At 60.7% G+C, this 55,410-nt stretch carries 55 protein-coding genes and 1 pseudogene (1 of these 56 running past the window's edge); 28 read left to right on the plus strand and 28 right to left on the minus strand.

All coding sequences use genetic code 11. The features are described 5' to 3' along the window. The 4 genes from GFM02_RS09215 to GFM02_RS09230 form a co-directional block, all read left to right on the plus strand. Positions 1-154, plus strand: the end of a protein-coding gene (locus tag GFM02_RS09215) for an ABC transporter ATP-binding protein (RefSeq protein ID WP_168321482.1). It extends 953 nt beyond the left edge of the window; only the last 154 of its 1,107 coding nucleotides appear in the window; the start codon falls outside the window, past its left edge; its stop codon occupies positions 152-154. Between the two features lie 10 nt (positions 155-164). Next, the gene (locus tag GFM02_RS09220; protein ID WP_168321483.1) at positions 165-995 is read left to right on the plus strand and encodes a glycerophosphodiester phosphodiesterase family protein; all 831 of its coding nucleotides are present in this window, start codon (positions 165-167) and stop codon (positions 993-995) included. Then, positions 992-1,822, plus strand: coding sequence for an inositol monophosphatase family protein (locus GFM02_RS09225; RefSeq protein WP_168321484.1), 831 nt, complete (start codon positions 992-994; stop codon positions 1,820-1,822). The genes GFM02_RS09220 and GFM02_RS09225 overlap by 4 nt, the downstream gene beginning before the upstream one ends. A gap of 442 nt (positions 1,823-2,264) precedes the next feature. Further along, positions 2,265-2,906, plus strand: a complete 642-nt coding sequence (locus GFM02_RS09230; protein ID WP_168321485.1) for a metallophosphoesterase family protein — start codon at positions 2,265-2,267, stop codon at positions 2,904-2,906. 296 nt (positions 2,907-3,202) lie between these two features. Here the strand turns inward: GFM02_RS09230 and GFM02_RS09235 are convergent, their stop codons facing one another. Together GFM02_RS09235 and GFM02_RS09240 are read right to left on the minus strand one after the other, a co-directional pair. After that, positions 3,203-3,553, minus strand: coding sequence for a hypothetical protein (locus GFM02_RS09235; RefSeq protein WP_168271322.1), 351 nt, complete (start codon positions 3,551-3,553; stop codon positions 3,203-3,205). A 5-nt stretch (positions 3,554-3,558) separates the two neighbouring features. Continuing rightward, positions 3,559-4,356, minus strand: coding sequence for a DUF899 domain-containing protein (locus GFM02_RS09240; protein WP_168321486.1), 798 nt, complete (start codon positions 4,354-4,356; stop codon positions 3,559-3,561). A gap of 119 nt (positions 4,357-4,475) precedes the next feature. Here GFM02_RS09240 and GFM02_RS09245 point away from each other — a divergent pair, with 119 nt between their 5' ends. The 4 genes from GFM02_RS09245 (at position 4,476) to GFM02_RS09260 (ending at position 10,763) form a co-directional block, all read left to right on the plus strand. Beyond that, the gene (locus GFM02_RS09245) at positions 4,476-5,696 is read left to right on the plus strand and encodes a helix-turn-helix domain-containing protein (protein WP_168321487.1); all 1,221 of its coding nucleotides are present in this window, start codon (positions 4,476-4,478) and stop codon (positions 5,694-5,696) included. A 49-nt stretch (positions 5,697-5,745) separates the two neighbouring features. Then, on the plus strand, positions 5,746-6,378 hold the full coding sequence (locus GFM02_RS09250; RefSeq protein ID WP_168321488.1) for a Vgb family protein: 633 nt from the start codon (positions 5,746-5,748) through the stop codon (positions 6,376-6,378). Positions 6,379-7,248: 870 nt separating this feature from the next. Beyond that, positions 7,249-9,675 (plus strand): autotransporter outer membrane beta-barrel domain-containing protein, encoded by a 2,427-nt coding sequence (locus GFM02_RS09255; protein WP_348643956.1) that lies wholly within the window; start codon positions 7,249-7,251, stop codon positions 9,673-9,675. Between the two features lie 173 nt (positions 9,676-9,848). Further along, positions 9,849-10,763, plus strand: a complete 915-nt coding sequence (locus GFM02_RS09260) for a phosphotriesterase family protein (protein ID WP_168321489.1) — start codon at positions 9,849-9,851, stop codon at positions 10,761-10,763. Between the two features lie 157 nt (positions 10,764-10,920). Here GFM02_RS09260 and GFM02_RS09265 read toward each other — a convergent pair whose 3' ends face one another. Beyond that, positions 10,921-11,775, minus strand: a complete 855-nt coding sequence (locus tag GFM02_RS09265; protein ID WP_168321490.1) for an alpha/beta fold hydrolase — start codon at positions 11,773-11,775, stop codon at positions 10,921-10,923. Further along, on the minus strand, positions 11,772-12,353 hold the full coding sequence (locus GFM02_RS09270; RefSeq protein ID WP_168321491.1) for a glutathione S-transferase N-terminal domain-containing protein: 582 nt from the start codon (positions 12,351-12,353) through the stop codon (positions 11,772-11,774). The genes GFM02_RS09265 and GFM02_RS09270 overlap by 4 nt, the downstream gene beginning before the upstream one ends. Before the next feature lie 340 nt (positions 12,354-12,693). Between GFM02_RS09270 and GFM02_RS09275 the strand changes: the two genes are divergently transcribed. Next, positions 12,694-15,573 (plus strand): AAA family ATPase, encoded by a 2,880-nt coding sequence (locus tag GFM02_RS09275; RefSeq protein ID WP_168321492.1) that lies wholly within the window; start codon positions 12,694-12,696, stop codon positions 15,571-15,573. 166 nt (positions 15,574-15,739) lie between these two features. Here the strand turns inward: GFM02_RS09275 and GFM02_RS09280 are convergent, their stop codons facing one another. Continuing rightward, complete coding sequence (locus tag GFM02_RS09280) at positions 15,740-16,276, minus strand: GNAT family N-acetyltransferase (protein WP_168321493.1); 537 nt, start codon at positions 16,274-16,276, stop codon at positions 15,740-15,742. Positions 16,277-16,411: 135 nt separating this feature from the next. Here GFM02_RS09280 and GFM02_RS09285 point away from each other — a divergent pair, with 135 nt between their 5' ends. Then, a complete protein-coding gene (locus tag GFM02_RS09285; RefSeq protein WP_168321494.1) occupies positions 16,412-18,109 on the plus strand; it encodes a sensor histidine kinase in 1,698 nt (565 codons plus the stop codon). A gap of 9 nt (positions 18,110-18,118) precedes the next feature. Continuing rightward, positions 18,119-18,520 carry a response regulator gene (locus GFM02_RS09290; RefSeq protein ID WP_003560657.1) on the plus strand — a complete coding sequence of 134 codons (402 nt, stop codon included), beginning with the start codon at positions 18,119-18,121 and terminating at the stop codon, positions 18,518-18,520. A 156-nt stretch (positions 18,521-18,676) separates the two neighbouring features. Here the strand turns inward: GFM02_RS09290 and GFM02_RS09295 are convergent, their stop codons facing one another. Both GFM02_RS09295 and GFM02_RS09300 read right to left on the minus strand, forming a co-directional pair. Then, positions 18,677-20,500 (minus strand): HAMP domain-containing methyl-accepting chemotaxis protein, encoded by a 1,824-nt coding sequence (locus tag GFM02_RS09295; RefSeq protein ID WP_168321495.1) that lies wholly within the window; start codon positions 20,498-20,500, stop codon positions 18,677-18,679. 202 nt (positions 20,501-20,702) lie between these two features. Next, positions 20,703-22,115 carry an aminotransferase class I/II-fold pyridoxal phosphate-dependent enzyme gene (locus tag GFM02_RS09300; RefSeq protein WP_168321496.1) on the minus strand — a complete coding sequence of 471 codons (1,413 nt, stop codon included), beginning with the start codon at positions 22,113-22,115 and terminating at the stop codon, positions 20,703-20,705. A gap of 88 nt (positions 22,116-22,203) precedes the next feature. Between GFM02_RS09300 and GFM02_RS09305 the strand changes: the two genes are divergently transcribed. After that, positions 22,204-23,067: a DMT family transporter gene (locus GFM02_RS09305; RefSeq protein WP_168271312.1), complete on the plus strand. Its 864-nt coding sequence runs from the start codon at positions 22,204-22,206 to the stop codon at positions 23,065-23,067. 198 nt (positions 23,068-23,265) lie between these two features. On the opposite strand, the gene GFM02_RS09310 is transcribed toward GFM02_RS09305, so the two are convergent. Continuing rightward, a complete protein-coding gene (locus GFM02_RS09310) occupies positions 23,266-23,601 on the minus strand; it encodes an antibiotic biosynthesis monooxygenase family protein (protein ID WP_062943321.1) in 336 nt (111 codons plus the stop codon). A gap of 462 nt (positions 23,602-24,063) precedes the next feature. On the opposite strand from GFM02_RS09310, the gene GFM02_RS09315 reads away from it, so the two are divergent. Further along, the gene (locus GFM02_RS09315) at positions 24,064-24,798 is read left to right on the plus strand and encodes a phosphotransferase family protein (protein WP_168321497.1); all 735 of its coding nucleotides are present in this window, start codon (positions 24,064-24,066) and stop codon (positions 24,796-24,798) included. 79 nt (positions 24,799-24,877) lie between these two features. On the opposite strand, the gene GFM02_RS09320 is transcribed toward GFM02_RS09315, so the two are convergent. The 3 genes from GFM02_RS09320 to GFM02_RS09330 form a co-directional block, all read right to left on the minus strand. Continuing rightward, positions 24,878-25,405: a cupin domain-containing protein gene (locus GFM02_RS09320; protein WP_168321498.1), complete on the minus strand. Its 528-nt coding sequence runs from the start codon at positions 25,403-25,405 to the stop codon at positions 24,878-24,880. A gap of 297 nt (positions 25,406-25,702) precedes the next feature. After that, on the minus strand, positions 25,703-26,089 hold the full coding sequence (locus GFM02_RS09325; protein WP_020050631.1) for a cupin domain-containing protein: 387 nt from the start codon (positions 26,087-26,089) through the stop codon (positions 25,703-25,705). A gap of 348 nt (positions 26,090-26,437) precedes the next feature. Continuing rightward, positions 26,438-27,655 (minus strand): ROK family protein, encoded by a 1,218-nt coding sequence (locus tag GFM02_RS09330; protein ID WP_168321499.1) that lies wholly within the window; start codon positions 27,653-27,655, stop codon positions 26,438-26,440. A 200-nt stretch (positions 27,656-27,855) separates the two neighbouring features. Here GFM02_RS09330 and GFM02_RS09335 point away from each other — a divergent pair, with 200 nt between their 5' ends. From GFM02_RS09335 to GFM02_RS09355, 5 genes are all read left to right on the plus strand, one after another. After that, a complete protein-coding gene (locus GFM02_RS09335; protein ID WP_168321500.1) occupies positions 27,856-29,130 on the plus strand; it encodes an ABC transporter substrate-binding protein in 1,275 nt (424 codons plus the stop codon). 196 nt (positions 29,131-29,326) lie between these two features. Beyond that, positions 29,327-30,211: a carbohydrate ABC transporter permease gene (locus tag GFM02_RS09340; protein ID WP_168321501.1), complete on the plus strand. Its 885-nt coding sequence runs from the start codon at positions 29,327-29,329 to the stop codon at positions 30,209-30,211. Then, positions 30,211-31,062, plus strand: a complete 852-nt coding sequence (locus GFM02_RS09345; RefSeq protein ID WP_168321502.1) for a carbohydrate ABC transporter permease — start codon at positions 30,211-30,213, stop codon at positions 31,060-31,062. Before GFM02_RS09340 ends, GFM02_RS09345 begins: the two co-directional genes overlap by 1 nt. Positions 31,063-31,121: 59 nt before the next feature. Continuing rightward, positions 31,122-32,267: an ABC transporter ATP-binding protein gene (locus GFM02_RS09350; RefSeq protein ID WP_168321503.1), complete on the plus strand. Its 1,146-nt coding sequence runs from the start codon at positions 31,122-31,124 to the stop codon at positions 32,265-32,267. A 17-nt stretch (positions 32,268-32,284) separates the two neighbouring features. Then, positions 32,285-34,417, plus strand: coding sequence for a beta-galactosidase (locus GFM02_RS09355; RefSeq protein ID WP_168321504.1), 2,133 nt, complete (start codon positions 32,285-32,287; stop codon positions 34,415-34,417). A 215-nt stretch (positions 34,418-34,632) separates the two neighbouring features. On the opposite strand, the gene GFM02_RS09360 is transcribed toward GFM02_RS09355, so the two are convergent. The 9 genes from GFM02_RS09360 to GFM02_RS09400 all read right to left on the minus strand — a co-directional run bounded on the left by GFM02_RS09360 (position 34,633) and on the right by GFM02_RS09400 (position 44,015). Then, positions 34,633-35,286 carry a hypothetical protein gene (locus GFM02_RS09360; protein WP_168271303.1) on the minus strand — a complete coding sequence of 218 codons (654 nt, stop codon included), beginning with the start codon at positions 35,284-35,286 and terminating at the stop codon, positions 34,633-34,635. 226 nt (positions 35,287-35,512) lie between these two features. Continuing rightward, a complete protein-coding gene (locus tag GFM02_RS09365) occupies positions 35,513-35,920 on the minus strand; it encodes a lysozyme inhibitor LprI family protein (protein ID WP_163876982.1) in 408 nt (135 codons plus the stop codon). Positions 35,921-36,260: 340 nt separating this feature from the next. Next, complete coding sequence (locus GFM02_RS09370) at positions 36,261-36,599, minus strand: slr1659 superfamily regulator (RefSeq protein ID WP_003541035.1); 339 nt, start codon at positions 36,597-36,599, stop codon at positions 36,261-36,263. A gap of 7 nt (positions 36,600-36,606) precedes the next feature. Next, the gene (locus GFM02_RS09375; RefSeq protein ID WP_168271302.1) at positions 36,607-37,167 is read right to left on the minus strand and encodes a slr1658 superfamily regulator; all 561 of its coding nucleotides are present in this window, start codon (positions 37,165-37,167) and stop codon (positions 36,607-36,609) included. 3 nt (positions 37,168-37,170) lie between these two features. Then, positions 37,171-39,531, minus strand: coding sequence for a SpoIIE family protein phosphatase (locus GFM02_RS09380; protein WP_020050616.1), 2,361 nt, complete (start codon positions 39,529-39,531; stop codon positions 37,171-37,173). Continuing rightward, entirely contained in the window at positions 39,528-40,700 is a 1,173-nt protein-coding gene (locus GFM02_RS09385; protein WP_168271301.1) for a class I SAM-dependent methyltransferase, read from the minus strand. Before GFM02_RS09385 ends, GFM02_RS09380 begins: the two co-directional genes overlap by 4 nt. After that, positions 40,697-41,230 (minus strand): hypothetical protein, encoded by a 534-nt coding sequence (locus GFM02_RS09390; RefSeq protein ID WP_410001499.1) that lies wholly within the window; start codon positions 41,228-41,230, stop codon positions 40,697-40,699. Before GFM02_RS09390 ends, GFM02_RS09385 begins: the two co-directional genes overlap by 4 nt. Positions 41,231-41,263: 33 nt before the next feature. After that, positions 41,264-42,919 carry a putative bifunctional diguanylate cyclase/phosphodiesterase gene (locus GFM02_RS09395; protein WP_168271299.1) on the minus strand — a complete coding sequence of 552 codons (1,656 nt, stop codon included), beginning with the start codon at positions 42,917-42,919 and terminating at the stop codon, positions 41,264-41,266. A 217-nt stretch (positions 42,920-43,136) separates the two neighbouring features. Next, the gene (locus GFM02_RS09400) at positions 43,137-44,015 is read right to left on the minus strand and encodes a LysR substrate-binding domain-containing protein (RefSeq protein WP_168271298.1); all 879 of its coding nucleotides are present in this window, start codon (positions 44,013-44,015) and stop codon (positions 43,137-43,139) included. Between the two features lie 130 nt (positions 44,016-44,145). Between GFM02_RS09400 and GFM02_RS09405 the strand changes: the two genes are divergently transcribed. After that, entirely contained in the window at positions 44,146-44,532 is a 387-nt protein-coding gene (locus GFM02_RS09405) for an ectoine synthase (RefSeq protein WP_168271297.1), read from the plus strand. A 99-nt stretch (positions 44,533-44,631) separates the two neighbouring features. On the opposite strand, the gene GFM02_RS09410 is transcribed toward GFM02_RS09405, so the two are convergent. Next, complete coding sequence (locus tag GFM02_RS09410; RefSeq protein ID WP_168271296.1) at positions 44,632-45,096, minus strand: DUF4168 domain-containing protein; 465 nt, start codon at positions 45,094-45,096, stop codon at positions 44,632-44,634. A gap of 233 nt (positions 45,097-45,329) precedes the next feature. Next, positions 45,330-45,515, minus strand: coding sequence for a TetR/AcrR family transcriptional regulator C-terminal domain-containing protein (locus GFM02_RS09415; RefSeq protein ID WP_281411267.1), 186 nt, complete (start codon positions 45,513-45,515; stop codon positions 45,330-45,332). A gap of 224 nt (positions 45,516-45,739) precedes the next feature. On the opposite strand from GFM02_RS09415, the gene GFM02_RS09420 reads away from it, so the two are divergent. From GFM02_RS09420 to GFM02_RS09430, 3 genes and pseudogenes are all read left to right on the plus strand, one after another. Further along, on the plus strand, positions 45,740-46,432 hold the full coding sequence (locus GFM02_RS09420; protein ID WP_020050606.1) for a type 1 glutamine amidotransferase domain-containing protein: 693 nt from the start codon (positions 45,740-45,742) through the stop codon (positions 46,430-46,432). A gap of 157 nt (positions 46,433-46,589) precedes the next feature. Then, positions 46,590-46,817 (plus strand): annotated as a pseudogene (locus GFM02_RS09425) (GFA family protein); the annotation flags it as partial. A 97-nt stretch (positions 46,818-46,914) separates the two neighbouring features. Continuing rightward, a complete protein-coding gene (locus GFM02_RS09430) occupies positions 46,915-47,358 on the plus strand; it encodes an SRPBCC family protein (RefSeq protein ID WP_025395108.1) in 444 nt (147 codons plus the stop codon). 37 nt (positions 47,359-47,395) lie between these two features. Here GFM02_RS09430 and GFM02_RS09435 read toward each other — a convergent pair whose 3' ends face one another. Continuing rightward, positions 47,396-48,322, minus strand: a complete 927-nt coding sequence (locus tag GFM02_RS09435) for a hypothetical protein (protein ID WP_168321505.1) — start codon at positions 48,320-48,322, stop codon at positions 47,396-47,398. Between the two features lie 141 nt (positions 48,323-48,463). After that, a complete protein-coding gene (locus GFM02_RS09440) occupies positions 48,464-49,063 on the minus strand; it encodes a TetR/AcrR family transcriptional regulator (protein ID WP_168321506.1) in 600 nt (199 codons plus the stop codon). A 90-nt stretch (positions 49,064-49,153) separates the two neighbouring features. On the opposite strand from GFM02_RS09440, the gene GFM02_RS09445 reads away from it, so the two are divergent. Continuing rightward, entirely contained in the window at positions 49,154-49,642 is a 489-nt protein-coding gene (locus GFM02_RS09445) for a DUF1772 domain-containing protein (RefSeq protein WP_168321507.1), read from the plus strand. A gap of 108 nt (positions 49,643-49,750) precedes the next feature. Here the strand turns inward: GFM02_RS09445 and GFM02_RS09450 are convergent, their stop codons facing one another. Beyond that, on the minus strand, positions 49,751-49,924 hold the full coding sequence (locus GFM02_RS09450) for a hypothetical protein (RefSeq protein ID WP_020050601.1): 174 nt from the start codon (positions 49,922-49,924) through the stop codon (positions 49,751-49,753). 103 nt (positions 49,925-50,027) lie between these two features. Between GFM02_RS09450 and GFM02_RS09455 the strand changes: the two genes are divergently transcribed. The 3 genes from GFM02_RS09455 (at position 50,028) to GFM02_RS09465 (ending at position 50,946) form a co-directional block, all read left to right on the plus strand. After that, positions 50,028-50,453 (plus strand): hypothetical protein, encoded by a 426-nt coding sequence (locus GFM02_RS09455; RefSeq protein ID WP_168321508.1) that lies wholly within the window; start codon positions 50,028-50,030, stop codon positions 50,451-50,453. 81 nt (positions 50,454-50,534) lie between these two features. Beyond that, positions 50,535-50,735: a hypothetical protein gene (locus GFM02_RS09460; RefSeq protein WP_017961057.1), complete on the plus strand. Its 201-nt coding sequence runs from the start codon at positions 50,535-50,537 to the stop codon at positions 50,733-50,735. 1 nt (position 50,736) lies between these two features. Beyond that, positions 50,737-50,946, plus strand: a complete 210-nt coding sequence (locus GFM02_RS09465; protein WP_168321509.1) for a hypothetical protein — start codon at positions 50,737-50,739, stop codon at positions 50,944-50,946. Between the two features lie 260 nt (positions 50,947-51,206). On the opposite strand, the gene GFM02_RS09470 is transcribed toward GFM02_RS09465, so the two are convergent. Further along, positions 51,207-52,091 carry an SDR family oxidoreductase gene (locus GFM02_RS09470; protein WP_168321510.1) on the minus strand — a complete coding sequence of 295 codons (885 nt, stop codon included), beginning with the start codon at positions 52,089-52,091 and terminating at the stop codon, positions 51,207-51,209. A 90-nt stretch (positions 52,092-52,181) separates the two neighbouring features. Here GFM02_RS09470 and GFM02_RS09475 point away from each other — a divergent pair, with 90 nt between their 5' ends. Next, a complete protein-coding gene (locus GFM02_RS09475) occupies positions 52,182-53,012 on the plus strand; it encodes a helix-turn-helix transcriptional regulator (RefSeq protein ID WP_168321511.1) in 831 nt (276 codons plus the stop codon). On the opposite strand, the gene GFM02_RS09480 is transcribed toward GFM02_RS09475, so the two are convergent. Beyond that, on the minus strand, positions 52,987-53,628 hold the full coding sequence (locus GFM02_RS09480) for a hypothetical protein (protein ID WP_246792149.1): 642 nt from the start codon (positions 53,626-53,628) through the stop codon (positions 52,987-52,989). The two genes, GFM02_RS09475 and GFM02_RS09480, sit on opposite strands and share 26 nt — an antisense overlap. Before the next feature lie 145 nt (positions 53,629-53,773). Between GFM02_RS09480 and GFM02_RS09485 the strand changes: the two genes are divergently transcribed. Continuing rightward, positions 53,774-54,232 carry a hypothetical protein gene (locus GFM02_RS09485; RefSeq protein ID WP_205930245.1) on the plus strand — a complete coding sequence of 153 codons (459 nt, stop codon included), beginning with the start codon at positions 53,774-53,776 and terminating at the stop codon, positions 54,230-54,232. A 72-nt stretch (positions 54,233-54,304) separates the two neighbouring features. Here the strand turns inward: GFM02_RS09485 and GFM02_RS09490 are convergent, their stop codons facing one another. After that, on the minus strand, positions 54,305-54,715 hold the full coding sequence (locus GFM02_RS09490) for a hypothetical protein (RefSeq protein ID WP_168321512.1): 411 nt from the start codon (positions 54,713-54,715) through the stop codon (positions 54,305-54,307). Positions 54,716-55,410 lie beyond the last annotated feature (695 nt).

The following is a 55,410-nucleotide window of genomic DNA, read 5'->3' on the forward strand; positions in this document are numbered from 1 at the left end:
CGAACTCGGCGGATCGGTCGTCAGGATCGCTACACCCTTCGGCGTCGAGATATCGGACCGCAGCCAACTCTTTCTCAATCTCCCGGCTTCCCGCCTGCATCTCTTCGATACAGCGAGCGGCAGGGCCATACCCGGCGCCCTCAGCGCAAACTAAAGGAAGTCCCATGAAATACATCGACCACATTGCCGATCCGTCGCGTTCCTGCGCCATCGCTGCCCATCGCGGCGCCTGGCATCAGGCTCCGGAGAACAGCCTTGCCGCGATCGAGAACGCGATTGCCGCCGGCTACGACATCGTCGAGGTGGATATCCGCCAGAGCGCCGACGGCCACTTGTTCATCCTGCATGATGACACGCTCGAACGCATGGCCGGCATCGACCGCGTCCCCGAGGAGATGACGATTGCCGAGATCACCAGCCTGCGGCTGCGCATGGCCGATGGCGGGCCGGATCAGCCGTTCACGCGCGAGAGCATTCCGACGCTGGAACAGGTGCTTGAAACCGTGCGCGGCCGCATCTTCGTCGATCTCGACCTCAAGGACCTCGAGATGATTGATATCGTCGCTGCCAAGGTCAAAGAGATGGGCATGGCCGACCAGGTCGATCTCAAGGCTCGCGCCGACACGCCGGAGGCGCTGGCCTGGCTCGCCAGGCAGCCCGGGATTGACGGCATTCCGTTCATGGGCCAGGCGTTCTTCAGGGTCGGGAGTGCCGAAGAGACCGCCAAGGCAGTCATCGCGGCGCGCCCCTTCATGTGCGAAGCCAAATTCGATGAGCTTGAGACGCTGGCCGGCCAGCACGAGCGTCTGCGCAACGCCGGAATCTCGCTCTGGGTCAACACGCTCGATCCGGTCTCCTGCTGCGGCCTGACCGACAGTGCGGCACTTGAAGATCCCGATGCGATCTGGGGACGGATGATGGCGGCCGGCGTCAGCGTCATCCAGACCGACCAGCCCGCCGCGCTTAAAGCCTATATCGAGGCGCGCCGGGCATGAGGGACGTGTCGGACGACATATTCTCCGCCGTGATGGAGGATATGCGCCGGGCGGCGGAGGCGGAAATCCTGCCCCGCTTCCTCGGCGTCACCGCCGAGGACATCCGCACCAAGACCGCGCCCGACGATCTGGTGACCGATGCCGATATAGGTGCCGAGCGGCGGCTCACCGAAGCGCTGTCGGCGCACTTTCCCGAGGCGCTGCTCGTCGGCGAGGAGGCGGTTTCCGCCGATCCGTCGATTCTGACGCGCCTTGGCGACGCCGATCTCGCCGTCATCATCGATCCTGTCGACGGCACCTGGAATTTTGCCCATGGCCTGCCGCTGTTCGGCATGATCGTGGCGATCGTCTCGGGCGGAGAAACCGTGGCCGGGCTGATCCACTATCCCGTGACCGGCGATTTCCTCGCCGCCCGGCCGGGGCGAGGGGCGTGGCATATTGCCCGCGATGGCACGCAGACCCGGCTCAGCGTCGCGCGGCCAGGGCCGATCGGGGAAATGCACGGCTTCGTGCCGCTGCATATGTTTCCCGCCGAGGAGCAGCCGGTCTACGCTCGGAGCCTGCTGCACTTTGCCCGCACCACCACGTGGCGCTGCTCGGCCTATGAATATCGGGCGGTGGCAACAGGCGCTATGAGCTTTTCGCTGAACGCCGAGCTCAAGCCCTGGGACCACGCCGCCGGCGTGCTGATCCACCACGAAGCCGGCGGCTACGGCGCATTGCTCAGCGGCGAAGCCTATCGTCCTGCGATGACCAAGGGCCGGCTGCTATTGGCGCCGGATGCGGAGAGTTGGGAGGCGATCCGCCGGGGTTTTGTCGAGGGGTGATAGCGGTTGTGGTTCGGCAGGACGCTCTGGCGCGCCGCGGCTTGCGACGCGCCATTCCGGCCATGCAGTTTCCAGCATTCGGCGTGCTGTTCCTAGTGTGCCGACGCGATCTCAGGCGAAAGCGCCATCCCAATCTCCGTCATTCCTGTGCTTGTCACAGGAATCCAGCCACGGCGTGTCCACGCCATGAGGGACTCTCATATGACGAAGCCCTTCTCCCGCGCTCATGGACTTGAGCGCACTGGATTCCTGTGACGAGCACAGGAATGACGGAGGAAAGGTCCTCGATGGCCGATGCGGCGATCAATATGTGAACTCAAGCCAAAGGCGAGGCAATTGCCGTAAGTGCAGGGAAATGACCCGGATTTTCTGTCGGCAGTATTGAGATCCGCCGCGGCGATCCGGACTTCACCTGGCCCCCGGCAGGCGCTAAAAATGAAGCATGCGCTACACATTCGCCATAGGTGATATCCACGGCTGTATCGATTCGCTGAAAAGGATGATCGATCGTATCGAGGCTTATGCGTCTGAGGGGACGGTCGTCTTCGTTGGCGATTACATCGATCGCGGGCCTGACAGCAAAGGTGTTCTCGACTGGATCATTGCCGGTCCATCGGAGCCGTGGAGATGGATCTGCCTGAAAGGCAATCATGAGGATATGATGGTCGCTGCCTATGCCGACGGTCAGAGCAGAGCCGTATGGCTCGGCAACGGCGGGCTGGAGACCGAAATATCCTATGGCGGCAGGGTTTTGCCGCAGCATCTGCAATGGGCGGCCGATCGTCCCCTCATGCATGTCGATCGGCATCGCATCTTCGTCCACGCCGGCGTCGATCCGGCATTTCCGCTGGACCGGCAGAGCCAGGACGATCTTCTATGGATGCGGTTCCTGGCCGGTCAGCCAGGCGAATATTGGGGCAAACACCTCGTCCACGGCCATACCCCATCGATGTCCAATCCCATGACGACAGGAAACCGCACCAACATCGACAGCGGCTGCGTCTTCGGCGGTAAGCTTTCCTGTGCGGTCTTCGACGACGATGTTGCCGGCGGGCCGATCGACTTTATCGAGGTGAGGGCGTGAATTTGGGCGTGTCGGTAAGGGTATAAAGCCGGAGATGGCGGGTGGAGCATTGAGGAGCGGGAAGGCCTATCGCCCCGCCATGACTCGTCAGCAGAAAGTTTGGCGAGACGCCACCCCAATCTCCGTCATTCCTGTGCTTGTCACAGGAATCCAGCCACGGCGCGTCGGCGCCGTGAATGACTCTCAGAAGGAAGTCGTTCTCCCGCGCCCAAGGACTTGGGCGCACTGGATTCCTGTGACGGGCACAGGAATGACGGAGGAGAGATGTGGCGGCGCTTGGGACCATCACCGCCCATTCAGGCCCGCCAGCCGGCGGCGAGCCGCAGCCAGGGCGCCAGGTGGAAGCCGCCCATCAGCAAGTACATGGGCACCATTCCGCCGATCGGGAAGGCATCCGGCGTCGTCATGCAGATCATGTCGGCGCTGCCGGTTGTGCCTGTCAGCAGCGCCATGATCACGAATGTCGGGGCGGCGGCGAGTGATAGCCAGTCGCCGGCCCGGGCGGCGATCCGGCCGCTCGGGCTCGTCATGCCACTGCTCGGCTTAGCAGCTGATCCGTCTGCTGCGGCGGCCAGCGAGAGCCATTCGGCGGCGTTGAGAGCGACGTTGCCGTCGCCTCGCTCGGGAGTGTGGGCTGAAAGCAGCATCGGCGTCACTCCTTGCCGTACCGGTCGTGGTGGCGCCACCAGATGCCGGTTTCGTTGCGGCCCTTGGGTGCGCGGTCGAGCCATTGATACATGCCCCAGAGCCCGTCCAGCCCGCGCGCATAGCTGGAATAGCTGTGGTAGACGGCGCCATCGATAAGTTCGAAGGCGCTGACGCCCGGCCGGTCGCGGGTATAGGTGGGGACATCGGTGCCGGTCATGGCAGCGATCTGGGTGATCGGGGCCTCGCTGTTGCGCGGCTGCCATTCCTGGACAGTCCTGCCTGGGAGCGGTTCGGGAGCGGGCGGTTCCCGGCGGTAATTATAGTCTACCTCGCCCTGGTGCTGCTGCTCGGCAGAGAACCAGACGCTGAAATCGCCGTTGAAGTCGCTGCCGAAGGAGGAGGCCCAGGGAAAGCTCCAGTCCATCCGCTGCTTGAACGCTTCGAGCTTTGCGAGCGGCGCCCGCGAGACCGCCCAAAAGGCGACGTCGTGGTTCTCCAGGTGAACGAAGAAGCCGTTGAAACCATCAGCGATCGAGGAGCAGGATGGGCATCCCGCTGTATAATCCGGCCCGAACATGAAGTGATAGATGAGAAGCTGCGAGCGCCCGCCGAAGAGATCCTTCAGCGCGACGTTCCCGCCGTCGGTGTCGAAGCGATATTGTTTGTCGATCCTCACACGCGGCAATTGCTGGCGCTTGATCGCCAGCGCGTCGCTCTGCCGGGTCAGTTCCTTTTCCTCCTCGAGCAGATCGAGGCGAGCCGCCAGCCATTGCTGCCGTGTTGCGTTCAGCTCTGTCATCATGGGTCTTCTCCTTTGCCTGTCTCTCGTCGTAGCATCCGGCGCAGGCTTGCTTGCCGGTCGACGACAAATCTAAGGCCGGGTGGGGAAATGGTGGGAGTGACAAGTGTGACGGGATTTGAATGGACTCGCTGATCACGGCAGCGGCGCGGGCGCTGGCGGTGGGAGATGCGCTCGGCGCGCTGAAGCGTGTGGCGCTGCGCGACGATGCGCCGGCGCTGGCGCTGCGCGGCATTGCGATGGCGCAGCTCGGCGATCTCGTCCGCGCCAAGGCGCTGCTGAAGAGTGCGGCGCGTGCTTTCGGCCCGCGGGAGGCGGTGGCGCGAGCCCGCTGTGTGGTCGCCGAGGCCGAGATCGCACTGGTCTCGCGCGATCTCACCTGGCCGCCCAAAGCGCTGGAGGCGGCGCGCAAAGTGCTCGAAGCGCATGGCGACAGGATCAACGCTGCCCATGCCAGGAATGTCGAGCTTCGCCGGCTGGTGCTGATCGGCCGGCTCGACGAGGCCGAGCGGGCGCTCGAAACACTCGACCCGACGCCGCTGCCGCCGGCGGCAAGGGCTGCCCACGAGCTGGTGGTCGCGGGCATCGCGATCCGGCGCCTGCAGACGAAAGCGGCGCGCGCGGCGCTTGACCGGGCGAGGCAGGCGGCGCGCGAGGCCGGTATGCCTGTATTGACGGCGGAGGTAGAAAATGCCGCCGACGTACTCAACGCACCGGTGGCACGGCTGATCTCGCGTTGGGGCGAAAGCCCGCTGCTGCTTGAGGAGGTGGAAGAGTTGCTAGGCTCGGGCGCGCTCGTCGTCGATGCCTGCCGTCATATCGTGCGAGACGATCAGCTTTCCGTGTCGCTGGCAACGCGGCCGGTGCTCTTTGCGCTCGCCCGAGCGCTCGCCGAAGCCTCGCCGGGGGATATGGCCAGGGGCACGCTCGTCGCGCGCGCCTTCCGCGGGAAACATGCCGATGAATCGCATCGTGCCCGGCTGCGCGTCGAGATAGGCCGGCTGCGCGCCGAGCTGCGGGCGCTCGCCGAGGTTTCGGCGACGAAACGCGGTTTTGCGCTTTCGCCGCGGCGAGCCGGCGAGACCGTCGTGCTGGCGCCGCTGGTCGAAGGCCAGCATGGGGCGGTGCTCGCCTTTCTCGCCGATGGCGAGGCGTGGTCGAGTTCGGCGCTGGCGATCGCGCTCGGCGCCAGCCCGCGCACCGTGCAGCGGGCGCTGGGTTCGCTTGCCGGGGAGGCCAAAGTGCAATCCTTCGGGCGCGGGCGGGCAAGGCGTTGGATGAGCCCGCCACTGCCCGGTTTCCCGACGATCTTGTTACTCCCGGGACCTTTGCCCAGCGATTAGTATAGCCTGACTGATGAAGATGGCCCTATGGGCGAACAGGATGGAAGAGATGAAAAAATCGGCTGCGACGATCATCCGTGAATATGGACCTTTTCCCGGCGCCGAGCGCGTCAACGGCGTCACCTTCGATGGTGAGCATGTCTGGTTCGCCTCGGGCGACAGGCTGAACGCGCTCGATCCCGCAAGCGGCGAGGTGGTGCGCTCGATCGAGGTTGCGTCCCATGCCGGAACGGCTTTCGATGGCGAGTTCCTCTATCAGATCGCCGAGGATGTCATTCACAAGATCGACCCGAAGACCGGCCGTATCCTTTCCACCATCCCGGCGCCCGGAAATGGCGGGGATTCCGGCCTTGCCTGGGCCGAAGGCTCGCTCTGGGTCGGCCAGCACCGCGGCCGGAGGATCCATCAGATCGACCCGGAGACGGGCAAGATCCTCCGCACCATCGAATCCAACCGCGTCGTGACAGGCGTCACCTGGGTCGACGGCCAGCTCTGGCACGGTACCTGGGAGGGTGATGACAGCGACGTCAGACGCATCGACCCCGAAACCGGCGAGGTGCTGGAGCGGCTTGATATGCCCGAGGGCACCGGCGTCTCCGGCCTCGAATCCGACGGCGCCGACTGCTTCTTCTGCGGCGGCGGCGCCAGCGGCAAGGTCCGCGCCATCCGCCGGCCGGGGTGAGTCATGCGAAGGGCCGGGAGAGGCGGAACAAGAGCCGCAGCGAAACCACGGCATCCTCCAACGCCTGTTATCTGGGGCGGCACCCTCCAACATCCCTCTCCCGGCCCTTCGCATGGCTCAGGGCGTTCGGCCCTGTGATCGATCCACTGGATCGATCACTCCCGCTCTGCGGGATCGGGCCTTACCCTGAGGTGCGCAGCCCATCGGGCGCAGCCTCGAAGGACGTGCCGCCGCACTGCTCCTTGCATCCCTGTCGTTTCTGACGTCGAGCACCCGCCTCGTCCTTCGAGGCTACGGCCTTTGGCCTGCGCACCTCAGGATGATCCTTCGAGGCGATCCTGCTGATAGCACCTCAGGATAGGCTCTCTCGGGCTTTGCCGGGATGATATTTCTTGGGCCGGCTTGTTATCTTTTCTTAACACTCATTATTCTTTATCGTGAAAGAGTTGTCGATTCGATCGAATTTTATCTTTAAATCAATCTTAAAGAGCATTTTACGGAAGGCGGCATCATGCGGGCGAGCGCTGTGATTCGGGCTGCCAGGAAACGGAAGCTTCGTTTGGGGATCTTCCTGGCGGCACTGACAGCTTTCGCCTGAGGCGATCATGTTTTCAACATTCGCCAACTCTTATCGAAAAAGTTGCGATTCCAGGAGCGACCATGGGCGGCTATTCGTGGCGACGAGTCATCAACAAGATGCGCGCACCTTCCTCCGTTCTGCGCCGTCTAATGACAGGCGTCTCAGCGGCGGCGTTGATGGCGATGTCCGCAGGGGCGGCCCAAGCCGCTGACTGGCGCGGATCGACAAGCAGTGACTGGACAGACGCGAGCAACTGGTCAGGAGGCGTAGTTCCCGGTGTCGGTACAGCCGTGAACATCAGTACAGCCGGTGCACCGGGGAATACGCCGGTCGTTCTCGGTGTCACCGGGCCGGTCAGTGTCTCGGTCGGGATCACAAACGTAGGCCAAGGCGGACCGACGCCAGGCGTCTTAACGATCCAGAATGGCAGCAGTTTAACCAGCGCTGCCAACTCCCGGCTTGGAGGAGCAGCCTTTACCACCGGGATCGCCACCGTCACCGGACCGGGATCGCAGTGGAACGTCGGCCCCGGCAATTTTTTTATCGGCTTTCTCGGTGCTGGCACGCTCAACATTGAGAATGGCGGGCAAGTCAACACGGGCACCGCGGTCCTGGGCAACTTCGCCAGCGCTTCCGGCACGCTCAACATCAGCGGCGGAACGCTGCAGGCTCAAACCTTGCGGGGCGGTCCCGGCGCGAGCCAGGCCAATTTCGACGACGGCATTTTGCGCGCGACGGCGGCTAACGCGACCTTCATCAACGGATTTTCCGGCACCGAGCTCAACCTGCTCGCCGGCGGGCTGACGATCGATACCGCCGGCTTTGCTGTGGGAACCGACGCGGCGTCGGGGTTTTCAGGCGTCGGCGGCCTGACCGTCACCGGTGGCGGTGTTTTCAGCCTGCTGGCAAACAGCATCTATACCGGCGAGACGCAGATCGACTTCGGCAGCGGCCTCGCGCTATCCGGCGCCGGCGCCATCGCCAATTCCAGCCGGGTTGTCGCCGACGGCACCTTTAACGTTTCGGCGGCCGCGGCCCCGACCATCCAGAGCCTGGCCGGCAGCGGCAGCGTGCTGCTCGGAGCGCAAACTCTGACGATCGCCAACGCCAACGACACGTTCGCGGGCGTTATCGGCGGCACGGGCGGGCTGACCGTCACCGGCGGCCGGCAGACGCTGTCGGGCGTCAACACCTATAGCGGCGCGACGACGGTGAGCGGTGGCCGGCTTGCCGTCAACGGCTCGATCACAAGCCCGGTCACGATTTCGGGGACCGGCATTCTCGGCGGCATCGGCACGATCTCCGGCGATGTGACCAATGCCGGCACGATCGCGCCCGGCAATTCGATCGGCACGCTGACGATTGCTGGCAATTATACCGGCACTGGCGGCACGCTCGAGATCGAAACCGTGCTCGGCGGCGATGCCTCGCCGACCGACCGCCTCGTCGTGACGGGCAACACGGCGGGCACGACTGATGTCAAGGTCATCAATCTCGGCGGCGGCGGCGCGCAGACGGTCGAAGGCATCAAGATCGTCGATGTCGGCGGCATCTCGGCCGGCAGCTTCTCGCTGCAAGGCGACTATGTGTTCGAGGGCGACCAGGCCGTGGTGGGCGGCGCCTATGCCTACCGGCTTTACCAGAACGGCCTCAGCACGCCTGCCGATGGCGACTGGTATCTGCGCTCGACCGTGCTCGATCCCTCAGGCGGCGCGACCGGGCCACTCTATGCGCCCGGCGTGCCGCTCTACGAAGCCTATGCCGGGGTGCTGCAGAGCCTCAACGAATTCGGCACGCTGCGCCAGCGCACCGGCGGGCGCGGGGTGGACGATGGACGATCCGCCGACGAAGCAGGTAACGATCAGATCAATGATCAGGGCAGGGCGATCTGGACCCGCATCGACGGGACGCATTCGCATTTCGAGCCGGAGACCTCGACGACGGGCGCCGAATACGACGTCGATAGCTGGACGCTGCAGGCCGGCGTCGACGGGATGCTGCATGAAAGCGGGGCAGGCGTCTTGATCGGCGGCGTCAGCTTTCATGTCGATACGGCCTCGGCAGACGTCTCCTCGCGCTTCGGCAAGGGCGATATCGACACCACAGGCTATGGCTTCGACGGCACCCTGACCTGGTACGGCAATAGCGGCTTCTACGTGGATACGCAGGCAGGCGTGACCTGGTACGAGAGCGATCTCAAATCCTCAACGCTGCACACCACGCTTGCCGACGGCAATGACGGCGTCGGTTATGGGCTCAGCGTCGAAGCCGGCCAGACGATCGCGCTGACGGACCAGTGGTCGCTGACGCCGCAGGCCCAGCTTGCCTATTCCTCCATCAGGTTCGACGACTTCACCGATGCCTATGGCGCCGCCGCATCGCTTGACGATGGCGACAGCCTGACCGGCCGCCTCGGCATCTCGGCCGATTATGACCGCGACTGGAAGGACGCCTCCGGAAGGACCAGCCGCTCGAAGCTCTACGGCATCGCCAATCTCTATTACGATTTCCTCGACGGCTCTGATGTCGATGTCTCCGGGACCAGCCTCGTCAGCGAGAACCAGGCGCTCTGGGGCGGCCTTGGCATGGGCGGCTCGCTCAGCTGGGCCGACGACCGATACGCGGCCTATGGCGAGGCCTTCGCCCGCACCAGCCTCCAGGATTTCGGCGACAGCAACGCCCTCGGCGCCAAGGTCGGGTTCAGCGTCAAGTGGTAGCGGGATGGCGCCAGGGCGGGCGTCGACATCAAGGTGCAAGTGCAAGAAATTCGATCGGGTAGCGATTGATTTCGTCACGTGACGATCTACTTTCGCGGCAGTGTCGAGGCTTCCGGCGCTGTAGCACTTTGAATTGCTGTACGCAAAGCCGGTGTAACCGCGGGGGAGAGACTTTGAAACAGCTGCACACGACGCTCGGGCCTAAGAGCAAATCCGAACTTGGGATGATCCTCCCGCACGAGCACGTCTTCGTCGACCTCAGGACGCCCGACCAGCCCGGTTATGCCGAAGCGGAGATCGAAGACGTCGTTCGGCTGATGGCTCCCGAGATCGAGCGGATCAAGAAGCTCGGGGTGACGGCACTGGTCGAATGCTCGACGGGCGGCGTTGGACGCCGTGCGGATATCGATCTTGCCGTGTCGCTCGCGACGGATTTTCCAATCGTCGTGCCCACCGGCAATTACCGCGAGCCCTGGATTCCCGAATGGGTCCGCCATGCTTCCGAGAAGGAGCTGGAGGCGTGGATGCTTGCCGAGCTGACCGAGCAGATCGACGAGACCGGATTCCAGGCAGGCTGGATCAAGCTCAGCGCCGGCGATGACGGGATGACGGCGCTCGAGACGAAAATCCTGCGGGCAGCCGCGCGCGCGGCGGCCCAGACGGGCGCCGTCATCGGCAGTCATACGATCAGGGGACGGGTCGTCATGGATCAGCTCGACGTCATCGAGGCGGAGGGCTATCGGGCCGACAGGTTCATCTCGATCCATACGCAGGAAGAACAGGACTTCGCCCTTAATGTCGCCGTCGCCGAGCGCGGCGCCTGGATCGAATATGACCATGTCGGCCGGGGCGAGGACAACGAGGTGGCGGAGCTGGTGATCAAGGCGCTGGAGGCGGGCTGCGGCGATCACTTGTTGTTGAGCCATGACCGCGGCTGGTTCGATCCGGCGCTGCCTATGGGCGGAATACCGAAGCCTTACACCCATCTTTCCACAGTCTTGCTGCCCGAGTTGAAACGGCGGGGCATAGACGACGGGACCCTGATGCGCCTGACCCATGAGAATCCGTTCGAGGCTTTCGCCCGATAGGGGAGTGGCCGGGCACGACCCAATATCTCAATCCCCAATTGGCTTGTCTCTGTTACTAGAGCGGTTCAGCTTTTAACGGAAGCGCAGAACCGCTCTATCCTTTTGTTTTTACGCAATTCCGGACGGAAAACCGCTTCGCACTTTTCCTGGAATTGCTCTAGACGCACATCGATCTTGCTACATGTTCGTCGATGGCGGAAATGATCTTTTCCCAATCTTCGGGATGAAGTTCGTGGCCGCCACCTTCGATCTTCACATACTTCGCATCTGTCACAGTCCGCGCGAGTATCTCTCCGTGCGTCGGCGGAAAGACCGGATCGGCGGTGCCGTGAAGGACGAGAAGCGGCACCTTCATCTCGTCGAGCCGGCCCCGCCATGTCTCGCCGATTTCAAAGAGAACGCTGTGGTTGGTGGCGCTCAGATAGCCTCCGGAGCGGTCGAAATCCCGCTCGAGGAAGGCTCGAGTTCCGGCTTCGTCGAATGGACGTGCCGTTCCGGCGGTCAGGCGCGCATCCTCGACCAGGTACGCGACCGCGTCCGCCCGGTCCGACCAGTCCGCTTCCACGGCCATATGTTCCAGCCAGGCCTCGCCGCTCGGAGGGAAATGGGATGTGTCCACACCGACCGGCGAGGTACTGATCGCCGTTAGGGAAAGCACGCGTTCCGGCCTCTTCAGTGCGGCCACTTGCCCGACCATGCCGCCGAGGGAAAAGCCGACGATATGAGCGCTCGGGATTCCGTAGCCGTCAAGCACGCGGAACACGTCATCGACGGCGTCTTCGAAGGTGTAGCCGGGTCGCCCGGGCGGATATTTGGTCGAAAGGCCGGAATCGCGCTGGTCATAGCGAATCACGAAGCGCCCCCGTTCGGCGAGCCGGCGGCAGAATTCCTCCGGCCACCACAGCATCGATGCCATTCCGCCCATGATCAGAAGTAGGGGCGGCTGGTTCGGATTGCCGAAGCTCTGCGTCGCGAGCTCGACCCCGTCAGTGCGGATCATCAGCCCACTCATGCGAGGCCCTCGCGGTGCAGCGCGGCTTGCACCGCCGGCCGTTGTTCGATCCGTGCGATGTACTCGCCTAACGGCTCGGGCAGAGCGAATCCGAGTTGAGTTGCGCCCCAGGCGAGCTGGAAAAGATAGGCATCCGCGACCGTGAAGGTCTCTCCGAACAGATAACCCCGCTCAAGTCGGCCGGCGACGAAGCCGAACCAGTGCACTATTTGCTGGCCCGTCGGCTCCCTGACGTCCTCCGGAAGCGATAGGTAGGTGGGAAAGCGCTTGTGAATCTCGGTCGCGATAAAGCTCAGCATCTCGAGCAGGCGGACGCGGCCCAGATGACCCTGCGGTGCCAACACCGGGGCGCGCTCGGCGATCCAAGCCAGGATGGCAACATTTTCGGTCAGCACCTCACCATCGTCGAACATAAGGGCGGGCACATAGCCCGTCGGATTGATGTCCACGTATCGGCCGCCCCCTTCAATCTGCTTCGTCTCCAGGTCGACCTTGACCAGATCGAATTGAATTCCAGCCTCCAGCATGGCGATGTGGTCCGCCAAGCTGGAGAATCCGGGCGCAGAGTAAAGTTTCATCCAACCGTTCCTTTCTTCGTTTCATATGCCCATGGTCCAAGAAGAGGTGGGCAGCGTCGGGCGGTTACCCGATCGCCCGCGTTCAGGCGTTCTCTTCATGTCCGCATACTGCGCCTAAGGTGGGGGTGCCGCATCGGGCATATTGAGTAGGACCGCTTTGAAATGCACGTCCGGGGGCAGAAAAATCCAGTCGAACCGACTGAGCGCATCTCGTCGGCGGCGCTAACCGTCGGGACCGGCAGCCTGCTGCCGGTCCCGACGCAGCCTGCTGCCGGTTGTACACATGGGATGATTATGGCTTCATCTCTGCAATCTCGAATTCCAGGTATCGGAGCATTTTGTGTCGACTTTCCGTAAAAGGGCGCGGTTTTCGGGCAGAGCCGCAGAACTCAATTCCATGGAAACCGCGTTCCGAGATGTCTCTGGCGGCCGGCAATGTTGCATTCTTCTCGGGGCAGAAGCAGGTGGCGGAAAAAGCCGGCTGGTCGACGAGTTCGCCGACCGACTCTCAGGCCGGGCCCTGATCCTAAAAGGTGGGTGCATTGAGCAGCGGGAATCGGCCTTACCTTACGCGCCTGTTACAGCTCTATTGCATGAATTGGTTCGTCTGCGCGGCCAGTCCGCAGTCGGATCGCTTGTCAACGGCGAGGGTGCCCGAGAACTGGCGTGGCTTCTTCCCGAACTCGGCGAGACCTCCGAGCGATTTGATGCGGGCATCGCAAGGTCGCGGCTGTTCGAGACACTTCGAAAGCTGTTCGAGGAATTGGCGCGCGAGATGCCGCTCGTCCTGATCATCGAGGACATCCACTGGGCCGATCAGGGAACCTGCGATTTGCTTCGCTTTCTTTCGACGCGGCTGAAGAAAATTCGGCTCATGCTGATCGTCACCTATCGACCCGAGGAGGCGAACGGCCCCAACGCGTTGCGGACAACCATCGTGGACCTCTCTCTTTCCGAGGGTTCTGAAGTGCTGAAACTTCCTCGCCTCACCCGCGCCGAGATCGCCGTGCAGCTCCAGGGCCTGCTCGGATCGCCACCAACGCCTGCTACGATTAACAGCGTGTATTTGCGGGGCTGCGGAATCCCGCTGTTCACCGAGGCACTTATCGATGCGAGCGGAAGCTTGCGCACAGATGTTCCAGGCTCGCTCAACGATTACCTGCTGAGAGGCGTGAGAGACCTGCCGGCATCCACGGGCGAGCTGCTGAAAGTGCTGGCGCTCGGCGGACCGCATATTACCCATTCGCTCCTTCGCAACGTGACGAACAAACCTGACCTAGAGCTCGCGCAATTGTTGCGCCCCGCGATTTCGGCGGGGGTCGTCGCGGCCGATCGTGATGGATATGCGTTCCGCCACGCGCTCATCCAGGACGCTGTGCGGGGCGACCTGATCGCCGGCGAAAAGGTGGCCATCCATCGCTTCTATGCCGACGTGCTCGAACGCGGACCGGTTCCAAGCTACCGGATTTGGCATTCCGTAGCGCTCGCGCGTCATCTGCACGGCGCCGGCCAAGCAGAACGTTGCCTGAAATGGGCTTGGCATGCTGCGGCGGAAGCCGCTGCCACTTTCGCCTATGTTGACCAGATGGAGATGCTGAAGCTCGTGTTAGCGGCGTGGCCCGAGGTCGAAGATGCGACTGGATTGATCGGCGTGGACCATTGCAAGGTGTTGGAACTCGCTGCTGACGCCGCGTGCTGGGCAGCGGAGGCGGAGCAAGGGCTCGCATTTGTCGAACGCGCACTCGCCGCACTGGATGCCGACGGCGATGGCGAGCAATTGGCGGCGCTTCTTCTGCAGCGCGCGGTAATGCGTCAGCACGCGCTTCTTCCAGGCGAGATCGCAGACCTAGAGCGCGCGCTCGATCATGCAGTCCGTCCCACAAGGTTGCGCGCTGATGCCCTCGGGCAGTTTTCCCGTGCGCTGATTTTACGGGGAGAGTTCGATCGCGCCAGGTGCTTGGGCGAGGAACTGAGGGATTTGGCGGAGAGGCTCGACGATCAGGAATACCGTATCGAGGCCCTGATCATTGCGGCGTCGCTGGACATGGCGCCGAACGTGTCTCGCATCGATGCCCATCGGGCCGTCGCAATGCGGGCGGAGCAGGTGTCCATAGGCCGAGTCGAGATTCTTGCGGGCGCAGCACTGCTGCAGGCGCTGCTCGACGCAGGAGAATATGGTCAGATCGTTGAGATCGGACCGGCAATTTTTGCGCGGACGGTCGAGCTCGGGCAGGCACGGTATATAGGAGCACTGGTCGGTTCGCCCCTTTGCCGCGCCTTCTTGGTCTTGGGCCATGTCTCCGAAGCCACTGAGACATGCGAACGGATGGCGGCGCTGGATCCGCTGCCATTGGGGCTTGTTCACGTCTTCGAATGCCAAGCCGAGATCGCCTTGGCATTAGGGGATGCGGATCGAATTGCTGCAGCGGCAAGATCGTTGCGCGCTCTCCCGCCGGGGCCTCAAGTTGCCAGCCGTATGGCGGCCAACCTTCTGAGATTCGACATTGAAAGCTCGGCGTTATCAGGTGACATGGATCAGTCGGCGCTTTTGGTGAAATCTGCTCTGGCGCATCTGGAGAAGCGAGGGAGCGCCTGTTGGCCGCTCCTGGCTTCCGCCATCCGCGTTGCCGTCGATACGAACCAGAGAGAGGTTGCTCTGGAACTGGCCGAGCTTGCCGCTCAGGCTCCATGCCGAAATATGGTAGAGCAGACCGAGAGGCTGGCGATTTTGGCTGAGATGTCGCGCGCCACGGTTTCTGATCTCGATGTATGGGCTGCGGTTGCCCAAAGCTGGGCTGGATTGAACCAGCCCTTTCGGCAGGCGTACGCCCTTATGCAGGCAGGTGCCGCCGCAATGAACGCCGGCAAGCGGGCGAGTGGGGCACGCCATTTCAGGCGCGGCGCGAAGCTTGCTCATTTGATCGGCGCCCGCCTTTTGGGCAACCAGATTGAAGCCATCGCTGCAAAAGCTCGTATTAATTTACGAGATGAAGAGGATGAGGGGGCGCCGAAGGCGCCCCTCGGCCTGACAGATCGGGAATTTGAGGTTCTCCGGCTAGTCGCGGCTGGCCAGAGCAATCGGGAGATCGCGAAGAATCTATTCATTTCCTCGAAAACGGCGAGCGTTCATGTGTCCAACATTTTGAGCAAGCTTTCCGTCCCCAGCCGGGGCGCCGCCGCGGCGGTCGCACACCGGCTCAGGATCATCGATCTGGGATAGAGATTGATGGTTTGGACGCACAGTGCGTATACGGATTGGACAAGGAAATTCGGCTGGACCGGAGTGATCAGGCAAAATTGCGTCCTCAGCCGTCTGCTGCCGAGGGCGACGGCCGCTTCGGCTCTGTCGGCTTGCTAGAGCCAAAAATCGACGGCGATACCAGGATCTATGAGAAGCCGCGCTCATCGAACAAAAGCGCCATGCTGATCGCATCGATGAACCGGCCATCGATACGTGCCGCACGTCGGACGATGCCTTCGCGGGCAAATCCCGTCTTTTCGTAGAGAGCGATAGCACGGGCGTTGTCTTCGTAAACATCGAGTTCGACCCGGGCAAAACCGCTTTTCTGTGCGGCTCTCAATGTCGTCTCGATGAGCCGTCGTCCGAGACCCTTGCCCCGATAGGCGGGAAGAATCCCCATTCCGAGTTTGCCGCGATGGGCGTGCGACGGGAAGAAATACCGGCTGATGTCGCACCAACCGACGACCTCACCTTCAGCGGTGGCAACGAATTGCGGATTGCCTTTCGCAATCATGTCCATCACGAACTCACGCGTCTGCGGCAGGGGCGTTGCTTCCAGCATGGACAGGTATTTTTTCTCCCGCGCGACCACGTCGAGCGCATGATGAAAGCTGTCGATATGGGCGGCAGCGATCGGTTCGATCCTGATGCCTGGCGTATCCGACGATGCTGCTGCATCCATGCGCTTCTCCTTCAACGATTGCGGAATGCCTATCTGAGACCTGCCGCAGATCCTTACGGGAGCGCATAATTCACGGTCCGTCAACCTTTACGTGTCAACTTCCAGGCAGCGGGCGCCATCAAAAGGTTGCAGGTATTGAAGGTCGGGCTCACATCCCACATTACATTCGTCTTGGTGACGCTCACCTGCGCGGCGGCAGCATTGCTGTGCGGGTTTGCGTGGCTCGCCGCGGTGAAGGTCGATGATCTCTCGCTGCGCCGGCAGGCCGACTTCGTCGGCCACGGATTGGAAGAGCAGATCGCGGCCCTTCCCCGGGAGCAGGAAAGCGTCACCAAATGGGACGATGCCTTCCTTTACGCCAAGCAGCGGAACCATGAATGGCTGCTCGATAATGTCGGCCGGTGGACGAGCCGGTATTTCGGGCACGACAGGACCTATATCTTCGACGATACCAATCGCCTGATGTTTGCGTTCCGCGACGGCGCGGATGCCATGCCGCCGCGGCTCGGTGACGACGACGGCCGAGAAATGACCGCTCTTGCCGGAGAGATGCGCGCCGTTCTCGTCGGGCGGGTTGCAAAGCCCGGCACAGAGGCGCTCGGGCAACTGGCCAAGGTTTGGACGATCATGATCGGCAACCGGCCGGCAATTGCCAGCGCGCGTCCTATTCTGCCGAGCTCAACTCGGATGCAGATCGAGGCGGGCCAAGAGTTCATCGCCATCTCGGTCAAGTTCATCGATGGGAAAGCTGTCGAAAGCATCGCCCATTATGCGCGGCTCGAAGGATTGCATTTCGCGCCTTGGAAAGGGGAGGACGAGCGGGCGCAAGTGCCTGTGCCGTCCCATGACGGCGGCACGATCGGCTATCTCGTGTGGCCGCCTATCCTGCCCGGATTTATGCTGCTTCAGCAGATCGCGCCGGCGGGACTTGGCTGCCTGGCGTTGCTGATTGCCATCGTCTTCTGGCTCGGACGAGGTCTGCATCGCACCTCGCTGACCCTGCTGGACAGCCAGGCGCAGCTCACCCACCACCGCAACCATCTCGAAGAGATGGTGGCCGATCGAACGGCCGAGATCGAAAGGCAGAGCGAGGAGCTGGATCGCCTGCTGGTGCACGAACGCCAGGTGAATGCTCTCCAGCGCCAGTTCGTCGCCATGGCCTCGCACGAGTTTCGCACGCCGCTCGCCATCATCGACGCCGCTGCTCAGCGGCTCTGCCGCTCGACGACCAACGTCAGCGGTGATTACGTTCTCGAAAAAGCCGGCGTGATCCGCAGCGCAGTCGTGCGCATGGTCGATCTGATGGAGAGCATCCTCGCCAGCGGCCGGCTCGAAACCGGACAGATCACACTGAAGCGGAGCGAAGGCGATCTGAAAGCGGTACTCGTCACCTGCTGCGACAGACAGCGCCAGCTCAGCCGCTCGCATGTGTTCCATCTCGATATCGAGCCCATACCTGATGTATTGACATTCGACCGCAGCGCGATGGAACAGGTCTTCACCAACCTGATTTCGAACGCCGTCAAATATTCGCCGAACGCGCCTGATATTCATCTTCGCGCCCGAACCGACGAGAAGACGGTGGAAATTGCCATCTCCGACAGCGGCATCGGCATGGATGCGGAGGATCTGCCGAAGCTGTTCCAGCCCTATTACCGTGCCCGCAGCGCGACGGGTATTGCCGGCACCGGCATCGGCCTCAACGTCGTCAAGCAGGTCGTCGAACTGCATGGCGGTACCGTCGAAGTGACGAGCGACCTCGGCAAAGGCACAACATTCACCATTCTTCTGCCAATAGCGTTTCTATTGTCGGATCAACAAGTCGCAGCTTAAGGAAGAGTCATGGTTACAGTTCTGTGCATAGAAGACGAAGTCGAGATCCGGAATCTCCTCGTCGAAGAATTGAGCGAAGCCGGTTACAAGACGCTCGAGGCCTCGAACGGCGCCGAAGGGCTGGAAATGATCCTGTCGAAATGGCCCGATATCGTCATCAGCGACATTTCGATGCCTGTCATGGACGGGCACCAGCTTTTGGCGGAAATTCAGATCAATCACCCGGAGCTCTCCAATATCCCCTTCATCCTGCTGACGGCCCTGACCGACCGGGAAAACACGCTGGCCGGCCTGCGCGGCGGAGCGGCGGACTATCTGACGAAGCCGCTCGACTTCGATCTGCTGCTCGCCAAGCTCGAAGGCTGCGTGACGCGTCTTGCCAACGACAAGGCGGTTCACCGGTCGTTCTGATGGTCGATGGCGGGATTAGGGGGCGGGCTGCGCTCGGTTCCTGCTCAGCAACGTCAGTTAGGACCAGCATCGACGGTCGCGCAGGGAGGCTGTGGCCGGCATTCCTGTTCGCGAAGCCGGTAGACTCCGTGCTTCGCGATGCGATCGTCCTCCGGCTCAAGCCGTCCTGCGAAGCGCGTAAGTGCGGTTCTGCGCGATATCGTTTAGATTGAATTGGCTGATCAGCCGGCGAAGCGTGGCGCCTTCGTCGGCAAGCGATACGGAAGCGGCGCTCGCCTCCTCGACCATGGCTGCGTTTTGCTGCGTGGTCTGGTCGAGGCTGTTGACGGCCGTGTTGATTTCCGCAAGTCCAACGGATTGTTCGCGGGCGGAGACGGCGATTGCCTCGACATGTCGGTTCATGGAGACGATCAGCCCGCCAATGGTTTTCAGCGCTTCGCCGGTTTTCGAGACCAATCCGACACCGGCCGCGACTTCTCCCGCTGATGCCTGGATCAGCGTTTTGATTTCCTTGGCGGCCTGCGCGGAGCGTTGCGCCAATTCGCGGACTTCCTGCGCCACCACTGCAAATCCCTTGCCTGCCTCGCCGGCCCGCGCCGCCTCGACACCGGCATTGAGGGCCAACAAGTTGGTTTGGAACGCGATCTCGTCGATCACTCCGATGATGTTGGAAATCTGGCTGGAGGACTGCTCGATCCGGCTCATGGCCTGGACCGCTTGGCTGACGATTTCGCCTGATGTCGTCGCACCGGTATTCGCTTGCGCGGCTACCTCACGCGCCTCCTCGGCACGCTTGGAGGCGGATGCGACATTGGCTGTGATCTCATCGAGAGCCGCGGCTGTCTGCTCCAGCGCCGCTGCCTGTTGTTCGGTTCGTTTCGCCAGGTCGTTTGCACTATTGGCGATTTCATTCGAGCCGCCGTCGATATTGATGGCCGATCCCGCCACTTCGGCGAGGGTCTGGCAGAGCTTTGCGACGGTGCTGTTGAAATCCTGGCGCAGGCCCTCGAAATCTGCATCGAAAGGCTCGCTGATCTGAACGGTGAGGTCGCCGCCGGCAAGTTGCTTCAGGCTCTCTGCCAATCCGTTCGTGGCTTGCGCCATGGCCGCAGCCCTCGCGCGCTCGGTTTGCTCGCGGCGCTGCCGCTCGGATTCCGTCAGCACCCGATTCGTTTCGATATTTTCATCGGCTCCGATCTTGGCAAGCGCCGTCTGCCGGAAGACTTCAACCGCCGCCGCCATCGCACCGATTTCGTCCGTGCGGCTGGAATAGGGAATCTGCGTGCCGGTGTCGCCCGCGGCCAGCCCGGTCATCGATTGCGTGATCTTCTTGATCGGACGCGAGATCTGGATTGCTACATAGGAGATCGCGCCAGCAACGATTGCAAGCACAAGTGCCGTGAACGCCCAAGTCGTCCAGAGAATATCCAAGTACTTGGATTGACTGTTTTCATAGGACGCTTCGGAGCCATCAACGTTTATCGTCAGCAATTCATTGGCCAATTCTTCCGCGCGATCGACGTATGGCTCCATGTCGGAATAGAAGATCGTCTTGGCAACATCGTTATCGTTCTTGCGGGACTTTTCCAGCATAGGCTCGGACGATTTCTGGTAGCTGGCGGCCTGTTCCTCGATCTGCTGCAGCAATTGGCTTTCGCGCGGCGAGGATATAAGCGGCCGATAAGCTGCAATCGCTTTGTCAAGCTCAGTGCGCTGAGAGGTAATCGTTACTTCTGCGGCAGCGATGGCCTGGTCGCTGATCGACATGATATGGTTGGCGTAGGCAAACTTCATGCGCTCCAACTCGAAGCCGATATTGCGGACTACCGAAACACTCGGCAGCCAGTTTTTGGCGATTGCCGTCGTGTCCTGGTTAACCTGCTGCACGCTCCTGAGGGAAAACAGCCCAAAGCTCAGGAAGATGAATGCAAACGTTACATTGATAATTGTCAGCGAGGTCCGAACGTTTGGCTTGCGCATGGAATACCTTCTTCGGAGTAATGATCAGGCCAAAGTTCCAGACTTGGTGATCGTTCGGCATGTGCGAATTCTAACACTCTGCATTTAAAGAAAAATGAATATGTATATGAGGCATAGCGGGCAGGCGACTGTGTTCCCCGCGTCGTCTTACGCAGATGGCCACCAGTACGAGGACGATTGCCGCCGAAGAGGCCCCTTATGTCTAATGCCTCTCTTTCTGCAGGATGTCGCTCAGCGCTTCGAACACCCGCGGATCGAGCGTCTGTGACACGTTGAAACGCATGAAATTCGTTGCCGATTGCGACAGGCTGAATGCATTTCCGGGAGCCAGAACGATCCTCCTTTCCAATGCGGCCCGCGCCACATCAGCCGCATCGATGCCTTCGGGCAGCCGGCACCAGAGGAACATCCCGGCCTGGGGCTCCAGCCAGGGCGTTATGCCGAGATTCTTCAGTCTGGCCGAGACCTCGCACATCGCCCGGGAGAGCCGGTGTCTCAGCGTCTCCATGTGTTTGCGATAGCTGCCATCGCTCAAGACGTTCAGCACCAGTTCCGCCGTCAGCCGCCCGCCGCCGAAGGAGGTGGCGATCTTCAGGTCTGTCAGGCCGTCGATCCATTCCGGTTTCGCCACGACGAAACCGCAGCGGGCCGAGGCTGACAGGGTCTTCGAGAAACTGCCGATGTGAATGACTCGCTCGAGCCCGTCGAAGGCGGCAAGGCGGGGTGCCGGCGTATATTCGAAATCGGCGAAGATATCGTCCTCGATAATGGTCAGGTCGAACTGGTCGGCGAGTTTTAGAACCCGGTGAGCCGTAACGGGAGACAAGGTTGCGCCGGTCGGATTGTGGATGGCAGAGTTGGTGATGTAGAGCCGCGGACGTTCATCGGCGACGATTTGGGCAAATACATCGATATCGGGACCGGACGGCGTGTAGGGCACACCGACGATCTTTGCCCGATGGGCGCGCAGCAGCGCATGGAAATTGAAATAGCAGGGATCGTCGACCAGCACGGTGTCGCCGGGTTCCAGCAGGAAACGGCAGAGCAGATCGATTGCCTGCGTGCCGGAATCGGCCAGCATGATTTGGTCGGGAGAGGCTTCGATCCCCCGTTCACCCATGCGCCGCGAAATCAGCTGGCGCAGTTGCGGCACGCCGAGCGGCGAGCCGTAATCGGCGAGCGCCGGCCCGTCGGCGCGGGCAAGTGTTCTGAGCCCGCGGCGCATGCCGTCCTCCGGCAGCCAGGAGGGCGGCAGCCAGCCGCAGCCGGGCTTCAGGTCGGCTTCGCCGGCCTCCAGCGATTGCCGCGATATCCAGAACGGATCGACCGCGCGGTCGAGCTTCGGGCCAGTCTCGGCAAGCGCAAAGGGCGCTGCCTGGTTGGCGACGTAGAATCCCGAGCCTGGTCTTGCCAGGATCGCGCCTTCGGCGACCAACCGCTCATAAGCGTCGACGACGGTCGAAGTCGACAGCTTCAACGTCGCAGCCAGCCCCCGGACGGAAGGCAGTCTTGAGCCCGGCGTCAAGCTACGCCCGGCGATGCGCTGCCGGATCGTCGCGACGACCATCTCCACGCGTGTGCGTCCCTCGTTCATCTGTATTGCTTTCTGCATCACTACAGTTTGGCAAGATCGTATCAGATTGTCACTATCATGACCATCCGTGTTGGCCGATAAGAGTCAGAATGAAGGAGTGCTGCGCATCATGGACCGCATGGCATCGGGATGGATCAATGGTTTTATCGGGGTGGTGATCTTCAGCGGATCGCTGCCTGCGACGCGCGTGGCGGTGATGCAGTTCGATCCGGTTTTCCTCACCGTGGCGCGCGCGGCGATCGCCGGCTTTCTCGCGCTTGGCCTGCTGATTGCTTTCAGAGAGAAGCGGCCGAGCCGAGGTGATATCCTCTCCCTGGCGGTCGTCGCGCTCGGCGTCGTTGTCGGCTTCCCCCTGCTGACGGCGTTGGCGCTGCAGCATGTCACGTCAGCTCATTCGATCGTTTTCATCGGCCTGCTGCCGCTCGCAACGGCGATCTTCGGCGTGATCCGTGGCGGAGAACGGCCGAAGCCGGCATTCTGGCTGTTTTCCGTTCTCGGCAGCGCGCTGGTGGCGGGATTCGCATTGACGCAGGGCCTGACGGCCTCGCCGGTCGGCGATCTGCTGATGCTGGCGGCGGTCATCGTCTGCGGCCTCGGCTATGCCGAAGGCGGCAGGCTTTCGCGCACGCTCGGCGGGTGGCAGGTGATTTCCTGGGCGCTGGTGCTGTCGCTGCCGGTGACGGTCGCGGTCGCGCTTTTCCATCGGCCGGCAACCTTCTCCGGCATCGAAACGCCGGCGCTGCTCGGCCTTGCCTATGTCTCGCTGTTTTCCATGCTGATCGGCTTCATCTTCTGGTATCGCGGCCTATCGCAAGGCGGCATCGCGGCCGTCGGCCAACTGCAGCTGCTGCAGCCGTTCTTCGGCTTGGCGCTTGCCGCAACCCTGCTGCACGAGCCCGTGACCTCAGCCATGCTCGCCGTGACCGTTGCCGTCATCCTCTGCGTCGCCGGCGCCCGCAGGTTTGCGCGGTAGGCCTGTCAGTCGCTTTACAGAGGATAAGTTTAGGAGGGCGAGACCGCTACCGCGTCCTCCGTCTTCTCTTAAGCGGGGGAGGTGCCGGCAGGCGAATAACGCGCTTCGCCAATTCGGCCGTGAAGTCATTTAGCATCTGAGCATGAGGAGATAGAATCTGCTCTTGGGCTGTCGCAGAACTCGCTCCAACGAGCCAACTCATGTCTCTTCAATATTGAATCCATAGGCTCGCTCGACGAGCGCAATACGGATTTCATACCGAGTATACCAGTCTGACCGACCGCGATTTTGCGCCTCAACGTGATCGACGACGGATTTCCAGGCTCGAATGCTGTCCTCATCCTTCCAATACGAGATGAGTATGCCGAAACCGTCTGCCCCGCGTGCGCTTTCGAAGCCCAGATAGCCCGGCTGCTGTTTTGCGAGTTCCGTCATCGCATAACCCATCTCGCCATAGCCGTTGTCGACCTTTGTTCGTTGAGAGGAAAAACTGACCATGTAGTATGGCGGTTCAGGCAAAGCGGCGATGGACATTTGGGCTCCGATCCGTTGCAATGAACGTCATCATGCGCGGCTCAGCGCCGCGATCGCAATGCTCTCGGCATACTGCGAAAACGAGTAATCTTAGATGCGGCGGATTGCCTTTCATCGTGAGGCATCCGCCATGGTGGCTCGATGTGGTTCCGCCATGGCTGCCCTGATATCGGAGCGCGGCCGCTGCCGAGAAGATATGCGGCGGGCCGATGTGCGACAAGGGAATGACACGTCCAACTGACGGGTTTTGTTTTGACTTGACGGGGATGATCCTGTCAGCCTGCGCGATCGGCACGCCGCGATGCGCTTTAATCCGGCGATAAAATCAGTGTGGAGCCGATCTTGTGGCGGCGGGAGCAGGCCTCGACATTCGTTCCACTGTTTTCGCCGATATGGCAGATTGTGATGACGGTGATCGCGACAATTCCGCGAGCTGTCCTGACTTCAGATGGAGGCACCGCAATGACCGAAATCGGTCGGATCCTTGGTTCGGGTAAAGAGGCCGAGGTCTTCGAATATGGCGCCTTGGCGCTGAAGCTGTACAGGCGAGCCGCCTCCAAGGCGTCGTCATTCAGGGAGGCCGCGAACCTGTCGATCCTTGAGAGGCTTGCGCTGCCGGCGCCAATGGTCCACGCGGTCGGTGCATTCGATGGGCGCTGGGGCGTGTTGATGGATCGCGCGCCCAGCTCCTGTTTTGCCGACCAATTCGTCTCGACGGCAGGAAGCGCGCCGCTTGAAGACATGGCCCAACTGCATCGAAGACTTCACGAAAAACCCGGCGACGGGTTGCCGTCTCTCATGGCCAGGCTTTCCGCCAGGATCCGGCGAGCCGAGGGCTTGGATGCTGCGTCCAGAAAGCGGCTCCTGTCGAAACTCGATTCTCTTGCGGATGGCGACAGGGTGTGTCACGGCGATTTTCACCCATGGAATATCCACGGGTCGGGGCAGGGGTTCATGATCGTCGACTGGCTCGACGCCTGCTGCGGCAATCCTTTGGCCGATGTCTGCCGAACATACGTGTTGTTGCACCATGCGATGCCGGACCGGGCGATGGGCTATGTCGAAGCTTACGCCTCGGTCACCGGATCGGAGGTCGGCGCCATTCTGGCCTGGCTTCCCGCGATTGCCGCCGCCCGGCTGACGGAAGGCGTTGCGCAGGAAAATGACGAGCTGTTGCGGTTGGCTGGCGTGAGTTGATAACTGTCGAAGCTCAAGCAAGCGTTGGTCTCCGCTTTGCGCGAAGCCGCCATTGCGGCCGGCTATCGGCCAGGCTGATCTATTCGCTATTTCCTCGGCCCTTTGCTTCCCGCACCAGATCCGGCATCCCGTCATGCGGACCGAGGGCGTGAGTGGGATGGTCATCCCACCAATCATTATGCAGCGGTCTGCGGTGAGTGTGGAGCGGGTAGAAAATGCGGTTTTCGGTCTTGTGGCGCTCGCCGACGACGAGGAGATGCACTTCGGCTTGCGTGTTGTTGAGGAAACTATGGGCGATCCCGGTGCCGGCAGGAAATCCGACGGCGTCGCCGGGCTTCAGCCGATAGAGATGGCCATCGAGCCAGACGTCGGGCGCGCCTTCGAGGACGTAGACGAATTCTTCCTCGGCGCTTTCGGCATGCGGAAAGGATGTGCGCCGGCCAGGCGGCAAGCGCTCGTGATGAATGCCCAATTTCTCCAGGCCGAAATAGCGTCCGAAAGGCGCACCGATGCTCATCAATTCGTTGTCATCGTCATAATGCGAGTCGTCTGGCCGTTCGATCTCGCTCCAGTGGACGACAAAGGAGGGGCGCTCCGACGTTGCCATGGTAATCCTCCTGATGTGAGAGGTTCGGATGATTGAGGACACGGACATGCTGCCGTGAATGGAAGGAGACCGCAAGCGTGAAACGGCGGCTCCCACGCAAGTGGCGTGGCTGTCCTTCGCCATTCGGCTCGGGCGTCCTTCGCGCTAACCCTCTTCCAATAAGCGGGTCCGAGGGGCGGCGTCGGCAAAGCGAATTCTTATCAATGGCAGCCAAATCCACGTTTCCTCCATTCCTGCGGCGAGCACAGGAATGGGAAGAAAGGTGGTGCCGGCATGATCACTGGTTATACGAACGGCTCACTTGGCAGGCACGACGAGTGTCTCTCCTTTGAGGACGATGTAGGTTGCCAGTTCCGAAGCCTTGCCGCTGCCGACATTCTTCGCAGAGTGAGCGACGCCCGTGGGAATGAACAAGGATTGGCCGGCTTTAAGGGTAACCGGCTGCCTGCCCTCGAGCTGGTATTCCAGCGTTCCTTCGATGACGAAGGCGATCTCCTCGCCGGGATGCGAGTGACTGGGGGCGAGAACGCCGGGCGCGAAATCGACGCGCACCTGGACGACCTCGTGGCCGGGCACATCGATATCGTTCTTGATGAGATCGGTGCGCTGTAGCGGCTGTTCCGCGTGCGCTGTCACTGCGCCGCCGAGAACAAGGGCGAGCGCGATAGCCTGGATCATTTTCATGTCGTATCCTTCCTGAATTGACCATTTCCGACCGATTGGCCGCATCGGGATTTAAGTCGATCATTGAACCAGGGATGTGTCTGCGGACCCCTATTTTTGTAAGCCAGTGTATCTGCGGCGCGATCGGTCGTGAGGCTGCTCTGACGTGGTCCTATTTAGAGGCGGTGCGGGGTTGGCGAGACCGCCAACCCAATCTCCCTCATCTCTGTGCTCGTCACAGAGATCCAGTGCGCCCAGGTCCCTGGGCGCGGGAGACTTGTTCCTGCAGCAGAGTCAATCACGGCGCGGACGCGCCGTGGCTGGATTCCTGTGACAAGCACAGGAACGTGGGTGACGCCATTGCCTGAATTAGGCGGCCGACGATGAGTCCACGGGTCTGACACCGGTAAGATTGGCAATGTCCGTGATGCCGCCGGAGGACTCGAAATCGAATATCTTCTGCGTCACCAGCGCGGCGGCACCTCGGGCCCAGGAATTGTCCTCCCAGTCGGGCAAGAGGGGCGGGGCGGTTCGGAAGGTCCGGGCGGCGAGAGCTTCGCGCAGCGGCGTCAGGAAAGGGTCGCCGAGGGAGACGGCTTCGCCGCCGGCGACGATGACTTCGGGATCGGTGATATTGACGAGATTGGCAAGGGCGGTGCCGATGCTGCGGCCGGAATTGGCAACGAGGGCGAGAGCGGTGGCATCGCCTGATGCGAGCGCCACCGACAGTTCCTGTAGGCCGAGTTCGTCGCGGCCTGTCGCTTCCCGCCAGCGTCTCAGCATCGAGGCTTCGGAGTGATAGGCCATAAGACAGCCGCGCTTGCCGCATTCGCAGAGCCGGCCATTCTCCTCGTAGAGCGTGTGGCCGAATTTGCCGGCAGCACCATTGGCACCGCGATAGAGCTTGCCGTCGATGACGAGCGCGCAGCTGATGCCGACGCCGACGGCCAGAACGGCCATGTTGCGATGCTGGCGGCCGAGCCCGAAGAGCTGCTGGGCAATGGCATAGGCATTGGTGTCGTCTTCCAGCCAGACCGGTACATGGATGCGGCTGGCGACCAGTGAGGCGAGAGGGACATTGTCCCATTTGAATCGGTAGCTGCGCACGCAGGCCGTCTGTTCGTGGTTGATGACGCCGGGCATGGAGATGCCGATGCCGGCGAGCTTGGCGTCGGGCCGGCCGGCGAGCTTCACCAGTTCGGGAACGGTGCCCGCCAGCAAGTCGGCGACCTTATCCGGGTCGTGGCCGTCGAGACCTACCCGCATCGCGGCGACGGGGTTGGTGGCAAGGTCGGTTGCCACGCACTCCACCGAATCGACCATGAGTTTGAAGCCGATGGCAAGCGCGTGTTCGTAGTTGATATCCACCGGGATCGGGCGGCGGCCGGTGAGGCCGGGTACGGTCTTCCCTTCGATGACGATGCCTTCCTGCAGAAGGTCGGCGACGACGAAGGTGACGGCGGCCGGGCTCAAGCCGATGACGGTGGCGATATCGGCGCGGCTTCTCGGCCCCTCGCGCCGGAGGAGATTGAGGATGAGGCGTCGGTTCATGGCTCTCGCCGTGGTCTGGTCGCCTTTTAACTTCACGATGCATTCCTTAATTTTGTAAATTAATTATTGCGAGCTGGTTCGATCTATGCATAAGTTTGGCCGCCGATCAACTGAGCCAGGCGGATTATACGTCTTGGGACGACGGATGGATCGGCGCGTTGAATGCCTGATCGAGCGCTTCAAGGAGGAGGCCGCTTGGGCCAGGCTGTGTCGATCGATCAACTGGGAGGAATTCAATGGCATTTTCAAAGCAATTTCCGTCGACCACCCGCAGGAGCTTCCTGAAGGGTGCGGGCATGGTGTCTGCCGCTGCGGTCACCGGCAGTTTTCCGATCCCTGCGATCGCGCGGGCCCAGGAGGTCACGATCATCTCGGCCGAAAACAATGGCGCTGTGCTCGACGCGCTGAAGGCGATCGCCGCGAGCTTCAGCAAGGAAGCCGGCGTCAACGTCGTCATCAACAATATGGACCACGAGGCCCACAAGACGGCCATTCGCAACTATCTCGTCGCCGGCGCGCCTGACATTTGCTCCTGGTTTTCGGGCAACCGCATGCGCGCCTTCGTCAAGCGCGGCCTGTTCGACGACATCTCCGACCTTTTCGAGAAGGAGAAATACAAGGACGTGCTGGGTGCCACGGCCGGCGCCGTCACCGACGGGGGCAAGCAATATGGCCTTCCCACTGGCGGCACGCTCTGGGGCCTGTTCTACCGCAAGGATGTGTTCGAGCAGCATGGTCTGACCGTGCCGAAGACGGCCGAAGAATTCATGGCCTATGGCGACAAGTGCAAGGCCGCGGGCATCACGCCGGTTGCGATCGGCACCAAGGAATTGTGGCCGGCGGCCGGCTGGTTCGACCAGATGAACCTGCGCATCAACGGCCTCGACAAGCATATGGCGCTGATGAACGGCGAGATGAGCTATCTCGATCCCGCGTTGACGGCGGTTTTCGACCAGTGGGAGGCGATGATTTCGAAGGGGTTCTTTACGGAGAACCATACGTCCTTCGGCTGGCAGGAGGCCGCGGCGCTGCTGGCGCAGAAGAAGGCCGGCATGATGAACCTCGGCGCTTTCCTGCGCTCGGCTTTCACCGCCGAAGATCTGCCGCAGCTCTCCTATGCGACCTTCCCGGTGCTCGACGCCAAGGTCGGCCACTTCGAGGAGTTCTCGGTCAATTCGATCCACATTCCCGCCAAGGCCAAGAACAAGCAGGGCGCACGCGAATTCCTCGCCTATTTCTACAAGCCGGAGAATCTGGCGGCCTATCTGGAGCCGGGCGGCAACGTGCCGCCACGCAGCGATCTGCCGCCGAGCAAGGATCCGCTGGTCAATGTCGCCGTTGAGACGATGAAGACGGTGCAGGGCACGTCGCAATATTACGACCGCGACAGCGATCCCGACATGGCGCAGGCAGGTCTCGTCGGCTTCCAGGAGTTCATGGCCAAGCCGGACCGGCGCAAGGCCATCCTGACGCGCCTCGAAGGCACACGCAAGCGGATCTACAAGATCTGACCTGGACGTCTCAGCCCAGTTTGTTGGCAGGCTGTGCCCTTCACTCGACGTCATCCTCGGCCTTGTGCCGAGGATCTGCTGCGCATCGACGTGGGCAGATGCTCGGGACAAGCCCGAGCATGACGAAAGAGAGGTTGGCAGCTTTATCCGCAGCCTGAGTGGGAAAGCTTCGCACCTCTAACATGAGGCTCCTGAAATGCTGACATTATGGCGCCGCCAGCGTTGGTGGCTTACCCCGACTTTGCTCATCGCGCCGGCGATCGTGCTGTTCTTCACGGTCATCCTGCTGTCGGCGGTCAGAAGTCTCTGGATCAGCCTGCACGACTGGGATGGCTTTGGTCCGATGGTCTGGATCGGCTTCGGCAATTACGTCGAGCTTTACAACGATCCGCAATTCTACGTGTCGCTGAAGAACAACCTGATCTGGCTGGTGATGTTCATGGCAGCACCACCTCTCGGGCTCGCCATCGCGCTGCTGGTCAACCAGAAAATCCGCGGCATGCGCTTCCTGAAGTCGCTGTTCTTCATTCCGCTGGTGCTTGCCTCGGTGACGGTCGGCGTCGTCTTCACATGGGTCTATACGCCGGAGTTCGGGTTGCTGGCGCTGATCTTCAGGGCATTCGGGGCGACGGCGCCGGCGGTTCTCTCCGACGAGCATTTCGTCACCTTCGCGATCGTGATTGCCGCGCTCTGGCCGCAGGTCACCTTCTGCATGGTGCTTTATCTCGCCGGTCTCAACAATTTGAGTGAAGAGCTGATCGGGGCAGGGCGCGTCGACGGGGCAAGGGGCTGGAACATGTTGCGGCACATCGTGCTGCCGCAGCTGACCCAGGTCACCTTCATCGCCATTGCCGTCACCGTCGTCGGAGCGCTCAGGTCCTTCGACATGGTGTCGGTGATGACGAATGGCGGCCCTTTCGGTTCGTCCTCGGTTCTCGCCTACCAGATGTTCGAACAGTCGATTTTCTCCTACCGCTTCGGTTACGGCGCGGCGATCGCCTCGGTGCTGTTCGTGATCATGGCCGTCTTCATCGTCTGGTACCTCAGCCGCATCATCCATGCCGAAGAAAGGGGAGGCTGATGTATCCTCGTCCCATTCCCGATGCCGCCGTCTGGCAGCGCCGCCTCTACGTGCTCGCCGTCGTCATCGTCCTGCTGCTCTGGCTCTGCCCGCTGTTTGCGATTATCCTCACCTCGTTCCGCTCGACCGAGGATGTGATGGGCGGCAATCTGTGGGGATGGCCGACCGGCATCGGCGTCATCGACAATTATACCGATGTCTTCACGCAGACGCCGATGGCCCGCTACTTCCTCAACAGCCTGACGATCACCATTCCCTCAGTGATCGGCGTGCTGGTGCTCTCCACACTCGCCGGCTACGTGCTGTCGCGCTATCGCTTTCCCGGCAACATGCTGATCTTCGCGCTGTTCGTCGGCGGCAATTTCCTGCCGCACCAGATCATGATGATCCCGGTGCGCGACCTGATGGTCCGGCTCGACCTGATCGATACGACGGCGGCGCTGGTCATCTTCCACGTCGCCTTCCAGACCGGTTTTGCGACGCTGTTCATGCGCAATTTCATCGCCGCACTGCCCGACGAGCTGTTTCAGGCGGCGCGCGCCGAGGGGGCGTCTCCCTTCCAGACGCTATGGCATGTGGCGATCCCGCTGGTGCGGCCGGCGCTTGCCGCACTCGCCATCCTGATCTTCACCTTCATCTGGAACGATTACTTCTGGGCCGTGGTGCTGACCGTCAGCGACTCCGTCAAACCTGTGACCGCCGGCCTTGCCAATCTTCGCGGCGAGTGGGTCTCGGCCTGGAACTTGATTTCCGCCGGCACCATCGTCGTCGCCGTGCCGCCCGTCGTCATGTTCTTCCTGATGCAGCGGCACTTCATCGCCGGTCTGACGATGGGCGCGGTGAAGGGATGAGCGATTTCCACAACAGGCCCTTGGAAGTTCCAAGTTTCAACAGCAGAGAGCCAGGACGCATGACCAGTCTCGAACTCCGACAGATCAACAAGAATTACGGCGCCTATCACGCGCTGCGCGGCATCGATCTTTCCGTCGCGCAAGGCGAGTTCATCGTCATGGTCGGCCCCTCCGGCTGCGGCAAGTCCACGCTTCTGAAGACGATCGCCGGCCTGGAGGAGATCTCCTCCGGCCAGATCCTGATCAACGGCCGCGACGTCAGCAAACAGGAGCCAGGGGATCGCGGCATCGCCATGGTCTTCCAGTCCTACGCGCTCTATCCGCATATGACGGTGGCGGAGAACATGGGCTTCGGTTTGCGCATGGCCAAGCGCCCGAAGGCCGAGATCGAGGCGGCGGTGGCGCGCGCAGCCAAGATCCTGAGGATCACCGATCAGCTGGGGAAACGGCCGAAGCAGCTCTCCGGCGGGCAGCGGCAGCGCGTGGCGATCGGCCGGGCGATCACCCGTTCGCCCGACGTCTTCCTCTTCGACGAGCCGTTGTCGAACCTCGATGCTGCACTTCGAACCCAGATGCGCGTCGAACTCAGCAGCCTGCACGCCGAACTCGGCGCCACCATGGTCTATGTCACCCACGACCAGGTGGAGGCCATGACCATGGCAAGCCGCATCGTCGTCTTGAACCAGGGGGTGATCGAGCAGGTCGGCTCGCCGCTCGAACTCTACCGCAACCCAGACAATCTCTTCGTCGCAGGCTTTCTCGGCGCCCCGCGGATGAACTTCCTCGGCGTTACCGTCGACGATGTTTCCGGCCGCAATGTCACGGTCTCCGCACCTGGCCTCGTGCCGGTGACGGTGGAACTGGCGGAGGCGACGGTGCTGGCGAAGGGCGCCAGCCTGACGCTGGGTGTGAGGCCGGAAAACATATCGATGGTCGCCGACGGAGCGCAGGGCGGAGCGATCAACGGTCAGGTCCGGCTGGTCGAGCATCTCGGCCGCGAAACTATTCTCTATGTCGACGCCGGAAGTCTCAGAACCATCGCCTCGGAAAGCGGCACCGGCAACATCACGGTGCAGCTGAGCTACGTCGCGCCTTTTGCCGCCGACCAGAACGTGGCGCTGAAGCTCGACGCCAACGAACTTTATCTCTTCTCACCCGATGGCGGACGCACGATCAGCGCCCGCAAGACGATCCTCGACAGATAATCACAGGAAACATCACCGTGTCCGACAAGACCCTCTCCGTATGGAACCCCGTCAACACCGACCGCTTCCTCGTCGGCGCCCCGCATTATCCCGAGCACGTCGATGAAAGCTATTGGGAGCGCGACGCCGAGCGCATGGCGAAGGCCGGCTTCAACGTGGTCAGAATGGCCGAATTCGCCTGGCATATTATCGAGTCGAAGCTCGGCATCTTCGATTTCGACCTGTTCGACCGCGCCATCGCCATGCTCGGGCGCTACGGCATCGACACGATCATGTGCACGCCGACGGCAACGCCGCCGCGCTGGCTGACCGTGGCGCATCCAGAGATCTTGAGGGTCGACGGCAAGGGTCGGCCAATGAGCCATGGCTCGCGCCAGCATTGCGACACGGCAAGTCCGGTCTTTCGCGAGCACAGCCGGCGTATCACCAAAGCGATGGCCGAGCACTATCACAACAATCCTTTTGTGGTTGGCTGGCAGACCGACAACGAACTGAACACCAGCATGCCGGAGAGCTTTTCCAAGGCAACGCTCACTGAATTCCAGGCCTTCCTTGCCGGCAGATATGGCGAGATCGGCAAGCTCAACACGGCGTGGGGCGGCGATTTCTGGGCGACGGCCTATGACAGCTTCGACCAGGTGGTGCTGCCGATCGAGTTCGGCCCGACCTTCCCGAGCCCCGGCCATCTGCAGGATTATCACCGTTTCCTCGCCTTTTCGACGGCGCGTTTCCAGCATGACCAGGTCGAGATCCTGCGCGCCGTGAAGCCTTCCTGGTTCGTCTTCCACAATCTTGGGGGCCTTAGGGATATCGACTTCCGCGGCCAGTTCACCACCGATCTCGATTTCGTCGGCTACGACATCTATCCGATGCTCTATGATGAGTTCCAGCGGCTCGGAAATCACGCCAAGGTGCAAGCGCTGCACCTCGATATCTGCCGCGGCTTCTCCGGCAACTACATCGTGCCTGAGCAGCAGTCGGGCTTCGGTAGCCAGCCGGGCTTCTGCACGCTGACGCCGGAGCCGGGGGAGCTGCGTCGCATGGCGCTGTCCTCGGTTGCTCATGGCGCCGACGGGTTGATGTTCTTCCGCTGGCGGCCCGCCCATTTCGGCGCCGAGATTTACTGGATGGGCATCATCGATCATGACGATATCGGCCGCCACCGCTATGAGGAGGCCAAGCGCTTCGCGACCGAGATGACCGCGCTGGCGCCCAAGATCCTCGGCACCTATGTGCGCATGGATGTCGGCATCGCCGGCTCGGACTTCGACAATCAGGAAGCCCACAAGACCTATCCGATCGGCCTGCCGAGCCCGCAGGACGATGCGATCCTGCTGCACCAATATTGCTACGACCGCGGCATTGCCTGCGGCTTCATTCATCCCGAGGACGATCTTTCCAAGCTGAAGCTGCTCTATGTACCCCACTGGGTGATGTGGAAGGACGAATGGACCGAGAGGCTGAAATCCTTCGCCGAGCAGGGCGGCACCGTCGTCATAGGCGCGCGCACCGGCACGCGCAACGAAGACAATCACGTCATCCGCGAGACAGCGCCAGGCACCTCGCTGTCGCAGCTCACGGGCGTGCGTGTCGAGGATTTCGGCCGTCTCGCCGCACCCGGCGCCAACGGGCTCTTCGATGTGATGGAGCGTTCGGGCGGGCTTGTCATTCCGCCGAACAAGCCGGCGGAATCGCACCGGCGCGAACGCCGCTTCAAGATCGGCAACCGCGAACTGGCTGCCGGCTACTTCTATGAAAATCTGGCGATCGCAAGCGATGTGGAGGTGGTTGCGGCCTGGTCCAACCGCTATGCCGAGGGCCAGCCGATGGCGACGTCGCGCAAGCTCGGCAAGGGGCAGGTGGCCTATGTCGGCACCTATCTCACCCCGGATCTGACGGCCGCTCTTGCCGAGCGGCTGTTTGCGCCCGTCGGCATCGAGCCGCTGATCGGCGACCTTCCCGAGGGCGTCGAGGTGACCATGCGGATGAATGACCACTGCCGGCTGCTGTTCATCCAGAACTATATCGACCAGCCGGCCGCCATCGGCGGCGTTCCCGCTGGCCGTGATCTCCTCGATGACGAAAAGCCCGTTGCCGGCAGGCTCGATCTTGAAGGCTACGGCTGCGCGATCATCGAGCTCGCGGGGTGAGGCGCTTTCACGCGCAAGGCAGAGGCGGCGGCTAACCTACCTTGATCCGATCAGGGTCGGTTAGCGAGCGGCTCGCGCTCTTCATCCGCCTGGTTGAGCGTGTGAAAATACGCAAAAAAAGAGCATTTCCGCACTCAAACAAAACGGAAATGCTCTCTTAATTTAGTGCAGAGCTATACTTGTCAGCTCCACACTGCTCGCACCTGAAATCGCGGCTATTCGTCTGATGTCGCCGGCGCGGCGTTCTCCAGCGAGGTGCGGATTTGATCGATCTTCCCGTTTGCTTCGCCAACCCCGAGGATGGTTTTGGCCTGGCTCAAAACCGCCGGACTGACTTCACCGGTTTTCGTTGCGGAAGCCAATGCGTCCTCCAGCGCCTCGTCCCCCAACAGAGGGTCATCGGCGGCAGGCTCGATTCCATTGTCGAGTTCATACTGGGCATAGGCCACGGCGTAGGCGGCGATAGCCGTCATGCGTGGGTCCGACGTATGCATCAACGCCTTGTAGTTTCGCTTCAAGGAGTTCAGGCCCGCAAGTTGCGCCGACAGGTTCTTTTCTTTCGTGCTGACTTTGGTCTCGTCTGCCTTGACGGACTTGGACTTGCTTGCCGCCTCGGTGGATTTGCCTTTCACGCCTTGCGATTTGGAACTGCCATGGGTCGAACCGCTACCCTGGCTGCTGCTGCCATGGTTGCCACTGTTTTCACCGCCGCCGCCATGACCACCGCCGCCGCCATTGCCCCCACTGTTGCCGCCGCCGTTTCCACCGCTCTTTGCCAGTGCGGCCATGTCGATCCCGGCAATCGTTACCGGGCTTGCTGCAAGAGCCAGCGAGAGCAAGGCCAAGGACGCTAAGGTTGCCGTGCGCATCGTTTTCCTCCGAATCAGATCATTAAGCGCCGGGCAGATGCACGGCTTGAGCAGGTAGGGGAGGTTAGACGTTGATCGCCCCTTGCACATCGGACCGAGGTCCGATGCCGGTCCCGTCTATAGTCCTACACGGCTTCGTATACTTAACGATTCCTGGTCGGAACGGTCGACGGGACGGGAAGGCGGAGACCGGGGAGCCGAGGCGTAACTTCGATATTTCAGATGTTTAATTTGCCCCCGGGACCGGGCAGTCCAGGTCCCCGTCGTTGCACTTCAGGTAAACCTTGAGCGCTTCCGTGCGGCTTTGAGTCAGGCCGTCGTGGCACGAACTGTTGACGAACGGATAGGCGGTGCCACCCTGGACGGTCGAGCTTTGGAAATTGCACTCGGCGTCACGGAATGCAATCCATGCCTTCTGGGTCGCTACGAGAAGCTTGGTGGTGTCGGCATCATCCTTCAGCCGACCTTCGATCTCCTTGTAGACCTTGTTCATCTCCGCATCCGACTTCTTCAGGGATTCAGCAGCGCAGATGTTCATGTCCGACTGATTTGTCTTATCGCCGCAGTTATCATCTGCAAATGCGAAGGTTGACGTCGTCAGGACCAAAGTGGCGGACAGCAACAAAACTCTCATGATGGACCTCTTTCCGATTGAATGAATATCCAAACACCGCATGCCCCGTTGCTGGTATTAACCCCATTTCTGCTCCCTTCCATCAAGTCGATGTCATCTCGCCATTCATTTTCCATGGGTTGGTGACGGCTTCATTACCTTGGGTACGCCTTGCTGAGCGAGCACGATACATTTCAGGCTTGCAGTCCATTTTCGGTAAGCAGTATCTCGGCCATACCTTGGCACAACTGGAAACAGCTCGCCGATCCGGGAGCCGCGGGCCTGCTATCGAAAACATGTCGACTTGATGCAGGACGCTCGCTGGGTTTTGCGAGACTGTCAAACGGCGTTGAATAGAGAATCACGCCAAGCGCAAATCGACAAGCGGGTGTAACTTCTTGAGATTAGGCAGCGATTTCGCTTGCCAAGGATATTGGCTGGTGCCTTTGACGACGAGCAGGAGGTCGTCCATCTTTCTGGCTTCAATCGTCAGCTTGGCCAGGAGATTTATGCCGGAGGAATTGAGGAACTCGAGACCCGTCAGGTTGAACGTCACCTGTTTGTGCCCCTCATGGAGCAGGCCTGATATCAATGAGTAAATGGGCGCATAGGCGTCCGGTCCCGCCAGCCGGAATACGCCATCGAAATAGACCTCATTTTTCTCAGCCCATACGCGGAAGTTTTCGTCGCTGATTTCCATTCTTCGCTCACAGATTGGAGGAGGGCGGCATCGCCACGGCTGCAGTCGTCGTCAGTATGATGCGCTGGTCGTTATTCCCTTCGAATGCCCATGCCATTTTTGCATCGTAATCGCTCAGAAGGGTGAGCAACCCCAAGCCCGAACCGCTTTCTGCCGATATGGCATTGGTTTCGATTTGCTCAAGAAGAAGTTCGCCGGGGTCCCTCGATTGAAGGCGATGCAGCAGTTGCTGAAAGCGAGAAGATGTCACGCCATCGATCGTGTTCTTCACCCTTATTAAAAAAGTACCGTCGAATATGCCGGCTTCAATGAGGATCTCCCCAGGCTGTCGAAACTTAACGGCATTTTCGATCAACTCATTGCTGAGATATCCGATGTCATGATGCGCCTGCACATAGTCTTTTCTTGAACGTGAATAGGGCAGAGCCATGACCTCCGCTATAAAGTCGGAAGTCATTCCAGAGTGCTTCCATCCAAGCTGAAGCGGTCCGTCGCTTAACGTGAGGCGAGTGCTTGAATCCAGGCTTATGCCCGCCAGAGATTCGATACCATATACCGTTGGCGTCATGTCTCACCTATGTCGCACTGCGAGAAGCGTGATGTCGTCGTAAATCTTCTGCGATCCGATGAAGAGCATTAATGTCGTTACAATTCCGGCAACGACTTTCTCAGCGCTCTGGTCCTTCAAGCGCAGTGCTTCACGGCACAGACGTTCGATGCCAAAGAGTTCTCCAGCGTCGTTTTCGGCTTCTGTTACGCCGTCCGTATGCAGGAGTATGAGGTCGCCCGTCTCGAAGGTTATTTCGCGGGTTTTAATGAAGGCGGAAATATCGGCTTCCAGCCCGATCGGTATACCCAGATCCATGGTGTCTATGCGCTCGACCTCGCCGTTTGCCCGCACGACGACAACTTCCTCGTGTTGTCCCGACAGGATCATCTCTTTGCCGTCGTAGTCAAGAAACGCCAGAGTGAGATGTTTGTCGATTTTAGTTCTCACTATGTTTTTAAACAGGGCGCTGTTCAGGTCTGTGAGAAATTTGACGGCATCGGTGTTTCCTGCTTCCTGCAGGGCGCGGGCGACGGACTGAACCATCAACATCAGCACGCCGCTTTCGAGCCCGTGTCCGGTGACGTCGCCGATGCCAATCTTCAATCGGCTTCCGTTCTTCAAGACGTCGTAATAATCGCCGCCGACTTCTTCTGCAGGTCTCATATAGGCCGCGATCTCAAGGGCCTGAAACTCCTCAAGCTCCTGGTGCAGCGGAAGAACCATGAGCTGGATCCTCTCGGCAACGGCCAGCTCCGTTCCGAGACGTCGATTTTCTCGCTGGAGCTGTGCGTTCAGCGTCGAAATCTCTTCCTTTGCATCTTCGATTTGAGCTGTTCGCTCTTCGACAAGCTGCTCGAGATTTTCCGTGTGATAGCTGATCTGTTCGGCCATCCGGTTGAATGCTTCACCAGCTTCGCCGACCTCATCTTTGCTTGTTATGGCCACCCTGACCGAATAATCCTTGGCCTGGATCCGTTTGGCGGCATCTGCAAGTGCACTGATTCCGCTCGTTATTCGTTTCGAAGCCGCAAATACAGCGATCGCCACAACCAGCAGTGACATTAGGATCGCCAGGATTTGGTAGATCACGATCCGGTTGGTAGCTTCCGAAATTTTGGCTTGGGCCGCATAGAGGGAGGCCTGGATTTCTCGTTCAGGCACAACCACTCCAAGAGACATCGCCTCTTGCCGAACCGGGCCGCTGGACCAGAGATTGGTCGCGGGGAGTTTTTTGACGATAACGATATAGGGGACCTCGTTACCCTCCTGCTGCAACAACAAATGTTGGATGCCCAGTTCGCGATCAAGGGCCAGTTTTGCTATCGCAGGCTGGGAGCTTCCCTTCAGGGAGCGCTCCAGTCCGGTCACTCCGCTTCCGCTCGCATCGCTCGCAGACCGCAGACCGAGCGTTTTTTCGCCTGTGCTGTTGATCGCCACAACGTTTCCGTCGGACATTGCGAGAAATCCAAAGCCGGACTGGGCCACTTTCACATTTTCAACAGTCTGCGCGAGCTGGTCGAGTGTGATGTCCGCGCCAGCCGTCCCGGCGACATCCTTCCTGTCGGCTGTCCATAGTGGTTGAAAGAAAGAAACGATCAGTTTCCCGGTAATGGCGTCCGTATAGGGCGCTGTCTGGGTTATATCGTCCGCGACCGGCCGCGTTTTCGTATCCTTGGCCCAGCCCTGCCAGGACTCATAAAGTCCGGGAAAAAAGAAGTCCCAGAAATTGGCCTCGTTATGACCAGGATAAAGGCGGTCGAAGGTCTGAGCCTGATCGGTATAGGGCGCTGTCCTGAAGATCGGTCGTTCCTTCGATCCGATGTAATACATCTGCAGCTTTGAAGCACCGTGCTGCAGCAAGCTCGGTGCGACAAGGTCCAGAACCGCGCTGGCCTGGATATCGGTCTGAACGTCGGGTCTTGGGTTGTGGTCTTCTCCGAGCAAGTAACTCCAGACGCTGACAACGGAGACGGAGCCCGGAGCGTTCTGAGACCAGTTCGCCTTTTGATCGTAGGAGAGGCTTACGCTGCCAGGCGATGTGCGGGCGATCGCCGCGCCGACATCGGAATTACGCTCGGGATCGTCGATCTGCGCCTGGAGTACACCCGCCAAGGTGCTGACGTCGTTGTGAACCTGCCGCAGGAGCAAACTCACCTGTGCTGCGGTGGAATCGGCATATGTGCGGATGTATTCCTGGCTTGCCGCTTCAAGGCCCTGTCCGACTTCGAGGGTGGCGTCGCGCGACAGCCTCTGAACATTCCAAAGTGCCAGTCCACCGCTGACCAGCAGATCAAAGAGGACAGCGCCGCCGACGACCAAGATGAACTTTGCCCGAAACGAACCTAGTCTTGCCGGCCTCTTCGATGATCTCTCGTCCATCACAGCGGCTTTCGGCCGGAAGCTGCCCAGATCGGCCAGCCTGCATAACCCTTGGGATGAAGAGCAGCAAAGACATGATCCTTGAATCCCTGCCGGAACCTGCGAATGAAATCTGATGAGTCGCCCCGTCTGACGGCCATCTCGCCAGCATAGACATTTTCCCAAGCTTCGATCATGTCTGCAAAGTCTTGTGGATCCCCGTCAAGATTGGTGACCATAAAGCAATCGACCTTGATGTTATCGAAACCGGCGTCGGCGAGGAGATGGCGGCTTTTCGGCCCCATCTCGACATCCATGTCGAAGTACCTGAACAGTTTGGCGACTTCTTCGTAAGTCCATCTTATTGTTTCAGCATGTGGCTCGCCCAGACAATGCGAGTTTTTTTCGTTGGTGATGTAGACACGGCCGCCAGGCTTGCAGATGCGGTAAAGCTCCCTGAGCAGCATCTCGGGACGGTCGAAAATCTGCAGCGAATGTCGGCAGGTCACAAAGTCAAATTGATTGTCTCGCAGCAGCATTTGGGAAGCGTCGCCATAGGTATACTCTATCCCCTGCAGATCGAAGTCGGCCGCGACCCTGCGAGCATATTCGAGGCTGCGCGCGGAATGATCCAGCGCGACAAGGCGTGCCGGTTTAAATTCCCTCTGAACCAAAGCCGCGAAATCACCAATTCCGCAACAGATATCCGCGATAACAAGATCGCTGCGCAGGCCGTGGCGAGGCAACAGTTCACGTTCGTGCCTCCATGTCATTTTCGTCTGGGTGCGCAGAATGGGGATGAAAGTCTCATCCTCGACAAAGCTCTGGCCCGGATAAAATGCCGAATCGTAGACTTCAACCGACAGGTTTGGTTGTGCTGCCGCCAAGGTCTGGAACAACGAGGTCGACCATGCCACCACGCTCGACGTAACGATGACGATCTTCCGTTCCGGCCTGGTCCGGCAGCTTGCCGTGAGCACCTCGGAAAGGGCTGCGAATGCCGTCATGTTGATATGCGTCAGACGTTTGACATTGAGGTAAACGACACCGCTGTATTTTTCCAAACTTTCCTGCACAAGCTCGAGGGCATCGGCAATCTCGTCGGGGCTTTCCGGCCGCATCTTGCCGGACAGCAACAGCTCCTGATTTGTCGGATCAAAATGGACGTTGAAGGGGCGGGCAAGCAGGGTCATTGGAAATCCTCGGCCGAGGGGAAATCCGCGATGATTTGCATCCCGCGGGCGCCGTCTTGTTCAATTCGGATAGCGGCGCGGAATATGGTTGCCAGATCTCTGAGCAAAATCGTCCCGTCGGACTTCAGGCCAGACCCGGCGCCCGGTAGAAACTGGTGTTCACTTGATCCCATACTCGTGCTCTCGCGGTCCTCGCGGGCAAAGGCAATTCTCAGCCGGTTGAACGTCGCGCTCCGATAGAGACTGAAACTTATCCTTCCCGGCTCACCCGTCGAGCGGAAGGCAAGTTCAACGAGCTCGTTGGCCGCGACGGAAAGAAAATTCGAATATCGAGCGGGATCGCTGTGACCTTGGCCGAGAATGTCTGAGAGATATTCTGTAATCCTGTCGCAAAACTGCCATCGGGATTTGAACATCGCAACGTTCAGTTCCAGCGATACCATCGGCGCAAATGCATGGTCATCGAAGCTAGCTGCTTCCTGTTCCAATACACCCTCCCTTCTTTTACCTGGGGCGTCAGGTTGATGCATGCGATAGCTATAGCCACGGCGAAAATCGGTTGTTCACCGTGGCTGCGCGTGACTTATGGATGTTTCCGCCCGGGTGATGAATTCGCCAATCGCCTCGACCGGAAGCGGCCTGCTAATCAAATAGCCTTGCAGTCTGTCGCAACCCACACTGCGCAACCATTCCGCCTGCCCCGGCGTTTCAACCCCTTCGGCTGTCACCTGCATGTCGAGATCGTGGGCGAGGTTAACGACGCAGCGGACGATGGCCTGGCTTTTCAGATCGCTTTCGAGGTCTGTGATAAAATATTTGTCGATTTTGATCGTGTCGAAAGGGAATGTCTTCAGATAGCTGAGCGAAGAATATTCGGTGCCGAAGTCATCAAGCGAGATTCGTATCCCCAGCACGTTGAGGGTATTCAGTGTGTCGATGTTGTTGACGGTGCGCTCAAGCAGCACGCTTTCGGTTATCTCAAGCTCCAGACGGTCTGGCGGCAACCCGACCAGGTCCAACGTCTGGGAGATCCGATCGGTGAGGCCGCTTGTCAGGAATTCGGCTGGGGACAGATTGACGGCGACGATATAGTTTTGCGGCCACTTCATCGCCTCGCGACATGCCTGCTCCAAAACCCACGCGCCTATTTCCGGCATCATTCCATCGGCCTCGGCCATCGGAATAAATGCCGTTGGCGGGATTTTTCCAAGGAGGGGGTGATGCCATCTCAGCAATGCTTCGAAGCCGACAATGCAACCGCCCTCGGCGATGGGTTGGTACTCAATAGAGAATTGTTGTTGGACCAGGGCCATGCGAAGGCTGCGGCGCAGCAGTTCGCGTTGTTCCAGCAACTCAAGCATTGAGGGATCAAACGGTTTTGCGCGCCCGCGCCCGTCCTTCTTCGCGGCGTAGAGTGCGACGTCGGACGCCTTCATCAGCTGCTCCGGAGTTGTACCATCCGGTGGAGCAGCAGATATGCCGATGCTGGTACCGACAAATAGCGCGATGCCATCTATCGTGAAGGGCTTTTTGAATGCATCAACCAAAGCTTCCGCTAGCCGATGCCCCTTGGCGGGATGTCCTAGGCCCCTTGATATGACGGTGAATTCGTCACCCGCCAGTCGATAGGCTCTGTCGTCCCTGGTAAGGCACTCTTGAATGCGGCTTGCAGCGAGCTGAAGAAGCTTGTCGCCGGCCGGATGCCCAAGCGTGTCGTTAACAGGTTTGAAATCGTCAAGATCGAGTTGCATCAGGGACAGAGTCTCGTCCGAGCCCGCAGTCTCCCGTAACAACACAGCGAGGTCCTCGCTGAACTGGCGCCGGTTCGGCAGTCCGGTCAGCGGATCGTGGGTGGCCAGATGCAAAAGGGTCGCGCGCTCATCGTCAATGTGTTCCTCGGACCGAACCACGGCGTAAAGATCTCCGATCCGATAGATCGTCAATCCGTGCGATCCAGGCTCGCCAAGATCGCCCGATATTCGCAAAGGCTGTGCACTGTCACCCAATGAGCCCAAAGCGAGCGTAACCGCCAATTCGTCCAGTTCCGGAAAATGCTCCCAAAACGACGCTGCCGGTTTGACGGAAGCAGGCAGCTCATTGCCCAGCAAATTTTCGACGGGATTGAAATCGCGGTCAAAAAACAAAAGCCGGTCGATCGAGCTTGAAGCTTTTGCCTCTGTTTGTCCGAGCGCCGAGGGGGCCGCACGAATTTTCCGCATGTCCGAGGCCCTCCCTAGTCTCATGTCATAACCAGATATTGTAGCAAATCAGCTCCCACACAACTTGTGCACGCCAAGATTTACATTAGGCATTTCTGATTAACAATCCCCAACCTCTGCCCAACTCGCTCACGGGTGGGCTTATGCCACGTCTTTATTAGCGCGACCCATTTGCATCCTTGGCGGCGACCCTTCGATGAGCTGCGGGCAGGGGATCTCACGCGCCCGATCCGCACTCCGTCATGAACCAGTCGATAAAGCGGCGGACCGGCTTTTTCGCCCAGCTGTTCGATATGACGTAATAGCCCTGGTTCTCTGCCGTCGCGATGTCGGAGAGTACCAGCAGATCGCCGCGTTGGATCTCGCGGCGGAACACCTCGACGGGGCAGAGCGCCACGCCATGGCCGGCGATTACGGCCGTCGCCAGCATGTTGAAATCTTGGAATATCGGCCCTCGAATCGGCTCCGGCGCTTTCCGGCCGGCCTTGCGGAACCATTCCTTCCAGCCATCGACGGATTCGTCGTGCATCAGATCGGCGCCGGCGAGCGAGACGTCGCCGATCGTCCAGTTGCGTTTGGCAAGGTAATGGCGGCTGGCGACAGGCTGGTTGCGGCGGGAGAAGAGCAGGCGGCTTTCCCTGCCGCCGCTCAGATCCTCGCCCATGGTGATCAGCACGTCCAGGCTCTCGTCGTCGAAACGTTCTTCGGCGCGGGCATAAACGATCCTGACGTCGAGATCGGGGGCGCTGTCCTGGAAGGAGGGCAGGGCCGGAACGAGCCAGCGCGATGCGATTGAGGGAATGCAGCCGACGGTGATGGCGCGCATGTCGTGATCGCGCCGCATATTGCCGGTCGCATGCGCGATCGCCGCCAGCGATCCGGAGACTGCCCGGTAATATTCGCCGCCGGCTGCGGTCAGCGTAATGCCGCGGCCCGATTTCTGCAGCAGCTTGCGGCCGAGCCAGGTTTCCAGATGCTTGATCTGATGGCTGACCGCCGCATGCGTGACGTGCAGCTCGTCGCCGGCTTTCGAAAGGCTCATCAGCCGGGCCGTGGCTTCGAAAGCGCGCAAAGCGTTTAACGGCGGCAATTGCATTTGTAAAATTTCCTCACAGATGACGCAGAAATCATCATTTGAAAATGCCAGTGATTTCAATAGCTAATTGTTGCGGGCGATGAAAATGAATCATCGCTGCATCTTCAATAAACTATCAGGAGAATCAGCAATGTTCGTCAGAAATCTGAAGGAGGTGGAGCAGACCGAGCGTTTTGTCGACTGGGGCAACGGCACGAGCCACCGCCTGCTGACCAAGGACGACGGCATGGGCTTTACGGTATGCCATACCGTCGTCCGCGCCAATAGCGAGGCCCTGCTTCAGTACCGCAATCACCTGGAAGCCTGCTATTGCATCAGGGGCGAGGGTGAAGTGGAGGATATGGACGGCAACGTCTTTCCGATCCGCGCCGGCGATATCTATGTCCTCGACAAGCACGACCGGCACTATCTGCGCGGCGGGAAGGATCAGGATCTCGTTCTCGTCAGCATCTTCAATCCGCCGCTGGCGGGCACCGAGCGGCATGACCTGAACAACAAGAGCGGGTCGCAATACTGAGCGAGCAGTCGTCGTTTAAGGGAGAAGCAGCGCCCTGCAAATGGCGGGCACTGCTTTCGGCGCGAACGCGTTAGCGGCGCCTAAAGTGCAGTGCGCAGCCTATTGCTGCGGCTGCTGGCCCGGCGGCGGCGTGCCGATCTTTTCCAGTACCTTCTTGGCCAGAGCCGGGTCGCTCTGCGCGGCCGTCAGGATCGAGGAATATTCCTCGACGGAGATGTCGGGAGAGGCTTGGACGGTATCGACCATCTGCTTCTTGGCTTCTTCCTGCAGTTGTTGCTTGGCAGCCTCGTCCTTCGTCGCGCCGATCTTGGCCGAATATTCCTGTCTCACCTTGTCGACCTGCAGATAGGCAACGGCGAAGGCTTCGATTTTCTGGTCGCTGACGGGGGCGGTCGCACCGCTCCCGGGCTGTCCCTGCATCGGCGGCTGCGCCTGTGCCGGGGGCTGGGCTTGTGCCGGCTGCTGTTGCGCCTGGGCGATGTCGACAGCGGATGCCGGGCTGAAAGCAAGCAGACTGAAGACCGCAACGCTCAATGTTGCGACAGATGTGTAACGAGTGATCATATTCGTTCCTCTTCAAGTGCATGATTTGATCGGCAGCAAGACCGCCTCGGTCGATCGCTCAGCCACTCGAAGGCCGGGCGAGGTCGCGACGATGGAACCTTTAAGAGGGCACGGTGCGGCGGTAACGGGGCGATTTTCTGACGATTGAGCGGCGGCTTTGTGACCGCCGGCCTGTTGGCACGTGCGGAAAATTCAAGTCATTGCCGCTGTGATACCCCGACTTTCGACGGCGTTCATCGCCTATCCGGATGCAGAAATGCCGCCAGGAACGTGGCGACGGCCGCCTCGGCGTGGCGGTAGATCTGCTGCCTGGTCGGAATGGCCGCATCGCCCAGCATCATGACCCGGTTGACGGGGTCGGCCATCACCAGCCAGTTGAACTGTGATGCGGCCACCGTTGCATCGGAGAACTGCAGCAGCTTCTTGTCGGCTAGTTGCCAGCGAACGGATGTTGCGGGCGACCTCCGTTTGTCTGGTTAGGCTTCGGCTAAAGCAATTTAGCAAACACCGCGCGGGAGAGCTTGTTTCGCAGCGCAGCCGCTCTATGTCCTCTCCCGTTTCAGCATGAGATCTGCAGGCAGTATTCACCGTAAAACCGGGCGCCGACGGCGTTGTCCGCCGGCCGGCTTGAAGGAGCTGGGCAATGAAAATTCTCATGGTTCTCACATCGCATGATCAACTGGGAAACACCGGCAGAAAGACGGGCTTCTGGCTCGAGGAGCTCGCCGCTCCTTACTTTGTTTTCCGTGGCGCCGGGGTCGAGATCACGCTCGCTTCGCCGAAGGGCGGCCAGCCTCCGCTCGATCCGAAGAGTAACGAGCCAGCATTCCAGACGGAAGACACGCGACGGTTCGAGCGAGACCAGGCGGCAACGGCTGCGCTCGCCAACACCCTGAGGCTGTCCGAAATCAAGCAGTCGGACTATGACAGCGTGTTCTTCCCCGGTGGGCACGGCCCACTTTGGGACCTGACGAACGACCGCAATGCGCTGTCGCTCATCGAGGATATGCTTTCGGCGGGAAAACCTGTGGCGCTCGTTTGCCACGCACCGGGAATCCTGACGAATGTGAAGGCGCCGGATGGAAAGCCTATCGCCAAGGGCCGGGCAGTCACGGGGTTCACCGATTCCGAAGAAGAGGCCATGCACCTGGTCGAAGTCGTTCCCTACCTGCTCGAGGACGTGCTGAAAGAGCAGGGCGCAAAGTTTTCGAAGACGGCGGATTGGGGCGTGCATGTCGTCCAGGATGGCCTGCTGATCACCGGCCAAAACCCTGCCTCGTCAAAACAGGGCGCCCGGACGCTGCTTGATGCCTTGAGAAAGCAGGCCGCGGCTTAAGCGCTTCAGCCCTTGGGAACGATTGCAACCCGGGGAGGTCGAGATTTCCTCATTCGGCTTGTGCCACCCCCCGCAGGCGCGTCTCGACGACGTCTGCGCACGACGGCGAGGCAGAGCCAATCGCAAACGTTCGAACACGGGATGGGAGGCACGTGACATGACCAGGAAATATGCGGGTCAATGCGCCTGCGGCGCAGTGAGATTTGCCTTCGATACCGACCCGAACCTTGTCGCCAACTGCCATTGCCTGGACTGCAAGAGGGCGACGGGCGGCGAGGCCGCCACGTTCTTCGCCGTGCCACAGGAAGATTTCACCGTGATCAGCGGCAGCCCGAAGGCGTTTCATTACATCGCCGATTCAGGCAAGGGGCTCGACCGCAGCTTTTAATTTTTCTTGAAGAAAAATTCGATCCGGTGTCGGATCGCCCATGCCACGCCCGTCCTAGGTGCGTCCATTCCGTCCATTCAAAAGGATTACGACCATGCCGAGTACCATACGCCTGCACCGCGTTCTGGCGACCAGCCCGGAGAAAGTCTATCGCGCATTCCTGGAGGCGGACGCGCTTGCCAAGTGGCTTCCGCCGAACGGCTTCCTCTGCACCGTGCATCATTCGGAGCCGGTTGTCGGCGGCACGTTCAGAATGTCCTTCCGCAATTTCACGACGGGCAATAGCCACGCCTTCGGCGGCGAATATCTCGAGCTCGTCCCCGGCGAACGTCTGCGCTACACCGACAAATTCGAGGACCCCAACCTGCCCGGCGAAATGGAAGTCACCGTGACGCTAAAGAAGGTTTCGGTCGGCACCGAGGTGGATATCGTGCAGGCAGGCGTGCCTGACGTCATCCCGCCCGAGGCTTGTTATCTCGGCTGGCAGGAGTCGCTGCGAAACCTCGCGAGAGTCGTCGAACCCGACATCCAGGAATAGCAAGAGATCGCGCCGGATTGCGACGATCCGGCTGAGATCATCTGATGCCGCGTTTGGCCAGGGCGTTGCGGGCGGCCGCAGCGCCCCAGTCGTCGGAAAGGTCCTGCCCTTCGATTTCGGTTTCGGCGATCGGGGTCGCCCGGATCAGCGGTACGGAGCCGAAAGGCAGGCCCTCGATGCGCCCGGGGTCGCGACTCAGCATGATGCGGGTCATCGGGCGGTAATCCTCGGTCAGCCGGCAGAACAGGATGGCGCCGTGCTTCTCGACATCGCGGGCGACACGATAACCGTCTGCCACGAGGTCGCCGATGTTGATCAACAGGTTCGCCCAGTTTTCGATCCCGGCCTCATCCAGTGTCGCGGCGTCGAATTCCATGAAAAGCTCGCATTCGACGCCGTTTTCCGGCTCGGATATGCCGGCCCAGGGGGTCGACAGCCCGTCGGTGGCAAGTGTCAGCCTTCCCGGCGCATGGATGGCGAGGATGCGGCGATGCGGGCCGAACCATTTTGTCTGGGCGTGAATATTGGCCGTTCCGCGCTCGACGGCGAAGTCCTCCTGCAGCGTGCCGCGGCTCTGCCAGAAGGCGCGCCGCGCGGCGGCAGCGGTCTCGTAGATCGGGTCGTCGGGGCCGCGCGGTACGATCGTTTGGTCATAACTGGTTTCGAGCGTGATCTTTGCCTGCATGAAGGGAAATTTCGGCTTCTTCCAGCGGATCACCACCTTGTTGAAGCGTGGCCCCCCTGAGGCATCGAGCTTTTCGACGACATCCGCGATGATGTCGAGCGGATGTCTGGAATCCTCCGGGACATGCTTTCCCTCGGCATCGAGGTAGCCGCCCGTCCGGGAGGAGTGCCCCGCCTGCATCGTGGTGGCGGCCCAATTGCCACTGACCGCGCCTGCCGGCGCCCTGCCGAGAGCCGGGGCAAGTTCCCGGATCGCATCGTCAATCGAATAGGATGTCACGTCGCCCCTCCGCCTTCGCCCAAAGATCGTATCCCGCGGCCGCTCGGCCGCGAGCAGAAGCTAGCGCGGAGGCGTCGCCGATCAATAGCGGCTGGATCGATCGGCGCGGGCAGGGTGGTGCCGGACTTTACGGGAATTGCTCTACGCGCCGCAGAGCTTCCTGAATGCTCTCATGGCGGCGGTGGCGCGCGCGCGGATATCTTCGTCCGGCGGTTCGGGCAGTGTGCGGTTCACCCGCCTGATCTGCAGATCGCCGATCAGCAGGCTCAGAAACCATTCGGCCGCCACACCTGCGGATGGCGCCGCCAGCGCTGCCGTTTCAAGGCCGCGGCCGACCAGCTTCTCGATCAGCGGAAAGATGCTATCGCGGCCGGCGGCGGCGATCGTCGCTCCCAGTTCGCCGCTTTCGTCGGCGGCGGCGGCCCGGTTCAGGGAGATCGCCTTGTCGCCGAGCAGCATCGAAAGCAGGATCGGCGCGACATGCGCGAGGGTTTCCAGGGGATCCACCTCGTCCCTTATCGCCGCATCGAGCGCGGCTTTCGTCGCCCTGGCATTGCTTTCGACCATCGTCTTGAAGAGGCCATTCTTGTCGCCGTACCAGCGATAGAGTGTTTCATTGGAGGCGTTCGCCGCCTTGGCGATATCGAGCATCGATGTGCTGCGGTAGCCTCTCTCCTTCAGAAGCTCGTAGGCCGCCATCTCGATCTCGGCTTGACGCCTGGTTTTCGTGTCTTCCCGCATTCCGGCCACTCGTATCGTCTTGACGATAACCGTACAATATTATACGCCTGTGTAAATGCGTACAAGATAGTACGCATTTGGAGAAAAGCGATGCGCAGCACGGTTCTGGGACTGTCGGTAACATCGGTCGTCTTCTCAGGCGCGATCTTCGGCTTCTTCTACGCCTGGGTCTGTTCGACGATGTGGGGGCTCGATCGGGCCGATCCGCGGGTGGCGATCGCAGCCATGCAGGCGATGAATGCGTCGGTCCGCAACGCGGTGTTTTTCCCGGCCTTCTTCTTGACGCCCGCCGTTCTCGGGCTGACTGCCGCAGCCGCGCATTTCAGCGGCCGCGGAGCGGCGGCTTTCTGGTTCTGCGCGGCGGCGGCCATCTATCTGGTTTTCGGGCTGATGCTCACATTCACGGTCAACGTGCCGATGAACGAGGCACTGGCCGCGACTGCCGTTCCTGGCGACATCGCGGCGGCGCGGGATATCTGGCTGGACTATTCGCAGCGATGGCAGGTCTGGAACCAGGTGAGGGCGCTGGCTTCCGGAATAGCCCTGGCTTTTGCCGCTTTGGGAGTGGCAAGGCTATGACGCTTCGGGGTTGACCCGAGGGATGTCACAGGCATCCAGCCACGGCGCGTCTGCGCCGTGAATGAAGTAATCCGCAAAAGGATTCTTTCGCGTGGCGGCGGAAACAACTCAGTTGCTTCCGTCATTCGGCCGCGCTTTGGCGCTGTCGTTGGTGGTCGACGAGACGGTTTTTCCGTCCGGTTGCTGCCCGAAATAGGTGCCGCCGAGATGGCCGCCGGCGCTGGTGTTCTTGACCTGCTGTTCAGCGCGTTTCTGAAGTTTACGAACGTTGGTCTTGCTCATTTTCGGTTCCATGTTTGTGGTGGACCTCTGGTCAACCGATAGCGGACGACACTGTTCCATATTTTCTGCGGGAACCCATCGCCTCGCGGCCAGTTTATCCGCCATGAGATTCCTCGCCGTCATCATAACCGGTCTGGCGCTCGCAGCACCTGCGGCGCACGCCTTCGCGCTCCTAAACAAGATCGGGATGGCGAAGGCGGACTATTTCATTGCGCAACAGGCCTATGCGGGATGGTGGATCGTCGGTCTCCTCTTGCCGCTGGCGCTTCTGGCGAATATCGGCAATGCCGTGGCACTCGGGGCTGATGGAACCGCCATGATGCTGTCGGTCGCGGCAGCGGCGCTGATCGCGCTCAACCTCGTCATCTTCATGGTCTTCACCCAGCCGGCGAACGCGGCGACGGAGAACTGGACCGTGCAGCCGGAAAATTGGGAAAGCCTTCGCGCCCAATGGGAATATTCGCACGCGGTCAATGCCGCAGTCACCTTGCTTGCTTTCTGCTGCGCAACGCTCGCCTCGCTACGCTAAGCCGCTTTACGCGAAAGTGTTGCCGCGGGAACAGTTGATGATCTTTTCGGTTTTCCTTGTTCCAACCAAGGAGGAACAACGATGGGCATGACGACACCGAAAGACGGCGCCCCCGGCACGACCGACCAGTCACCCCGCTGGGAAGGCCCGAAGGGAAATAAGCCTCGTGGCTACATGAAGGCCAAGGACGATCCGGATCGCGACCGCGACGCGCATGGCGAAAACAATCGCGACCCCGAGACCAGAGATCTCGGCGACGCGCTGAAGCAGAAGGGCGATTGACATGGCCAACCCCGAGAAAGACGCGGCCGGCCAGTTCGCCAAGTCACGGGCCGACCGGGAGAGCAGCGGCGTCGCCAGCGCCAAGCCGACCGTCATCACCGGCTCCGAGGATGCGACGGTGAACAAGAACTCGCCCGGCAAGAAGAAGTCTCAGAAGGATTGGGACATCAATTATGATCCAGCCGATAGGAGCGAGAGCCGAATGCGGTAGTGAGTTGACTCCCGACGGGCGCGCCCACCTCGTCCTTCGAGGCCCCTGCGGGGCACCTCAGGATGAGGTTCTCTCTGGCGGCCGGCATCCTCCAACGCTCGGTATTAAAAGCGGCATCCGCTACGGCCCTCATCCTGAGGCGCGCAGCCCGCAGGGCGGAGCCTCGAAGGACGCGCTCCAACGCTGCTCCTTGCATTCCGTCGATTGTCGGCGCCCGGCTTCGAGGCCCTGCGGAGCACCTCAGCAAGGATGAGGCTCTCTTAAAAATAGGCCGGGTGGTCGATATCGGCGAGCAGGCCGGGTTCCTGCGGCTGCCAGCCGAGCAGGGCGCGAGTGTGCTTGCTCGATGTGGGCACATCGAAGCCGGCGAACATGGCGAACCAGCCGAAATGCTCGGCCGCTTCTTCCGGTGAGAGCGAGACGGCGGGCACATCGAGCCGCCGCCCGACGACCTCGGCGATTTGCCTGAAGGCAACTCCCTGTTCCGCGACTGCCAGGAACGGGCCGCCGACGGCGCCGCGCTCGATCGCCAGTCGATAGACGCGGGCAGCATCGAGCCTGTGCACGGCCGGCCAGCGGTTCTGCCCTTCGCCGATATAGGCCGAGACGCCCTTCTGCCGGGCCAAATCGATCAGGATCGGCACGAAGCCGTGGTCGCCATGGCCATGCACCGAGGGCGGCAGCCGGACGGTGGAGGCGTGCACGCCACGCGCGACAAGCGATACAGCGGTGATTTCGGAGGCGCGAGGGTAGGTCTCCGACGTCGGCATGGGCGGATCCTTCTCGGTGCCGACACGGCCGGGGGCAAAGCCGAGGCCGGCTGTGACCAGCAGCGGACGATCGGAGCCTTGGAGGGCTTCGCCGAGCGCCTCGATGGCGCGTCGGTCGCCGGCGCAGTTCTCGGCGAATTTCGAGAAATCATGGTTGAAAGCCGTGTGGATTACGGCGTCCGCCTCAGCCGCACCGCTCTTCAGGCTTTCCAGGTCGTCGAGCGTACCGTGATGGGCTTCGGCGCCGGCAGCCGCCAGTTGATCCGCTCCTTTGTCAGAGCGGGTGAGGCCCAACACCTCGTGCCCGGCAGCGATCAGTTCATCGACGACGGCCGAGCCGACCCAGCCGGTGGCTCCAGTGACGAATACGCGCATGTGTTATCTCCGTTTTTGCTGGAGACACATATCTGCCCTGCCTTTATCATGGTAAAGTAGTGACATTATCATGGCATAATGGCTAACAGGATGGGTGAATTCATCACCTCGGACAATCGGCTCGGCACCTATCTGAAGGATCGCCGCGTGAGGCTCGATCCCGCCGCCCTCGGCTTTGCTGGGGAGCGGCGGCGCACACCTGGACTGCGGCGCGAGGAGGTGGCAAGCCGCGCCAATATCAGCCCGACCTGGTACACCTGGCTGGAGCAGGGCCGCGGCGGGGCGCCGTCTGCCGACGTGCTCGATCGGATCTCGCGCGCGCTGATGCTGACTGATGTCGAGCGCGAGCATCTCTTCCTCATCGGCCTCGGCCGGCCGCCCGAGGTGCGCTACCACAGGAAAGAGGGCGTGACGCCCCGGCTGCAGGGCGTGCTCGATGCGCTTGACCCGACCCCGGCGCTGATCCGCACCGCGATCTGGGACGTCGTCGCCTGGAACCGGGCGGCAACCGTGCTTCTGACCGATTACGGCGCGCTGCCGCCGGAGGAGCGCAATGTGCTGCGCTTCATCTTCCTCGATCCACGCGTGCGCGCCGCCCAATACGACTGGGAAAGTGTCGCCCGCTTCGTCGTCGCCGCCTTCCGCGTGGACGCGGCCCGCGCAGGTGCTGCAGCCGAGGTCGAGCCCCTCGTCGACGAACTATGCCGTAAAAGCCCCGAATTCCTGGCGATGTGGCGCGACAACGACGTGCGCACCCACGGCGAGGGCGCCAAGCATATCCGCCACCCCATTCTCGGCCCACTCGCTTTCGAATATTCCGCCTTCCAGGTGGATGGGCGGCCGGATCTCAGCATGGTGGTGTACAATCCAGCGACGGCGGAGGATGCGGCGAAGATCAGGAGTCTGACGGGTCTGAAGTGAGCGGGTGTGTGAAGGGCGGTTTGGTTGCGTTATCGCTTCCTTGCGGCAGAGGTTCTCGGCTCTCGTTTTCGTTGCCCCGAACACGATTTCGGCGCCATTCGAGCGCAACAAGCAACCAGAACGTCAGGAAAAAATAGAAGAGGAACATCCGTATTGTCGACTTAAAGATAAGCGAATTGATGGAGTCATAAGCCCAGTACGAATATCCACGAGGTCCATCACCGAAGCCGTCGAAAAAAATCTGATGGCCAATGAGAAAAACGGTGATGAGGGCAATCCCGATCCAGGCCTTCGGCGCCGGTGGTTTTCCCTTGGGGCTGTAGATGACGATCGCGCATGCGAAGGTGGCAAAATATAAAGATAGCATCGATCGCGTAGCAAAGAATACACATTGCTGACTGTTCGAAGGCCGAAGATTTATGAACTGGTCATAGATGGTGATGTTCTGGTGCCAGAGCGCCTTCAAGAACCAAGTATCACGAAAATAACAAACGCCCTGGGTGGGAAGGCGCGGTATCAGCACCCAGGTCGCCACCGACAAAAGTACCAACGACCAGAACCAAATGCCGATCACCCTTCTTCTGCGCGCGATTTCTGGGTTGCCCTGCTCAGGCATGATGTTTTCCTTCAATCAAAGCGAGAGGTAAGTTCTGAATATCCGACTGTCAATGATGTTAAGACGTCGCCTCAATCCGGACAAATCTGCATTCATGCTGTGCATTGACGCGCGCAAGATTTGAGCCGCGCGGATGGGGATTTCAATGAATTCATATCGTGCCGCGGTCTTGGTCGCCGCTTCGGTCTTGATGGTGTTGTCGGCGTCGACGGCATCCGCCTGCAGCTGCGGACGGGCGTCCTCGAAGGACAAATTTGCAGAAGCTGATTTGATCGTGAAAGGCCGTATGAAGCTGGTGACCTTCGGCGTCGAGATTCCAGATCTGCGATCCGAAGGCGAGGCGCCACGGTTGACGCGTGGCGACTTCGAGGTCGACAAGGTGCTGAAGGGCACCTTCAAGGGCAAAACCCTCTCGGTTTATACGGGTGCCGGCATGGGGGATTGCGGGCGTCTGGGGGAGTTCCTCACCGCGGCGTTTTACTACCACAGCGACAAATTCGCCGTTTACGAATTCGGATTGTCGAAAACCGAATTTGCGGGGCAGACACTCTATTTTACGTCGATCTGCGACTATGCGAAGGGTCCGAAGGACGGTCAAGAGTAGGCGCCGAACCTCTCGTGAAAATCGCGGTCTCCGGCGGCGCGATGTTCGACCGCCGGCACCGGCCAGGTTATCCTACTTGACGACATTCACGTTGGCCACGCCCTCTTCGATACGGCCAGATTCTTCGGGAGTCCTGAGAATGAACCTGTCGCTGCCGACGTAGCCTGGCTGCGATATGTAATAGACAGCAACGCCATTCGCTTTGACTTTGTCGCATTTCATCTTCTTGCCGCCTGAATCAGCGATAACCGGCTGGTGGACAATCTCGATGCGCCCATGCTTGGGCTGCTCCACGATGTCTACACGAGGATAGTCAATAAACTTGCAGTCGCCATTGAGGTGAACGTTCTGCAGCACCGACGTCCTTTCGCCGCTGCGTGCTGTCACCCGGTGAGAATCGTGTCTGATATTTGACGTCGTCGTGCAGTTTGAAAGAGAAATTGTCGCGACGGCCAATATCGAATATGTAAAAATGCTTTTCACTGTAAACCCTCAACTTTAGCTTGAACAAACATTGAATTTTTCGGGAAGTCAAGCAGAGTACAGGCTCTGGATTGAACCTTGTTTCGCTTCCAGGAATTATTGAGGTGCAGCCTGTGAAAAGACGTAACGCGGCTGCGCTGCAAGCGTCGACGATCGCAATTTAGGGGCCGAAGGACGGCCAAGAATGGGCGCTGAAGCTCGTGTGAAAAGCGGCGTGCCCGGCGGCTGCGTCCTTTGTGCGTCCGAATGGACGCAGGGCGCTCTATTGGGCCTTACCGCGCGAATGCCGACGCCGCCCCGCTCGTTCTCTTCACGGCGGGGCGTTTAACGGCGGCGTGAGGCGCGGATGCGGGCAGCGGGCTGCCTGGCAGGTCGCTACCACTGAGACCCGGAACTTGCCGCCGACGTTGCGGTCGAAGATCGCCCCGATGTATGCAGTCTTGCCGTTTCGGCAGGCCGCTCTCCAGTCAGTACGAGGCGTCTCCGGCTGTCCCGGCAGCAAGAGCGGCGGGCCGTGCGGAACATGGATGGCGGCCGACGCCTTCAGCCGGCCGCGTGGACGAGTTTCGGCCGATGATCTGGAACCATGATCCCGTCGTACTGTTTAACTGGAAGGCGCGGAAGCGCCGATAACGGGGATGCCGATTGCCGGCCAACCCGGTAACGACGATCGGCCTTTCGGTTCGCCTATGGAG

It is taken from the genome of Rhizobium leguminosarum bv. viciae (genome assembly GCF_012276115.1).
Classification (GTDB): domain Bacteria; phylum Pseudomonadota; class Alphaproteobacteria; order Rhizobiales; family Rhizobiaceae; genus Rhizobium; species Rhizobium leguminosarum_T.

Excerpts from the sequence above, each read along its gene's own strand:
- GFM02_RS09250 (WP_168321488.1), top strand. The coding sequence starts at position 5,746 with ATGAAAAAATCGGCTGCGACGATCATCCGTGAATATGGACCTTTTCCC.
- GFM02_RS09450 (WP_020050601.1), bottom strand. The coding sequence starts at position 49,924 with ATGAGCAAGACCAACGTTCGTAAACTTCAGAAACGCGCTGAACAGCAG.
- GFM02_RS09390 (WP_410001499.1), bottom strand. The coding sequence starts at position 41,230 with ATGCATCAACCTGACGCCCCAGGTAAAAGAAGGGAGGGTGTATTGGAA.
- GFM02_RS09470 (WP_168321510.1), bottom strand. The coding sequence starts at position 52,091 with ATGCGCGTATTCGTCACTGGAGCCACCGGCTGGGTCGGCTCGGCCGTC.
- GFM02_RS09460 (WP_017961057.1), top strand. The coding sequence starts at position 50,535 with ATGGGCATGACGACACCGAAAGACGGCGCCCCCGGCACGACCGACCAG.
- GFM02_RS09465 (WP_168321509.1), top strand. The coding sequence starts at position 50,737 with ATGGCCAACCCCGAGAAAGACGCGGCCGGCCAGTTCGCCAAGTCACGG.
- GFM02_RS09265 (WP_168321490.1), bottom strand. The coding sequence starts at position 11,775 with ATGAGTGGGCTGATGATCCGCACTGACGGGGTCGAGCTCGCGACGCAG.
- GFM02_RS09400 (WP_168271298.1), bottom strand. The coding sequence starts at position 44,015 with ATGCAATTGCCGCCGTTAAACGCTTTGCGCGCTTTCGAAGCCACGGCC.
- GFM02_RS09230 (WP_168321485.1), top strand. The coding sequence starts at position 2,265 with ATGCGCTACACATTCGCCATAGGTGATATCCACGGCTGTATCGATTCG.
- GFM02_RS09270 (WP_168321491.1), bottom strand. The coding sequence starts at position 12,353 with ATGAAACTTTACTCTGCGCCCGGATTCTCCAGCTTGGCGGACCACATC.
- GFM02_RS09280 (WP_168321493.1), bottom strand. The coding sequence starts at position 16,276 with ATGGATGCAGCAGCATCGTCGGATACGCCAGGCATCAGGATCGAACCG.
- GFM02_RS09340 (WP_168321501.1), top strand. The coding sequence starts at position 29,327 with ATGCTGACATTATGGCGCCGCCAGCGTTGGTGGCTTACCCCGACTTTG.
- GFM02_RS09375 (WP_168271302.1), bottom strand. The coding sequence starts at position 37,167 with ATGACGCCAACGGTATATGGTATCGAATCTCTGGCGGGCATAAGCCTG.
- GFM02_RS09325 (WP_020050631.1), bottom strand. The coding sequence starts at position 26,089 with ATGAAAATGATCCAGGCTATCGCGCTCGCCCTTGTTCTCGGCGGCGCA.
- GFM02_RS09320 (WP_168321498.1), bottom strand. The coding sequence starts at position 25,405 with ATGGCAACGTCGGAGCGCCCCTCCTTTGTCGTCCACTGGAGCGAGATC.
- GFM02_RS09220 (WP_168321483.1), top strand. The coding sequence starts at position 165 with ATGAAATACATCGACCACATTGCCGATCCGTCGCGTTCCTGCGCCATC.
- GFM02_RS09235 (WP_168271322.1), bottom strand. The coding sequence starts at position 3,553 with ATGCTGCTTTCAGCCCACACTCCCGAGCGAGGCGACGGCAACGTCGCT.
- GFM02_RS09430 (WP_025395108.1), top strand. The coding sequence starts at position 46,915 with ATGCCGAGTACCATACGCCTGCACCGCGTTCTGGCGACCAGCCCGGAG.
- GFM02_RS09290 (WP_003560657.1), top strand. The coding sequence starts at position 18,119 with ATGGTTACAGTTCTGTGCATAGAAGACGAAGTCGAGATCCGGAATCTC.
- GFM02_RS09420 (WP_020050606.1), top strand. The coding sequence starts at position 45,740 with ATGAAAATTCTCATGGTTCTCACATCGCATGATCAACTGGGAAACACC.
- GFM02_RS09475 (WP_168321511.1), top strand. The coding sequence starts at position 52,182 with ATGGGTGAATTCATCACCTCGGACAATCGGCTCGGCACCTATCTGAAG.
- GFM02_RS09455 (WP_168321508.1), top strand. The coding sequence starts at position 50,028 with ATGAGATTCCTCGCCGTCATCATAACCGGTCTGGCGCTCGCAGCACCT.
- GFM02_RS09315 (WP_168321497.1), top strand. The coding sequence starts at position 24,064 with ATGACCGAAATCGGTCGGATCCTTGGTTCGGGTAAAGAGGCCGAGGTC.
- GFM02_RS09405 (WP_168271297.1), top strand. The coding sequence starts at position 44,146 with ATGTTCGTCAGAAATCTGAAGGAGGTGGAGCAGACCGAGCGTTTTGTC.
- GFM02_RS09385 (WP_168271301.1), bottom strand. The coding sequence starts at position 40,700 with ATGACCCTGCTTGCCCGCCCCTTCAACGTCCATTTTGATCCGACAAAT.
- GFM02_RS09345 (WP_168321502.1), top strand. The coding sequence starts at position 30,211 with ATGTATCCTCGTCCCATTCCCGATGCCGCCGTCTGGCAGCGCCGCCTC.
- GFM02_RS09365 (WP_163876982.1), bottom strand. The coding sequence starts at position 35,920 with ATGAGAGTTTTGTTGCTGTCCGCCACTTTGGTCCTGACGACGTCAACC.
- GFM02_RS09360 (WP_168271303.1), bottom strand. The coding sequence starts at position 35,286 with ATGCGCACGGCAACCTTAGCGTCCTTGGCCTTGCTCTCGCTGGCTCTT.
- GFM02_RS09240 (WP_168321486.1), bottom strand. The coding sequence starts at position 4,356 with ATGATGACAGAGCTGAACGCAACACGGCAGCAATGGCTGGCGGCTCGC.
- GFM02_RS09410 (WP_168271296.1), bottom strand. The coding sequence starts at position 45,096 with ATGATCACTCGTTACACATCTGTCGCAACATTGAGCGTTGCGGTCTTC.
- GFM02_RS09245 (WP_168321487.1), top strand. The coding sequence starts at position 4,476 with ATGGACTCGCTGATCACGGCAGCGGCGCGGGCGCTGGCGGTGGGAGAT.
- GFM02_RS09335 (WP_168321500.1), top strand. The coding sequence starts at position 27,856 with ATGGCATTTTCAAAGCAATTTCCGTCGACCACCCGCAGGAGCTTCCTG.
- GFM02_RS09310 (WP_062943321.1), bottom strand. The coding sequence starts at position 23,601 with ATGTCCATCGCCGCTTTGCCTGAACCGCCATACTACATGGTCAGTTTT.
- GFM02_RS09225 (WP_168321484.1), top strand. The coding sequence starts at position 992 with ATGAGGGACGTGTCGGACGACATATTCTCCGCCGTGATGGAGGATATG.
- GFM02_RS09485 (WP_205930245.1), top strand. The coding sequence starts at position 53,774 with ATGAATTCATATCGTGCCGCGGTCTTGGTCGCCGCTTCGGTCTTGATG.
- GFM02_RS09440 (WP_168321506.1), bottom strand. The coding sequence starts at position 49,063 with ATGCGGGAAGACACGAAAACCAGGCGTCAAGCCGAGATCGAGATGGCG.
- GFM02_RS09295 (WP_168321495.1), bottom strand. The coding sequence starts at position 20,500 with ATGCGCAAGCCAAACGTTCGGACCTCGCTGACAATTATCAATGTAACG.
- GFM02_RS09370 (WP_003541035.1), bottom strand. The coding sequence starts at position 36,599 with ATGGAAATCAGCGACGAAAACTTCCGCGTATGGGCTGAGAAAAATGAG.
- GFM02_RS09350 (WP_168321503.1), top strand. The coding sequence starts at position 31,122 with ATGACCAGTCTCGAACTCCGACAGATCAACAAGAATTACGGCGCCTAT.
- GFM02_RS09395 (WP_168271299.1), bottom strand. The coding sequence starts at position 42,919 with ATGCGGAAAATTCGTGCGGCCCCCTCGGCGCTCGGACAAACAGAGGCA.
- GFM02_RS09305 (WP_168271312.1), top strand. The coding sequence starts at position 22,204 with ATGGACCGCATGGCATCGGGATGGATCAATGGTTTTATCGGGGTGGTG.
- GFM02_RS09445 (WP_168321507.1), top strand. The coding sequence starts at position 49,154 with ATGCGCAGCACGGTTCTGGGACTGTCGGTAACATCGGTCGTCTTCTCA.
- GFM02_RS09480 (WP_246792149.1), bottom strand. The coding sequence starts at position 53,628 with ATGCCTGAGCAGGGCAACCCAGAAATCGCGCGCAGAAGAAGGGTGATC.